Here is a 42,294-nt window from a genome sequence, read left to right as displayed (position 1 = left end):
ATAGGCTCCAGTTGGAAACCCTCGGGTTTGCGGGGCGGAATTGCGAAAGCGATTCCGCCTTTTTCCGAAATTACGAAGCAGTATCAGAGGGCTATAAAGCCGCATTGGAGGCAGCTATTTCGCGATTGGGCTCGAAGAGCTACAGGCAATGAGACGACTCCAATCGGCCAGATTCAACGAGGAAACCACCAAGCAGTTTCAAGTACTGGCAAAAAAAGATGATGGAACAAGCGGAGGAATAGATATATAAATACTTAAATATTGAAACAACTTACAACATAATAAACCACAAATAAAGAGGTAATGATGAGAGATTTATATGATATTGCCACAGATACAATCAATCCCATTAAATTAAAGAAAAATGGGAAGGCGGGCCATGTGGCTTGTGCTTTGGAAACGGTAAGCGGTGCTGTTTATACAGGCATATGTATTGATGTGCCCTGTTCTATTGGTATGTGTGCAGAACAGGCAGCTATTGCTGAGATGTTGAAGAACGGGGAAACGAAGATCAAAAAAATTGTAGCTGTCTATGAAGATGGCAGCATCCTGCCGCCTTGTGGGAGATGCAGAGAATTGATTTCACAGTTAGACATAGAAAACGAAAATGCGATTGTTGCCATTGATAACGGCAGAGAAGTTACATTAAAAGACTTATTGCCCGAAAGGTGGGACAAAAAATGGGATTGAATCAATTAACCAACCGAATCTATTTTTTAGAACATGATCCCGAAGTGGACAGACCAATATTAGCCTATCTCAAAGGAGATAAATTCTCTCTGGCAGTCGACGCCGGATATTCGGCTTCTCATGTTCAGGATTTTTACAGGGCAATTGAAGTGGAACATTTTAACAAGCCGGATTTTACGGTTATCACACACTGGCATTATGACCACACCTTTGGGATGCACGCCATCAATGGAATCAGTATTGCCCACGACAGGACAAACGGGTTTCTCAAAGACCAGCAGAAACAGGCAGTGGACCCCAGCTATATCGAAATCCTGAAAAAAGAAGATGTTCATTTTAGGAAAGAATATTACGGACAGGATAAACTGACCATTGTGCTGTCTGATGTATCTTTTTCCGATAAGTTAACCTTGGACTTAGGTGGCATCACTGCTCAGATTTTTCATACGGTTTCGCCGCATTCAGAAGATACTGTTTGTGTTTATGTACCGGAAGAAAAAGTTCTTTTTTTAGGGGATTCTACCAGTGAGGATTTCTTTAATGATGGATATATGGACAAGGACAAGTTAAAATCTTTGATGTGTATGATTCAATCAACAGATTGCAAGTATTGTATTCTTAGTCACTGTGAACCGCTTGTGAAAGAAGATTTGCTCTGCTATTTGGAAAGCATACTCTAGATGCGCTCGCGCGTATCATAAAACGTCATCAAGCGGTTGTTAATAGAATCAACCTTGATGCCCGCATCGCCAACAAAGTCGAAGAGGCTGTTACTAAGCGCGAAACCGCCCAAAGCCAAATTGTCGGTGACGCACAAAAGGCCCAAGGTGAGTACCGGCGTTCAATAGACCGTATCGGCAATTCAATAGCAAGGGCCGTTATGTGCGAGCAGCGTCTACGAGACTTCGCTTTTGATTTTGAGTCCACGCCAATTGATCCAAGGACGAATCCTGTTGGGGAGCTGCAATTTGTTTGCAGCTTGGGGTCAGTGAAATCACGCCGAAATTACTCGCTTCACTTATCGACGGCCTGATCGGAAAGAGCAAGTCCATCGATACCCTCACTTCTAGCTACGAGACCGTCATCGATGCCATCAACAATTACCCAGATGACGAGGAAGCTCCCCTGTCGGTGCTCACCTCTAAGTTTGAAAATGCGCTCGACGCAAAGCTAAAACCCGCTAAATCAATCATTCGCGAGGGCGATGACGCCTACGATGAGCTCTCGCAGGGATATAACGCGCAGATGTATTTCGCCCTCATGGCCGACAACAGCATGGGAGACGGCATTTATATCGTCGACCAGCCAGAGGATCAAATTTCGCAGAAGGCAATCAGGGAGTCCGTGCTAAGAGAGTTCCGAGCTATAGCCGGTTCGCGGCTAAGGCACGCGGCTCATGGCCGTTTCGTGGAGGCCCGACCAGCTCGACCCACCTCGACCCATCTCCACTCGCGCCGTGCTCACTAATCGCCATCAGCCGGTTCAATCGTCGTGCAGACGAAAAGGGACACGGTGCCGTGCGGGGTGCTCGCGCGGTGCCGTGCGGGAAGATTGGAGGAACCATGGCACGCACAGCCGAATGCGTCGCGCCCGAGGGCAACCAAGACCGCGACGAATGGATGACGGTAATCGAGATGCAGGAGTACATGAGGGCAAGCCGAAACAAGGCGTACGACCTCATCTGGTCGGGGGAGATCGACTCGTACAGGCTCGGCAGGAAGCTCCTGGTTTCGAGGGCGTCCGTGGACGCCTACATCGAGTCGAGGAGCGGCCGGAAATGACGGCGGCGACCGCCCCGGGAGCCGCCCGCGGCCGGGCACGTGAGGGAGCCTCGAGACGAAAGGAGCTCAGGCACGCCTTCGTGGATGGTGTCACTGCGCCTCTGAATCAGGTTCGGACAGACAAAGGCAAGCTTCGGGTTGTTATCGCAAGCCAGCTCCGACGATCAATTCTCGTGTTCCGTAATCTTGAAGAAGCTGCAAATCTATTTCAGGGGCACTATCAACAGCAGCTTCGTCCCGCTCCCCTCTTGTATTCACTGTCAGCGCATGCTATAAGGTTGTTGGTGGCTCATTGAGCTACCTCCAAGTGCCGGGGGAGTCCCCCGGCTATTTTTTTATCCATTCCATTAGGAGTCCCCATTGGCCAAGGAGCTCAGCATCTTTGTCGACGAGAGCGGCGACCGCGGCGGCAAAGCTCGCTACTACCTGCTCACACTCGTCTTTCACGATCAGGCAGACAGTATCGCCGAAGCGGTCACGGGCTATGAGTCAAAACTCGCCAGGGCCGACCTCCCCAATATCCCGTTCCACTCCGAGCCCCCCATGAACGGGCACAAGGATTATGAGTTTCTTAACATCGAGCAGCGCAAGGTGATGCTCGCCTACTTCTCCTCGTTCGTCCGCAAACTTCCCATTTCCTATATCACGTTCGTCTACCGCCGCAGCCAGTTCGAAGACCCGGCAAGGCTAATGGAGCGCATGGGGCGCGACATCTCCTCCGCCATGATTGAACACCTGGGCTTCTTCCAGTCCTTCGACGATGTGAAGGTCTATTACGACAACGGTCAGGACATTGTCAAGCAGGCGCTCGACCGCTCGGTGGGCAAAATCCTCTCAAAAGGGGTCGTCCGACGCCGCAAGACCTCGATGACCGACTACCGCCTCGAGCAAGTGGCGGATTACCTCTGCGCTATCGAACTTGCCTTGGTCAAGTACGAAGCCAAGGAGAACGGTGAGACGTACAACAAGTTCTTCGGAGGTATAGGCCCTTTCAAGAGGAACTGGCTCAAGCAAGCCCGCAGCAAGCGGATATAGCTGGTCTCGCGGTTTCGCAAGGAACGGTCAGCTCTCCTCTGGCGGGGAACTCCGGGCGACGTGCTTCGAGCAGCGGAAGCTGAAGCGCAAGCAGAAGCAGCGCGGGCAATGATCGATGCCGACATCGGCTCAGACGTGAACAGTGCTACGCTCCCTGTTCACGGGGCGCGAAACCGCAAAGGTTGCACAGAGGTTGCAAAATAAGAAGCCTCCGACCTGTTGTCGCAGTTCGGAGGCTTGAAATCAACGAATATCGCTTATTCCCACTCGGTGGTTATAGTTTTGCCGTCTCGTCACTCCAGTTGCACCCAGTTTTCGGCGGCATCTCGAAGTGAGTGCCGCTGAATGACGCGACGTCGCGTTTCATCGGCTTCGGGGACAAAAGCTGGGACAACTTCAAAAACCATTTTCAAACTCAGAGTATTGAGTTTTTATTTTTGTCCCAAGGGGCACGGAGAGCCGCCTTTGGAGGCTCGATATCGCCGAAAAACGCCCGTTTTGAAACTCAACCGCCTTTGAGCCTGCAAACCACCAGCTTCAACAGTAAGTGAGTCGACGCGGGTGGCTTACGAGCCGTTCACAAAACCGCAGGCCACAGGTCTTTGTCAACGATAAGCAAAGTGAATAGTCTCAGGTGGCTTGCCCATGAGTTGGCGTAAGCCTGTTTAGCAAAAGGCTAATCGGACACGACAGGCCGCCCGCATGGCGACGGCGTTTCCCGTGCGGGCACAAACAGCCCTGCGTGCCCTGTCGCGCGATATCCCAATGCGACGTTCAGAACCCTACCCGCCAAGCAGCCACCTCGCGAAATTCAGCACGAGCACGCCCTCCCGGGTATGGGGCTCATGCCTCGTGCGAGTGATGAGAATCTTCGGGAATGCATCCCCGATGGATAGAATCGGCGCAATCTCCCTCTCGAGCGTCGAATCGGCGCCGATATCGTCGCTCACATACACTTTCCTTCCCGGTTTCGAAACTTGGAAGGCAGTATGCGCAAGGATGCGTCGAGGTGCGATCCCAGTCGTACCATGCCAGCAGAGATGTCGAGGCACATTCGTTCATGCTGCAATGCGGGCATCGGAGATGAAAAACAGCCCGTCGGGTAGTCATGGGCGTGCGGGAGCCCGCATCAGTAACCTGCCTCCTCGGTTGTCCCTTCTTTGCATGGTCGTCTACATAAAGGAGGAACCAGCCATGCAGATCAGCATGCTTGCCCTTCTTGGGTCACGGACCGGGGAGGCGAGGGCCTCCGTCGGGACCGCCCCGAGCAACCGGCATATCCAAGGAATGACAAGGCTCGATCGCTGTGCTGGTCAGGATGCCGAAGCGGGCCGTCCGCCAATCGGAATGCGGGTCAGGATGCTGCAACGTGATTCCAGCTGCAGGATACGGCTCCTTTGCGGTTGCCGCAAAACCTGCTGGCAACATTCTTACTATCCGAATGATGTACGCATCCCTTGGGATCGTTTCGCCTGACCAGGGCCATCTTCAGCGCCTCATCGGCCAGCTCGGCAGGCGCCTCTTCCACGCGTAATAGCCCTGGCGGGTCACCTATGCAACCATAGATACAAAAGGAATCGAATGGCCAGAGAGGACTGCGCTTACCGATGGTCGATTCTTGACAGGCAAACTCAAGCCTCGTTAATATTACATGGTTTGCCAGACCGAATTAACAAAGGAGGGGTGTCGTGGTTGGTCTTTTCCGCACGTGGATGAGCGCCTAGAAAGCGGCGCTGTTGTGGCGTCGCGCTGTTTTTCTGCACGCCATTTCACGATTGGACATAACCATGATATTTGAAACCTCTCGGGGCAGGTCTGCTCTGCTGTGCCATTCATGGCAATTCAAGCTTTGTTTCGTATGGGGCGGCGAGCTCGTTTCGACATTGACGAGTTCGATTCTCCAAATGGGTCTTATTTGGCATATCGCCCTCACGACAGAATCATCTTCCCTCCTCTCCCTGGCATCGTTAGCAGGCTTTCTGCCGATTGCTTTGTTCGGAGTCCTTGCGGGCGCCGTTGTCGACAGACTGCCTTTGAAACGTGTCCTCATCGGCGCCGACCTCTTCGTTGCCGCGGTGGGCGCCGCCTTGGCGATTGCCTCGTTGGCCGGCAGCTTACCTGCGTGGTCAATACTCATCGCCCTGTTTCTCCGCGCAGCTGGCACTTCGTTCTACACGCCGGCCTCCCAATCCCTCACGCCCCATCTCGCCCCGCCAGAGCATCTCGTTCGCCTATCGGGAGTGATGCAGGCGATTCAGTCCGCCGGATACATTCTTGGCGCCGCGCTCGCGGCAGTGATTTATCCTGTGGCGGGCATTACCGCCATGATTGCCCTCGACGTGCTGGGGGCGCTTTTCGCTTCTCTAGCTGTCCTCGCCGCTCAGATAGACGCAGGAGGACTCGACGAAGCCGACCGCAGCTCGTCCTTTTCCAATAAAGTTCGAGAACTTTTCTCTGAGATTTCGGACGGCTACAAGCTGATCAGGGGATACAGGGGGCTGTTCGCCCTTCTTTGGTGCGGGTTCGTCTTCGCTTTCGCGTTCTCCCCACTCGCGGCATTGTTCCCAATAATGACCTTGGGACATTTTGGCGGTAGCACGGGGGATGCTGCTTTGGTGGAGGTCCTTTTCTCCGCAGGCATGCTGGCTGGGTCCGGCATTTTGGCGGCCACGGGAGGGTTCCGCAATAAGTCGCTCACCATGGTCGCCGCGATCGCCGGCTTCGGCGTCGTCGCAATCGCATCCGGATTGCTCGGCCCGTCGCTGTTCGCCGTTTTCCTACCGGCGAGCTTTCTTATGGGCGCATGCTCCCCGTTGTACACGGGAACCCAGACTGCCCTTATGCAGGAGCAGATACCTCCTGAGTACCTAGGCCGCGTTTTCGGCCTCTACGGAACCATCATGGCGTGGGCCATGCCCATGGGCCTCGCGGCCCCCTCCGTTTTTGCGGATCTGCTTGGAGCTCCGTTATGGTTCGTCGGCTCTGGAGCGACCATGGTACTGCTTGCGATGGCTATGCTGCTTGCTCCGAGCGTCCGAAACGTGGGGAAAAGAGATACCGGGCGGATTCAATAGCCCAAGTATTCGAAAAAAAGAGGCGGCAGCCATCGGTTCACGCGTCAGCCTTCAAGCCCTTGCGACGACGAGGTATTGCGCCGACATCCCACATCGCGCTCCTTATTCGTCGCCAACTATCATTTTCGGATTTGCCGGCTTGCGCAAGGTCAAAACGCTCGCGCCGGCAATTGGGCAAAGGCGAAAAATCGACGTGAGCAATCTTTTTTGGCATAGCTGCGCTTCCAGTAAAAGGCTAATACACAAAAGGCGGTTCAACCTATGGAACTCATAGTCAAAGCTAAAGACATCTTTTTGGAATATGCCGGCCGCGATATCCTGGATATCGAAGAGTTGGAAATCTACTCCTACGATCGCATCGGCTTGGTGGGAGACAATGGCGCAGGCAAAACCAGCCTGCTTAAAATTCTGAGCGGCAATCTTACCATTGCGGACGCCGACGTCAGGCGCTTCGGCAGCATTGCCCTCATCGGCCAACTCGATGAACTCGACCTTGATGCGGCTCAGGACAGTGGTGAGATGCTCTCCCGTCTCAACGTCGCCGGAGTGGCGCAGGAGACGATGAGCGGCGGGGAGGAAACACGCGCCAAGATTGCCTCTGCACTCTCCCAGCATGCAAGCGCGATCTTCGCCGACGAGCCTACGAGCCACCTCGACCAAGACGGCATCCGCCTTCTCGTCGGACAACTCAAGGCATTTGATGGGGCTCTGCTCATCGTGAGCCATGACCGTCATTTTCTCGACCAGGTGGTAGACAAGATCTGGGAGCTCAAAGACGGCGGTATTTCCGAATTCTGGGGTGACTACTCCGACTATCTGCGACAGAAAGAAGAAGAGCGCAAAGCTCAGGCGACTCGATACGAAGAGGCGATGCGCGAGCGCGATCGCCTCGAAGCCGCCATCGAAAAACAACGGAAAAAAGCACGGCAGGTCGACGCCAAGCGGAAGGCTGCGAAAAAAAGCAACGAGTATGCAGGTCGATTGGGGCATCAGAAAGCAACCGGCACCAAACAGAAGAGGATGTACCAGGCGGCTAAGGACATGGAGAAGCGCCTCGAAGCGCTCGAAGGGATTGAGGCCCCAGATAGCATTCGCGCCGTGCGGTTCCGCCAGAGCAAGGCCCTGGAACTGCATAGTAAATTTCCCATCTCGGCAGACGATTTCAGCTTGAGCTTCGGCAACTGCATGCTCTATGACCACGCGAAATTCGAGATACCGCTCGGTGCCAAAGTGGCCATCACCGGTGGCAACGGTACAGGAAAGACCAGCCTGCTGAAGGCAATCGCTCGACGCGCCGACGGTATCAACATCTCTCCCAAGGCAGAGATCGGTTACTTCGAGCAAACAGGCTACAAGTTCGACGCCCGTCAGTCTGCGATCTCGTTCATGCAGGATGGTTGCGAGTACAGCATGACCGAAATTCGAGGCATCCTCGCCTCTATGGGAATCGGACCGCGCGACCTGACAAAGGACGTTGGCGTTCTCTCGGGAGGCGAAGTCATCAAGCTGCTACTCGCGAAGATGCTGCTGGGCAGATACAACATCTTGCTCATGGACGAGCCTGGAAATTACCTGGACATCAAGAGCGCCGAAGCCCTCGAGCAGATGATGAGCGCCTATGCCGGAACGATAGTGTTCGTCTCCCACGATAAGAGGCTGGTCGAGAACGTCGCAGACATTGTCTACGAAATAAAGGACACCAAGCTAGTCAAAATCTTTCAGCGCGAATAGCCCTAAATGAGCAAGAAATAATCCCCGAACGGAGACAAGGGAGTAAAACGGCAAAGAAAGAGCCTCCGTCCCAACGCAGGGAACGGAGGCTCTTTAATCGCTTTTACTCATCTCCGTCGCTGGTGGCTTTGTCATGACTCTCGTACGAAACGAAACTCAGCGGCATAGTGCGGCACTCAAAATCGCAGGTCAGAACCCTGTCGTCCTACTCCCACTCGACAAATTCAAGTATATGAGGAAGTATTTCTCTTGAATTTACAGGTAAAATATTCGCAAATTTGCTAATATTTTACCTGCTATTTTCGGCTGTCAATTTTCTTAGTATCAAAATAGTATCACAAGAGGCTGGAAAATGCAACAGAATTATGTGGAGCTCTACATAATTCTGTAACCTTCTTTGCTGTGGTGTATCAAGTAATCTTACTGAACATATGGCGCACCTTGTCCAGGCGGCTGTTTGGACGGCGGGGCTGGATGACCGGCTCGCCGACAGCGGCCTGATACCCTTTCAGTTCTGTAAGACATACGCTCCGCCCGTTGGTGTAAAAGGCCAGATCAGTACGGTATGCCTGTATATAGCGGGCGGGAATTTCGCCAGTAAAGACAACTTCATCCTTTTTTACCTGGGCCGTTTCGATGGTGGCACAGTATTTCGGTGCATCATGATAAGCCCTGGAAAGGTATTCCTGGGGCGCATAGAGGGTGAAGGAGAGATAAGGTTCCAGCAGCTGCGTCCCCGATTCCTTCAATGCCTGTTCCAATACAATCGGGGCCAATGAGCGGAAGTCCGCCGGCGTGCTGACTGGACTGTAATAAAGCCCGTATTCAAAGCAAATCTTACAGTCCGTTACGTTCCAGCCGAACAAGCCCTGCTCCAGCCCGTAACGGATACCATCCCTGACAGCGTTTTGAAAACTCTGGTTCAAGTATCCCAGCGAAACCCGGCTCTCGTATTGTACGCCGGAGCCAAGCGGGAGTGGTGTAACAGACAGTCCGATAGATGCCCAAAACGGGTTGGGCGGCACCTCGATATGGATGGTGTGGCTGGCTGCTTTGAGCGGCCGCTCCATATAAATGAGGGTGGGTTCCTTTACCACTGTTTCAATCTTGTATTTTTCCGACAGCAAAGCGGAAACGACCTCCAACTGCACCCGGCCCAAAAAAGAAAGAATGATCTCATGGGTGATGGAATCTACTTCGCAGCGCAAAAGCGGGTCAGTATCCGCAAGTTGCGTAAGAGCGTCCAGCAGCCGTTCTCTTTGCGCTGCCGTTTTCGGCGCAATCGTCGTCCGCAGCATGGGGAGGGGGGGCCTCGCGCCACCTTTTACGAGGGAGCCGGGTTTGATCCCCTAATACATCGTTTAACCTCACGCTGTCGCTGGGAAGGATAACAATTTCGCCCGGATAAGCGGTGTCTGTCCGAACAATTTCCCCTTTGGATGGAATACGCATCTCTGTGATTTTCAGCTTTTCTCTCCCGGCCAGGGCCACCGTATCCCGCAGGCGCAGCGTTCCGCTGTATAGCCGCAGATAGACACGCCGCTGGCCGCAATCGGTGTACTCAACCTTGAAAACGCTGCCGCATAGGGTGGCGCTCCCCTGTTCCCCAATCGGTTGGAACAGTCCTGTCACCGCATCCATCAACGGTTGAATGCCAAGGCCCTTTTTGGCGCTGCCATGATAGACCGGAAACAGGGAGGCTTCTTGAACCCGCCGCTGTTCCTCCCGCGCAAGTTTTTCCTGGCTGATTGGTTCTCCTGCGATATACTTTTCCAATAATGCATCGTTATTTTCGATGACCGCATCCCATGCTTCTATGTCGGTATTTTCCTCCAGGACTATTTCCGGGGACAGCGACACCGTCTGCTTGATGATAATATCGGCGGAGAGCTTATCCCGAACAGACTGAACCACGCTCTGCAAATCAACGCCAGCCTGGTCGATCTTGTTGATAAAGATAACGGTGGGAATGTTCATTTTCCGCAGGGCATGGAACAGAATACGGGTCTGGGCCTGCACGCCATCTTTCGCGGAGATCACCAAGATGGCCCCATCTAAAACAGCCAAAGAGCGGTACACCTCCGCCAAAAAATCCATGTGGCCGGGCGTATCCACAATGTTAACTTTACATCTGTGCCACTGGAAGGAAGTGACTGCCGCTTGAATGGTAATCCCACGCTGCCGCTCCAACAGCATGGTGTCCGTCCTCGTTGTCCCTTTTTCGACGCTCCCTGGTTCTGAAATGGCTCCACTGGCATATAGCAGACTCTCCGTCAAGGTCGTCTTTCCAGCGTCTACATGGGCAAGAATCCCGATATTGATAATGTTCATGTCTATCCTCCATACAAGGCCCGAATGGGCGCAAAAATCCCCAGCGGCTAATACTTTTACCGCTGGGGATCATGACTTCGGACACACAGAAACATACACGACTTACATAAGCCGCGGTCCGTCACGATATTTACTAAAAAGGCAAAAGTATTCTTAAAATTGGGTACAAAAACCAAGCCCCTGCAAGGGGCAATCATTTTTGCGCCCATTATCAAATTTTATTTAAGAATACCTTGCCGCATATTTGATAGACTCCTCAAATCAGGATAATAGCAGTATATCATAGTACGCTCTAAAAAACAAGAAATTATTTTACCCGATTCCCCAAATAAAACTGGAGGGCATTCACTGGAACACCCTCCATTTTTGGTGATTATCGCACACCTACCCTTGTTTTTTGCCTTGCGGCCCGTTTCCGTTCCTTTTCAGCCTGCTCCTGCTGGTAAGCGGCCTCTAATATCCTGTCCGCCTGTTCCGGGCCAATGGCTCGCCTGACCCGCTCGTAGTCCCTGACCTTTCCCTTTAGACTGTCTCTCTCGGCGCAGACCTCGTAAATCCTTTCTGACAAAGAACTGTTTTTGCTGACCTCCCGGCCATAGTCCGCTTGTAGCCGCTCAAATTTGGATTTGAGGTCGAGATAGGCCCGGTAGACCGAGCGCAGCACCTTGACGATCTTTGCCCATAAAGGCTTGGCCTTTTTCTCCCGGTAGGCCCTGGCCGATTCCAGCGGCCCCGGCTCTGGTAAGACTTCCTCCGGGTCTGCCGAAAACTCCGCCGCCAACCGCTCCATGTTCTTTACTGCCGGGGCCAATTCCTTCAACCGCTGTTCCTGTCCCGCCACCTCTTTTTGCTTCTTGGCCTTTACCTTATCCAGTTGGGCAATCTCCTTGGCCCTCTGCTCCTTTTTGTAGTCCAGCACAGACAAGTGCTGGTCGTGGGTGCCCTTGTCCTCCCACTCTATCCCGTGACGCTCCATCACGGCGGCAAGCTGCTCCTTTTCAGAGCGTACCCACTGGCTCCACTCTGTGTCCCCTCTGGTGCCTCCCTTGAAACCCTGGGCCGCTAGCGCCTGTTTGAGTGATACCCTGGTATCCAGGCCCCGCTTGCTGCCGGTGGTGAACGGTACAAAGTCGATGTGCAGATGGGGCGTGGCCTCGTCCATGTGGAGATGAGCCGAGAACACCCGAAGCTGGGGGTTGCGCTCTTGAAAGCCCCTCATATACTCGTCCAGCACCGTCGCCGCAAGCTGGCCGTCCTCGCTGTCGGCGCACATGTCGTCCTTATTGCCCACTTGCAGAATGATTTCATGGAACGGCTTCTCCTGCTTGCTGGAACGTATCTTCTCATAGTAGTTCTCAATCCTGCGGTCTGCCCTGGTCTGCTTGTCGTTGTACCGCTTGAGGGCCTCGTCAAACATCTCACGAAAAACTGCCTTGATATTTTCCTGGCAGTAGGTTATATTCAAATGGGAGCGTTCCGGGTCGGTGTTCTTGGCGTTGAACTTCCTGCTGTTGTGGCTTACCGAACCTTGCCCCACCATTGCGCTGATCGTTCTTTTCAAATCAACACTCCTTTCCCTGGAAAAAAGAAAAATAGGACAAGCGAAGCCGCCCTGCTGAATTTGTCGTTCAGCAGGGCGGCTTGCTTGCCCTTTGCAATCATTCTCTTGTGTGGCCGGGTTGAAACGAATAGTATCAATCCAGTATCACAAGGCAAAGTGACAGGTCAAAAACCCTGTATTCATGCGGGTTTGAGCCGTTTTAACGGTCACTCCCACTCAATGGTCGCGGGCGGCTTGGACGTGATGTCGTAGCACACGCGGTTGGCGCCGGGAACCTCGGCCACGATGCGGCCGGAGATGCGGGCCAGGACGTCGTAGGGCAGCTTGGCCCAGTCGGCGGTCATGGCATCGCTGGACTCGACGGCGCGCAGGATGATTGGGCGCTGATAAGTGCGCTCGTCACCCATAACGCCGACGGACTTGATGTCGGGCAGGACCGCGAAATACTGCCAGCAGCTGTGCTCGGAGTTGCGCTCACCGGTCTGCTCAAACAGACGCTGGTTGTAAGCATCGAGCTCCTCGCGCACGATGGCGTCGGCATTCTTGAGAATCTCGAGCTTCTCCTTGTCGACCGCACCGATGATGCGGATGGCCAGACCCGGGCCCGGGAAAGGCTGACGGAACACAATGTGGCCCGGCAGACCGAGCGCCAGACCAAGCGCACGGACCTCGTCCTTAAAGAAGTGATCGAGCGGCTCGATAAGGTCAAAGTGCACGCCCTCGGGGAACGGGATCAGGTTGTGATGGCTCTTGATGGTGGCCGTCTTGCCGCCCGTCTTACGAGCGCCGGACTCGATGATGTCGGGGTAGATGGTGCCCTGAGCCAGATACTTGACCGGCTTGCCATCGCACTCGAGCTGCTGAGCAACCGCGAAGAACTCTTTCCAGAACTGCGTGCCGATGATGCGGCGCTTCTCCTCGGGCTCGGTCACGCCGGCCAGAAGCTCGGCATAACGGTCCTCGGCGTGGACGTGGATAAAGTCGACGTCGAACTGTTTGGTGAAGACCTCCTCCACCTGCTCGGGCTCGCCCTTGCGCAGCAGACCGTGGTTGATGAACACGCAGGTCATCTGCTTGCCCACGGCGCGAGCGCCCAGCGCAGCCACGACGGAGGAGTCGACGCCACCGGACAGGGCCAGAATCACGCGGTCGTCGCCGACCTTCTCGCGGAACTCGGCCGTCATGGTCTCGACCAGGTTGTCCATGCTCCAGTTGGGCTCCAGGCCGCAGATCTCAAACAAGAAGTTGCTCAGCAGCTGCTGACCGTACTCGGAGTGCTTGACCTCGGGGTGGAACTGCGTGGTGAAAATCTTGCGCTCGACGCACTCCATGGCGGCAACCGGGCACACGTCGGTGCTGGCGGTAACGGTAAAGCCCTCGGGCACCTCGGAAACGGCGTCGCGATGGCTCATCCACACGGTCTGCTCCATAGGCGTGGAGTTAAAGAGCTTGGCGCCAGCCGTGCGCGTAATGGTAGCGCGCCCGTACTCGCCCACCTCGGAGTGACCGACCTTGCCTCCGAGCGTCACAGCCGTTATCTGATGGCCGTAGCAAAAGCCCAGAACGGGAAGGCCCAGGTCAAAGATGGCAGGATCGATGGACGGAGCGTCCTCGGCATACACAGAAGCCGGGCCGCCGGAAAGGATGAGCGCAGAGGCGTTCATCTCGCGAATCTCGTCGGCCGAGATGTCGCAGGGGACAATCTCGGAATACACGTTGAGGTCGCGGACGCGACGGGCAATGAGCTGACCGTACTGCGCACCAAAGTCGAGTACGAGGACCTTTGCGGAAGCTTTTTGATCCATGGTTTCCCCCTCTTGTTGGCGGGGAGCCGATGCCCGCCCGCGCGAATAAACGAAATAACTTTCATAGTGTACACGTTATATGGGGTTTCTCGTCCCTCGCAGCCATCAGCGCACGGCAAACGCACGACCTGGGCCCCTATTTGACGGCAATTGAAGTGTTACCAAACGTTACAGATGATGTAATACGTTTGAACATTGGACGCCCTGTGCCACAATACTGCCGAACGACTCCGCCTCTGCGGCGGCAAATACGATAGGAATACCAGCATGAAGCGCATCCTTCTCATCGCCACGGGCGGCACCATCGCATCGACCGAGGACGGCAACGGCCTCTCCCCCGCCCTGACCGGTGAGGAGCTCGCTCAGAGCGTTCCCGAGATCTCAGGTCTTTGCGAGCTCGATGTCGTGCAGCCCATGAACATCGACAGCACCAACATGCGCCCCAGCGACTGGATGCGCATCCGCGACGTCATCGTCGAGGGTTATGCCGACCACGACGGTTTCGTGATTCTGCACGGCACCGACACTATGAGCTACACGGCCGCGGCGCTCTCCTACTTGATCCAGGACAGCCCTAAGCCCATCGTGCTCACCGGCTCGCAAAAGCCCATGGGCAATCCCTTTACCGATGCCAAGCTGAATCTGTACCAGAGCCTGCTCTATGCGCTCGACGAGCATTCGCATGACGTCTCGATCGTGTTTGGCGGCGTCGCCATTGCCGGCACACGCGCCCGTAAGCAGCGCACCATGAGCTTTAACGCGTTCATTAGCGTCAACTATCCGCCCATCGCCTATATCCGCAACGACCGTATCGTGCGCAGCGGGCTTCACGGCACGCATCGAGGCGAAAACCCGGTGCGCTTCTACGACCACATCGACCCACGCGTGTTTGTACTCAAGCTCACGCCCGGCGTGAACCCTGGCGTTCTGGACGCTCTGGCCGATAGCTACGACGCCGTGATTCTGGAGACCTTTGGCATTGGCGGCATCCCCGAGTTCGGCGAGTCCGGCGAGTCGTTCCAAGAGGCAATTTTCCGCTGGGTCGATTCGGGCCGCACCGTCGTTATGACCACGCAAGTCCCCGAAGAGGGCCTTGACCTGGGTGTTTACGAGGTCGGCCGTGCTTACGCCGATCATCCGGGCATTCTGCGCGGCGACGACATGACCACCGAGACGCTCGTGGCCAAGACCATGTGGGCACTCGGTCAGTCACGCGATGCCGCCGAGATCCAGCGCCTGTTTTACAGCCAAGTCAACCACGATCGCATCCCGATGGCGTAATTCAGTTGTCGGCGGGTATCCCCTATTCGATACCCTCGAGAAGCTCTGACACCGTCATGCCGAGTGCGGGCGCGACCTTAAATAGAACCTTGAGCGTGAAATTTGCCGTTCCGTCTTCGATTCGGTCGAGATAGGGTCGGCTGATTCCTGCTGCCACACAAAAATCAACCTTGGAGATACCAAGGTCCCTGCGCGTCTGCTCGACTCGCTTGCCAAGAATCTGTTTCGCACGTTCGTCCATGCAGCCGAGTTTGAAATGGAGCTGAACAAAAACGTAAACTATAGTTTACGTTTAAACGAATACACAGGAGTTTTCTATGTCGGGTTCTTCGATTTACGTACAGCGTGCAGATTGCCGTCGGCACGATACACCGATTGCTCTTGTCGTTATCGAAGCCGACCAGCTTACGCCCGACGAGCGCACGGCGCTTGCGCTGCTAACGAGCCGTGTCCCCACGGCACCGCTTTCCAGTCCAAAGCAAGGCGACCTCGCACGTCTATGCCAAGAGCACGGCTGTGCGCTCGACCGGACCGCCGTTATCGCCACCACCCCGCAAGGACTCCCCCTGCTCCTAGAAGCCTCCGTCTCCCTAACCTTGCGCGGCGCCGGATACGAAAACGAGGCCGCCGCCGATATGGTCTTTAAACCACGATCGAGCGGCGGCCTCGCAGCAGCCATTGAATATGCGTGCAGGCTCGTTGCCTAGAAGAACAAGTTAGAAACCAAAGCCAAAGCCCGTTCCGGTAATCGCCGAGTACATAAAGTAGACGTTGATTACGTTGAGAAACACACCCGTGATGCAGCCGTTTCGCAGGTAGCGCTCGCACACGATGCGCGCCATGGCGGCGGAGTCATCATTGTTTTTAGCCTGGCGTCCTGCCGTAAAGTACGTCGCCACGCTCAGCAGTAGGTTGAGCACCGGCAGTGCCAGCAACTCGTAGCTCTTGCCCCAGCGCGTCACCTCGCCGGCTGCGTTAAACTTCGTTGCCACCTCGGGACCAATGTTGGGGATAACACACGCTGCGACCACCAGCGGAATCACCGCAAGTACGAGCAGAGCAATACCCATGTAGCCAGCTTTTTTGCCATACTTAAACATATGCGTCGTCCTTACACGTTAAAGCGGAAGTGCACGACGTCGCCATCGGCCATGACATAGTCCTTGCCCTCAATACGCAGCTTGCCGGCAGCCTTGGCGCCCTGCTCGCCACCGAGCTCGATGTAGTCGTCATAGCCAATGACCTCGGCCTTAATAAAGCCGCGCTCAAAGTCGGTGTGGATGACACCGGCGGCCTGCGGGGCGGTCGCGCCCTGACGCACCGTCCAGGCCTTGACCTCCATCTCGCCAGCCGTAAAGAACGACTGCAGGCCAAGCAGCTTGTAGGCGGCCTGCGCGAGCACGTCCAGACCGGGCTGCTCCAGGCCCAAGCTCTCCAGGTAGTCGGCCGCATCCTCGGGATCGAGCTCGGAAAGCTCAGCCTCGATCTTGGCGCAGATGGGCAGTGGCTTGACACCATCGATGGGCGCCAGGTCGTCGTTGAGCATATCCTCGTCCACGTTGGCCACATACAGGATGGGCTTCATGGTGAGCAGGAACAGGCCCTTGGCAGCGGCGCGCTCCTCGTCGGTCATCTCCATAGACGCAGCGCGCTTACCCTCGTTGAGCCAGGCGAGCAGGCGCTTGGCGACCTCAAACTTGGGCATGAGCTCCTTGTCGCGCTTGGCCTCCTTCTCGAGCTTGGGCAGCTGCTTCTCGAGCGTGCCCATGTCGGCCAGGATGAGCTCGGTCATGATGGTGTCGGCATCGCCGGCGGGATCGACGAACTCGCCGGTGCGGCCCACCTCACGCATGACGTTGGGGTCCTTAAAGTAGCGCACGACCTCGCAGATGGCGTCGGTCTCGCGGATGTTTGCCAAGAACTGGTTGCCCAGACCCTCGCCCTCGTTAGCGCCCTTCACCAGACCTGCGATGTCGACGAACTCGACCGTAGCCGGCACAATGCGACCCGGGTTGACAATGTCGGCGAGCTTTTGCAGGCGGCTATCGGGCACATCGACGATACCCACGTTGGGGTCGATCGTGGCAAACGGGTAGTTGGCGGCAAGGCCGGTCTTTTTGGTAAGCGCGGTGAACAGCGTCGACTTGCCCACGTTGGGCAGGCCCACGATACCGATGGAAAGGGACACGACAGCTCCTTTTGATACAGGTACTTCAAACTGCATAAGTATAGCGCCGCCGCAGCATCCAGGCGAATCCGGACGCCACGGCGGCGCAAATGAAGCAGAGATAGGGGTCGCTGACTAGTCTGCGAGCTTTTCCACCTGATCGAGCATCTTATCGAGCTTGGCCTTTGCCTCGGCCTTGACCTTCTCGGCCTCCTCGTGGGCCTTGGCCTTCTGAGCGGCCTTTTCCTCGGCTTCGGGGTCGACGACAACCAAGTTGGACGCATCGTGCTCGACCAGCTTGAGCGCATGTTCGGGACAAACCTTGACACAGGCGCCACAACCCAAACAATACGTGGACTCCAGTGCAAAGCGACCGCTTCCCACCAAATCGCAGGCGGACGTGGGGCACGCGTTAACGCACTCGCCGCACGACGTGCACTTGTCAAAATCGCACTCCGGCGTGCTCACCTGCATGTTCTGGGCAAGCTCGGGGTGGTTTTGCAGCGTCGAGAGCACCAGCTGTCGTCCGTGTGTGAGCGAGCGGCGACGCTTGGTCGTCGTGGTACCGCACATGGTGTTGAGTGTGCGCTCCAGCTGGGTGATCTGATGGCGATGGGCTTTGAGCTTCTGCGTCACCGAAGCCAGTGCCGCCGTCGCCGGATTGAGTTTGGTCACGGTCAGGCCCGTGGTACGGGCAATCTTTTCCATGTATTCCTTGCGCTCGTACTCGCGACGCTTATGGCACTTGAGGCTCTTGGGATCGACCTCTAGGCCCATACCCGTACCGGCCCATTCCTCGGCCTTCGCAATCGCCTCGCCCAGCATGTCCTCGCCACCGGTGTTGCGGCATTTATCGCACACGCCCAGCGGCAGATACACGCTCACGTTGGGATAGTCGGCCAGTACCGAGAACCAAGTCTCGGCCGTAATATCGCCCACGCAGGCAACGACGACCTCATTCTCGCGCGGCATGCGCTTAAGGGCACGCGTGCAGGTAACGTAGGCGGTCTCGTGGCTCGTGGCCGCCGAGACAATGTCGTCATACAGGTTTTTGGGCGCCAGGCGCGGCGAGATAATCGCCTCGGTCGGGCAGGCGGCGGTGCACAGGCCGCACTTGCGGCAGGAGTCGAGAATCTCGATGGCGTCTTCCTCGACCTCGATGGCGTCCACCGGGCACACATCCATGCACGCAGTGCAGCCGCTCTTTTCGTTTTTGCAGGTCAAGCACGGAATGGTGTTGCCGCGCGGACGTTCCTTGTAGTCGGCAGGATTCCACTGCGGCGCCGACGGATCGAGTGCATCGGCCACACCGCCAAGCGGGTTTTTAAGAAAGTCGAAACCCTTGCTGATCTCGATAATGTCATCAAACAGATCGTGTTCCTGCGCCATGCGCGGCCCCTCCCTGAGCAGTGCAAACAAGCAAGAGATAATAATACGCTATCGGTCCACGCCTCGGGCAAATTTCACGCGGCGCATCTTTGCGGCAAATAGCCCATGGCCTATCGCCGCCTCGATTGCACAAGGTCAATCAAGCGCCAAACTATGCCTCGCGCATGAGCTGCACGAGCTTTTGTTTGGTCACCTTGGCCTGCTCGTTGGCCATGTTGCGCTCGTTTCTAAAGACCGCATTTGCAACACTTTGCAGATCGGCATCGGAAATCTCGCCAAGACCCAGCTCCTCGAGCGTCGTCGGCAGACCGACGCGCTGGCAAAACTCGAGCACCTGATCAAGCTCGGGCGCACGCTCCAGGCGCAGCTGCACCACCAGGCCAAATGCCACGGCTTCGCCATGCATGGCCTTGCACTTGGGCAGGATCGTCAGACCGTTGGCGATGGCATGCGCCAACGCCAAGCCACCGCTCTCAAAACCGACGCCCGAGAGCAGAATATTGCACTCGATCAGGCGTTCAACCGCTGGCGACGTACGCCCCTTTTTGAGATCACGCTTGGCAGCGACACCGCACTCCATAAGTGTGTCGTAGCAGGCACGAGCCGCAGCCAGAGCCAAGTGCCCCGGCGCGCCACCGTGCTCGTTGGCGCCGTGCGCCGCGGCGCACGAACGCGCCTCGAAGTACGTTGCCAGCGCATCGCCCATACCAGCGACCGTCATACGCAGTGGGGCCGCTGCGACCACGTTGGTATCAACCACGACCAGATCTGGATTCTTCTCGAGCATCAGGTAGCGGTCGAACGACCCATCCTCGTGATACAGCACCGAAATCGCACTGCACGGACCGTCCATCGAAGCCGCCGTGGGGCATACGCACAACGGCAACTCGGCATAAAACGCTACTGCCTTGGCGATATCGAGCATCTTGCCGCCGCCAATACCCACCACCATGTCGCAATACTCAGCCTGGGCTTCCTTAGCCATTTTTACAACGGCCTCTTCCGTACACGGACCGTCATAAATCTTAAAGAACGGCTCACTCAGATCGTCGTCCAGAAATCCATCGACAATCTGCCTGCACAGCCGATCCTCGGTGCCCTGGTCAAACAAGACATAGGCAGCGCAACCCAACCATGACAAATACCTGCCCTGACGCGAAAGTTCGCCCGGCCCTTGAACATACCGGCCGGGACCGCCATAAACCATGGGAAGCGCCATACGAGAATCCGCCCTTCATCAAACAACGATTGGTGCAAAGTAACCTGCCCCTTTGCACCATAGCAAAAAGGGGCAAAGCCATCTGCTGGCTTTGCCCCTTCCTTAGCTTGATTTACTCATCCATAAGGTAGTAGTGGCCCAGCGCGTCGGCACCCAGGATGGCGTTTGCGACCATCTCGGGCGTCACCTCAAACGGCATGTTGCACATGGTGTCATCGGGCGCGCAGGCGGCCTCGGCAACAATCATGGCCTGCTCGCGCGTAAGCTCGGCAACGCCAAGTTCCTTCATCGTGACCGGCAGGCCCAGCTCAATGCAGAAGCCCAAGACTTCCTCGAGCTTCTCGGTCGGGGCATCCTCGAGTACCAGCTGAACGATGGTGCCGAAGGCGACCTTCTCGCCGTGATACATGCCGTGGCACTCGGGCAGCATCGTCAGACCATTGTGGATGGCATGGGCAGCAGCAAGGCCCGAGCTCTCAAAGCCAATGCCCGAAAGCAGCGTGTTTGCCTCGATGATGTGCTCGACGGCAGGCGTGAGCGCACCCTTCTCCAGCGCAACCTTGGCCTTGACGCCATCGGCCATAAGCGTCTCGTAGCAGAGCTTGGCGAGCGCCAGGCCGGCCATTCCGCCCTTGCCGCCGGCGCAGGTGCCGCCGTCGGCATCGTGCGTTGCCTGGGCCTCGAAATAGGTTGCGAGCGCATCGCCCATACCGGAAACCGTCAGGCGCACCGGGCTCGCCGCGATAACCGTCGTATCCATAAGGACAATGTTGGGGTTTGCCTTAAGGAAGAGATATTTATCGAACTGGCCGTCGTCGGTGTAGAGCACCGAAAGTGCCGAGCACGGTGCATCGGTCGAGGCGATGGTGGGGCAAATGATAACCGGGGACTCCAGGTAATAGGCGACGGCCTTCGCGGTGTCGAGGATCTTGCCGCCACCGACGCCGACGATGATGTCACAGCCGTTGTCGCGAGCGAGCGCAACCAGGCGATCGACCTCGCCCTTGGAGCACTCGCCGTTAAAGTCCTCAAACAGCAGCTCGGCCTTAGCCTCGGTAAAACCGCCCTCAATCTTGGCGCCGACACGTTTCTTGCCCGAAGGCGTCACGATGACGAGGGCCTTCCCGCCGAGCGGCTCAACGTAGGAGCCGAGCTTTGCAAGCTCATCGGGACCCTGGATATACTTGCTGGGGCTATTGAAAATTGCAGCCATGTTAATCCCAATCTCTAAAGAAAAAGGGCTCCGTACAGCTGTGTGCGGAGCCCCTCATCAGAACAAGGCGAACTGATTAGAACGTGACCGGGGTGTCGGTGTAGACGCACTCGAGCAGCTGCTCCATCTCCTCCTGAGACGGCTGGCGCGGGTTGGAGCCCGTGCAGGCGTCGAGGATGGCGTTGGCGGCAACGTCGTGCTTCTTAGCCTCGAACTCATCGTAATCGATGATGGACTCGTCGGCCTTCACGCCCTTGGCACCGTAGTTCTTGATGCCCTGCGGGATGTCGAGCTTGTCGTTGAGGTCGCGAATCTCCTGGACCAGAGCCTCGACCAGCTCGTCCTCGGTCTCGCCGGCGAGGTGCAGGATCTCCTTGGCGATGAAGGCGTAGCGGCTCTTGGCGCGAGCGTCCTTGGCGTTGAACTGGATGACCTTGCCCAGGTACATGGCGTTGGCGCAACCGTGGATGATGTGGTCGCCCTCAAAGGCGGCACCGGTCTTGTGAGCCATGGAGTGGACAATGCCCAGCAGACCCGAGGAGAAGGCGATGCCGGCGATGCACTGGGCGTCGTGCATGTGCTGGCGGGCCTCATGATCGCCCTGATAGGACTTGGGCAGCCACTCGACGATCTCGCGGATAGCATGCAGGGCGTTGGCGTCGGTGTACATGGAGCCAGCGGTGGAGACGTAGGCCTCGATGGCGTGAGTCAGAGCGTCCATACCGGTGTGAGCGCACAGCTTGGCGGGCATGGTGTAGGTGAGCTCGGGGTCGACGATGGCGACATCAGGGGTGATGTTGAAGTCGGCCAGCGGGTACTTGATGCCCTTGGCGTAGTCGGTGATGACGGAGAACGCGGTGACCTCGGTAGCGGTGCCGGAGGTAGAGGAGATGGCGCAGAAGTGAGCCTTCTGACGGAGCTCCGGGAAGGAGAACGGGACGACTGCCTCCTCGAAGGTCTCCTCGGGATACTCGTAGAACAGCCACATAGCCTTAGCGGCATCGATGGGCGAGCCACCGCCAATGGCGATAATCCAGTCGGGCTGGAACTCGGTCATGGCCTCGGCGCCCTTCATGACCGTCTCGACGGACGGATCGGACTCGACGCCCTCGAACAGCTTGACCTCGAAACCGGCCTCCTTGAGGTCGGCCTCGACGTCCTGCAAAAAACCGCCGCGGCGCATGGAGCCGCCGCCGGTCACGATGATGGCCTTGCTGCCCTTGAGGTTCTTCACCTCGTGGCGAGCGCCCTCACCAAAGTACAGATCGCGAGGATTGGTAAAACGTCCCATACTGTGCCTCCTAAACAAGCCCCTCTTAGACTTGCGTATATAACGGAGCACCCGATTGGCTCCGTTAGGACCGTTTTGCGCGTTGCCGGCGATGACAATGCGCGATGTCTTAACGCCTCAACGCTCAGACAAACACTATTTTACCGTTCTGGTTGGTCAGTTATTCATCTAAAGCCGCCAATGATGAAACGTTTTTTCTATCCCTGAAGACCCTTGTGCGGCATCCATACTCCCAAGCTGGGCAAACGTTTTATCAAGGCTGACTACATATCCCGGGCAGGACTGTGCCCCTCCAAAATATGCACCGTTCGCCGCCAAAAATCGACCGTTTGCGGCACCGTGATACCACTCGGTCGTCCAAGGTGCCGACATTTGTGTGACATCCGTCTTCGTGGTGCAAAGGTGCAAGTCCAAGTGCGGCACCCCCGGTGTGCCACATGCGGGTAAACTAGAACCTTATATAGAGATATTTGAACCCTAACCGCAGCAAAGGAGGCCCCATGGCATTCGATCCCATTCAAGAAGATTGCCATCGCCTCGTTCTTGAGGCCTTGCGCCGCGACAATATCCCGCTCACCGACGGCCCCGCCGTCGAGCGTCTGATGGAGCAATTCACCCGCAACCCCGCGCCGCTCATCGTGCACGACCGCGACCGCGCCGGGCATCTGATTGCCAAGGTGGTCGAGGCCGTCGACTACCGCATTCCCTTTATCCCTGACGATGCCCAGGCAGAGCAGGAAGAGGCAGCTGCCGAGAACATGCTTCGCGAGGCGGCCGCACTCGATCCGGCCAACTGGGATGCCCAGCGCATGCTGACGGCACTCACCGCCGACTCCAACGAGTACTACGTGCAGTATCTGGTGTCCAAGTGCGACGAGGTGGAGCACGATCTGGCACTCAAGATCGCCTCGGCGCAAGACCCCTACGAGCGTGAGGCTGCAGGCGACCTGACCCGCCGTCCCTACCTGCGCTGGCTTGCCGCCTTAGCATCGCGCGCGCTCATTAGCGGCCGTTACCGCATGTCACTGGAGGCAGCGAATCGCAGCTTGGACTTTGCGCCCAACGACCCCGCAGGTGTCCGCCACACCGCGATGCTCGCCATGGCAAAGCTCGAATACCCCGTCGAGGAGCTCAAGCGCTTTCGCTCCGCCCACTCCGTCCCCTATCTCGCCAACACGCCGCTGCGCCGTCGTCCCAAGGACGCGGAGCGCGACTTAGACCCGTGGACGCTCATCGCGCTGATGAGCGCTGCCTGGCGCGAGCTAGACTACGAGGGTGCCGAGCACTACCTGCGCATTCTTGCACGCTCGTGCCCCCACGCCGCCGAGGCGCTCTACTTCCAAACCGAGTTTCCCGATGGCGTCTATGCCCGCGTCAACGTGGGCGTGGGCTCCACCGATGAGCTCGTCCTTGCACTGTCCGAGGCGACGCCGGTGCTGCAGGAGGGCCTGGGCGCTCCCGACAACGCCAGCTTTGCCGCCTGGGTCGCCACCAGCGACATCGTGCGTTCCCAGATCGACGAGCGCATCCTGCGCGCAGCCGAGCAGGGGCTTCCATTTAAGGGAGGGAACCTCTAATGGATCCAAGCGTCTACATCCCCGCCTACTTGGAGCGCACCTATCTGGCGTCGCACCCCGAGCTCACCGATGCAGCACGCGAGCTTGTCCATAACGACATTAGCGCGAATCCCCAAAAGTATGCGCAGTCCGAGCATGCCCAGGCACTGCTGTCCTATGCCGGTGTTCACTGCCACCTGCTCGACGAGCTCCATCGCATCGAGGACATGGGCAGCGACGAGGAGTTTGAGCAGACGCGCAACCGCCTGTTCGACGATATGCGCGATGAGCTGCTCAAGGTCGTCCGTATCGATGCGCTTGCCGTCGATGCCCAGTTGCTCGCCATCATCTTGGCCGACACGCCCGTTGACGCCTGCCTGGGCGACCTGATGAAGCTCGAGGCGACCACGGCCGATTACCTCCAACAAAGCGTGCCCGGGTTCGATATGGAGGCCCCACACTACTGGGCCAACAAGGTTTTGACGGACGGTGTGACGGCGTCAGATCTCACCGTGAGCGAGCCGGCACTTATCGGGTGGCTCCACACGCTCGAGGCCATCTCGCAGCTGTGCATGGCGAGCGCCCGCTACCGCGCTGCCGCCAACTACGCCCGCCGCGTCCTTAAGGCAGAAGGCTATCCCACCCGAGCTGCCGGCACCGTGTTGCTCGCCCTCGCTCGCCTGGAAGACCAGGACGGCTTTTTTGCCCTGGCTCACCAGCTCGAGGAACAGGTGGGGGCCGATGCACTCGAGAACTCCCCCTGGTACCTGCTCGCCCGCACGATCCTCTTGTTCAAAACGAACAAGATGCGTCCGGCGGCGCGTGCGCTGCGTGAGTTCGCTAACCGCTGCGAGGGCGGCGCGTTCTTCTTGCTGAATCCCATGTACCAGACACCGTACCTTCCCTGCCGACCCGAGCCACGCGATCCCTGGGATCTTTCGCACCAGGCCGTTTGGGAAGCGGACGGCATTATCTCGGACACCCCCGACTTTGCCCCCTGGGCCAATGCCTGCGAAGACGTGTCGCAGCTTGCCCAGGAATTTGCGCGCCGCTACGGATTTTAGTGACGCACTCGACCCGACCATGTCGTTTACGTTAGGAACGGTTTCATGAACCTCCGCTCATCTCTTGCCTGCACCTCGAGCGATATCGCTCGCTGGGGACTGCGCTCCGTCCTTAAGCGCCAGGGCGGCGTACTCCCCGGCCGCATCGCCATGAAGATCGACCCCGAGTTGCTGAGCGACCTCGCGGGCCTTGTCGACCGCAGCGTAGTGATCACCGGCACCAACGGCAAGACCACCACCTCCAACCTCATCGCCGACGCCGTTGCTGCCAGCGGTGCTACCGTGGTATGCAACCGCGCCGGCAACAACATGGAGCCGGGCGTGGTGGGCGCGCTGCTCGAGGCCCGCGGCGGCCTTAAGCACACTGCCAGCGGCAAGCGCGTGGGCGTTTTTGAGTGCGATGAGCTTTACACCGTACGCGTTCTGCCCAAGCTCAAGCCGACGTACTTTGTGCTGCTCAACCTGTTCCGCGACCAGCTAGACCGCTACGGCGAGATCGACCATACCCAAGACGTCATCGCCCATGCGTTGGAGCTCTCTCCGGCAACAACGCTCATCTACAACGCCGACGACCCGCTGTGTGCCGCGATCGCCGCGCGCGTTCCCAATGCAAGCATCGCCTTTGGCATCGACGGCGCCACCAACACCGAGTCCGACCGCATTAGCGACTCACGTTTTTGCTCACAGTGCAACGCACCGTTGGAGTACGACTATGTGCAGTACGGGCAACTTGGCGCCTATCATTGCCCCTCGTGCGGCTGGGCCCGCCCTGGGCTTGTCCGTCGCGTGACGGGCGTGGAGCTCGGCTGCGACGGCTACGGCTTTGACCTGGTCTTTGGATCTGCGCCCGACGCGGCTGCCGTACACATCGCCACGCGCTACAACGGCCTGTACATGGTCTATAACGTTGCCGCCGCCTTCTTTACCGCGCACGAATTGGGCGTGGACGCGGCGCTTCTGCAGCCTACGCTCGATGCCTATGTGCCCGCCGGTGGTCGTATGGGGCGCTGGGATATCGCCGGCCGCACCGTCGAGGCCAACCTGGCCAAGAATCCCGTAGGCTTCGATCGACAAATCCAGTCCATCAAGACGGCCGGCGGCAGACTCTGCGCTTTCTTCCTCAATGACAACGATGCCGACGGCCACGATGTATCGTGGATCTACGACGTCGACTTTGAGCGCATCGCCGACACAACGGGGCTTGTCGCCTTTGCCGGCGGCACACGCGCGCACGACATGCAGGTGCGCCTCAAGTACGCCGGCATCGATGCCGCGATTATCTCGGACGTCGCGCAGGCAATTGGCGCCGTGGCAGACGAGGCCGCCGATGACACCTTCTACGCCGTCGCCAACTACACGGCCTTTCCACCGCTGGTCAAGGAGCTCGACGGACTTAAAGACACCGATGCGGCTACGGTTGCCGCCCACGCTGCAAAGTGCACCAATGGCAGTGCCGTCCCCGTTGGCGTCGCGCCAGTCGAGCTCTCGCGCCCGCTGCGCATCGTCTACCTGTATCCCGATGCCCTCAACCTCTATGGCGACGGCGGCAACGTCATCGCCCTCGAGCGCCGCTGCGCCTGGCGCGGCATCCCCGTCCGCGTGGATGAGGTCCGCATGGGCGAGGTGCTCGATCTGCATCATGCCGATATCGTCATGATGGGCGGCGGATCCGATCGCGACCAGCTAGCCGTGGCACACGAGCTGCTCGCCCAAAAAGACAAGGTCGCAGCCTATGTTGAGGACGGCGGTTCGCTGCTCGCCATCTGCGGCAGCTATCAGCTGCTCGGCCGTTCGTACTATATGGGCGAAAATCGCATCGAGGGCCTGGGCGTCATTGCCGCCGAGACTGTGCGTGGCTCCGACCGCCTGATCGGCAACGTCGCCGTCAAGACCGACCTGGCGCCCGAGCCCTTTGTTGGCTTCGAGAACCACGGCGGCCGCACGCTTTTGGACGCCGATGCCACGCCGCTTGGAACGTCCGTCGTCACGGGCACCGGCAACAACGGCGACGATGGCTTTGAGGGTCTCATCTACAAGGGTGTCATCGGCACGTACCTACACGGACCGGCACTGCCCAAGAACCCCGAGCTCGCCGACTGGCTCATCGCCCACGCCCTCGAGCGCCGTGGCGACGCACAGGCCGCCGCCCTGCTGCCGCTCAAACCCCTCGACGACACCTACGAGCACGCCGCCCACGACGCCGCGATGAAGCTCCTCCCCTAGCACCCCACCACCACAAAGGGGACAGGCACCTTTGTGGTGGTTTTGACCCGTCCCAGCGGTTTGTCTCAATCTGTAACATCTAGACCGTTAAAAGTCGTCTTACTGTTACAGAATGAGATGTTCGTCCCGACGCCTGCCTTTTGTCTCGATCTGTAACACATAGAGCCGATTTATCAGCCCAGATGTTACAGATTGAGATGTTTGAAAATCGGGATAGAGAGCCAGCTCCTATGTGGTGGTTTTCCAGTTTGCCAACGATATACGCGCCGGCAAAAAAGTCTGCTATACTCTTTCCCGCTGTCCCCATCGTCTAGCGGCCAAGGACGCCACCCTTTCAAGGTGGATATCGCGGGTTCGAATCCCGCTGGGGGCACCATTTGCATTTTGTTCGAACCCGCGCGATGTTAAGTCGTGCGGGTTCGTTTTTCATCTTGGCCTGTTTTCGTTTCGGCACATGTGCGCCAAATGTGCGCCAAAACAGGTTACATCTTTTGAGATGCCTCACACGAAACGCTTGCCCGGCAGCACGTCCATAATAGATCTGAGCAGCAAAAAAGGGGCCTCGCACAGGCGAGACCCCCTTCGCGCGCAAAATCAAACGTGTCTGTTACACGTAGAACAGAATGTCATCGTAGGTCGGAACCGGCCAGTAGTCGGCAGCCACGATCTCTTCCATGGCGTCCACGGCGGCACGCAGCGTATCCATAGCGGGAACAACCTCGTGAGCGTACACGTTGGCCTGCTCCTGGCCATCGAGGGCCTCGGCCTTCTGATGCACGGCGTCGAGCGCCTTGATGGAGTCGTTGATGGTAGTGATGCCGTTGCAGAGCTTGTTGAGCGTGTTCTGCTCACACTGCATGGCGGCCTCGGCGCCGGCGGCACGGATAGCCTCAAGGCCCTTAGCGACCTTGGTGGCATAGGCGGTAATGACCGGGCGATAGGTACGGCGTGCCTCGCGAACCATCGTGGTGGCCTCGATGTTCATGAGCTTGTTGTACTTCTCGAGCTTGCAGTCGTAGCGGCACTGAGCCTCGGCCTTGGTCAGGACACCCGTCTCCTCAAAGAGCGCAATGGCCTTATCGGAAACAAAGGCGGGCAGGGCATCGGCCGTGGTCTTGTTGTTGGCAAGGCCGCGCTTCTCGGCCTCAACGGGCCACTCATCGGAGTAGCCGTCGCCAGAGAACAGGATGCGCTGGTGATCGGTCAGGACCTTCTTGCAGTACTCGAGCGCGGCGTCCTGGAACTTATCCTCGGGCGTGCCCTCAAGCGCGTCGGCGAAGGACTTGAGCGACTTGGCCACGGCGGCATCGAGCACCAGGTTGGAGTCGGAGACGTTCTGCTCGGAGCCGCAGGCACGGAACTCGAACTTGTTGCCGGTGAAGGCAAACGGGGAGGTGCGGTTGCGATCGGTGTTGTCCTGCATCAGCTTGGGCAGGGTATCGGCGCCCAGGTCGAGCACGCCGCGCGTGGCATGGACGGAAGCCTTGCCATCGATGATCTTCTCGACAACCTCGGTAAGCTGGTCACCCAGGAAGATGGACATAATCGCCGGAGGAGCCTCGTTGGCGCCCAGACGATGGTCATTGCCGGCCGAGGCAACAGAGGCACGCAGGAGCTCCTGATAGTTATCGACGGCCTCGATCACCGCGGTGAGGAAGACGATGAACTGCAGGTTGTCGAGCGGGGTGTCACCCGGATCGAGCAGATTCTCGGACTCGGTGCCGAGCGACCAGTTGTTGTGCTTGCCCGAACCGTTGATGCCCTCGAACGGCTTCTCGTGCAGCAGGCAGACCAGGTCGTGGCGGGAGGCGATGAGCTTCATCTTCTCCATCATGACCAAGTTCTGGTCGATGGCCTCGTTGACCTCACCGTAGACGGGGGCGAGCTCATGCTGGCAGGGAGCGACCTCGTTGTGCTTGGTCTTGGCGGGAATGCCGAGCGCCCACAGCTCGTCGTCCAGATCCTTCATATAGGCCGAGACGGTGGGGCGGATAGCGCCAAAATAGTGCTCCTCGAGTTCCTGGCCCTTGCAGGGGGCAGCACCAAAGAGGGTGCGGCCGGTGATGACCAGGTCCTTGCGCTTGCGGTAGGCGTCCTTCTTGATCAGGAAGTACTCTTGCTCGTCACCCACGGAAGGAACGACTTTCTTTGGCGTCTTGCCGAACAGCGCCAAAACGCGCTTGGACTCACGCGAGAGCGCGGTCATGGAGCGCAGCAGCGGGGTCTTCTTGTCCAGGGCCTCGCCCGTGTAGGAGCAGAAAGCCGTGGGGATGCACAGGACATCGTCCTTGATAAAGGCGGGGCTGGTGGGATCCCAAGCGGTGTAGCCACGGGCCTCGAAGGTGGCGCGCAGGCCGCCGTTGGGGAAGCTGGAGGCATCGGGCTCGCCCTGGATGAGGTTCTTGCCCGTAAACTTGGTAATGGCGGTGCCGTCGTGGTTAGGCTCGAGGAAGCTGTCGTGCTTCTCGGAAGTGATGCCCGAAAGCGGCTGGAACCAGTGCGCGTAGTGCGTAGCACCCTTGGAGATGGCCCAGACCTTCATGGCATGGGCAACGGCGTTGGCCACATCCAGGTCGAGCGGCTCACCGCCCTCGAGGGTTGCAGCAAGGCGCTTCCAAATGTCCTTGGGGAGGCAGTCCTTCATGACTTCCTCAGAGAACACCATGGTCCCGAAGCGGTCAGTAAGTTCGGCCATACGGAACTCCCTTCGTATCGGCACCGCGTGAGAAGCGGTGTTGATTACTAACGAACGAGCCTTAGCTTAGACTCGCCGTGTTTCCGCGACATTACCGTTATGTTGCTGTCACGAAACCAATCAATGAGGTTACAGCAACACAGGATTATTACCACCCTCAACAGCCAACGAACTGCATAAATTGCAGACCTCCCCGCATGGTTTAAGGGTAGTCTTTTTGGGACGGGGCTTTTTTAGCTACCCATCCGGTATCTTCGAAGCTCAAGGCAATATTTGACATAGGGTAGCTAAAAAAGCCCCGTCCCAAAAAGACTACCCTGGGCAGCTGGTTGATGGGCATAGAGGCACGTCCCAAATGAGCTACGTTGTTATAGGGAATGACGATAGCGAAGCATCTTCGATTGGTATTCCCAAATGGCAAGTAAAACTCCAGCGTGGCGCAGCGGTGCTGTAGAATCCTTACAACACATCGCACTAAAGTATCTAAAGGAGCACGATATGCGCGTCGACGAGGTTTTTAAGCAGGCGGCATCCCTGGGCACCGTGCCCGTTTCGTTTGAGATGTTCCCGCCCAAGGGCGAGCTCACCCTCGATACGGCTCGCAAGGTGGCAGGCAGTCTGTGCAAGCTTTCGCCGAGCTTTGTCTCGGTCACCTGCTCTGCCGGCGGCTCGGGCAACGGCGCCACCACCGCCCCCATCGCGCATATGATTACGAGCGAATTCGATACGCCCTCGGTGGCACACCTCACCTGCATCGGCCGCACGCATGCCGATATCGCCGCCAAGATCGATGAGTACCGCACCGCCGGCGTGAATAACATCCTGGCACTGCGTGGCGATCTCCCTGCCGGCGCGACCGAGGACGACAAGCCCGCCTCCGAATACGCCTACGCCCGCGACCTCATCCCCGAGCTCGTCGACGCCGGCTTTTGCGTGGGCGCCGCGGCCTACCCCGAGGGCCACATTGCCTGCGAGGACCTCAGCCTCTCGGTCGAATACCTCAAGCAAAAGCAGGACTCCGGCGCAAGCTTCTTTGTGACGCAACTTTTCTTTGATAATGAGTGCTTCTACCGCTTCCGCGAGCTTGCCGATAAAGCGGGCATCACGGTGCCCATCACCGCGGGCATCATGCCGTTTATGAGCAAGTCCCAGATCAGCCGCATGGTCTTTATGTGCGGAGCGTCGCTGCCCTCCCCCGTCATCAAGATTCTCGCCAAGTACGAGAACGACCCCGAGAGCCTGCAGGCAGCCGGTGTAGAGTATGCCACCCGCCAGCTTTGCGACCTCAAAGAGCACGGTGCCGACGGTCTGCACCTGTACACTATGAATCGTCCTGCGATCGCCGCGACCATTATGGAGCGCCTAGGGTAATGGAAAAACCGCACATCGATACAACCACTGTCGAAGTGCCGGCTGACCTTGCGTCGCCGGCGCTTTACCGTATCGACACTGCCCATCATCCCCGAGTCGACCGTGCCGAGATGCTGCGCTATCTGGGCTACGGCGGTCAGCAGATTGAGCCTGAACTGTCACGACGAATTGAGCTTGTGGTCGAGCGCCTAGAACTGGACATTGAGCCCCGTGGCGTGCGATGCGTGTTTGCCGTCGATGCCACGGGCGTCGACGAGCAGGGTGAGCCCTGCATCCGCTTGGTTGGCACGAACGTTGAGCTGCGGGGTCGCGATGTCTATCGACATCTCAAAGACGCCCGCTTTGCCGCGCTCATGGCATGCACCCTCGGCATGGACGCCGAGCGTCGTCTGCGCACCACGGGAGCCCAGCAACCCCTGGAGGGGGCAGTGCTCGACGCCGCGTGCTCTGCCTATGTGGAAGCCGCCGTCGAGCAGATGGACCAGCAAGTCAAGACCGCGGCCGCCGCACACGGACTCGCCGGTAACTGGCGCTTCAGTCCCGGCTACGGCGACTGCCCGCTTACGGCACAGCGCTCGATCGTAAATGTGCTCAACGCCACACGGCTCATCGGGCTTACCGTCACACCTACCAGCCTGCTCATGCCCACCAAGAGCGTGACCGCGGTGATCGGTCTGTTTGACGGCGAGGTCCACGACGCTCAGAGCCGCCCCACCTGCAATATCTGCCGCATGCGTGAGTACTGCCGCTTCCGCGCCGCCCACACCACCTGCTATTCCAGCCATTAGGAGCCATCGATGTTTACTCCGCTTATCACTCATGATTCTGACGGTACTGCGCTGGCGGCACCTGTCAATACTGCGCGCTGCAACGGCGCCGCGTACAAGACGCGCACGATCGACGACCTGCACATTAAGGATGAGCGCCTGCGTGCGGCCATCGAGGGCACGGGGCACCTGCTGTTTGACGGCGGCATGGGCACCATGTTGCAGGCCGCCGGCATGAAGGCGGGCGCTCTGCCCGAGCTGCTCAACTTTGAGGAGCCCCAGGTTATCACCGATATCCAACGTCAATATGTCGGGGCTGGCTGTGACGTGATCACCGCCAACACCTTTGGCGCCAACGCCCACAAGCTCGACGGTGCTGCCACCGTGGCAGACGTCTTTGCCGCGGCCGTCACCTGCGCCCGCGAGGCCGGCGCCCGCTACGTCGCCGGCGACATCGGCCCCATCGGCGCCCTGCTGCGCCCCCTGGGCACCCTCAGCTTTGACGAGGCCTACGACCTCTTTGCCGAGGAAGTGCACGCCGGCGTCGCTGCGGGCGTCGACCTCTTTATTATCGAGACTATGACCGACCTGGCCGAGATCAAGGCGGCAGTCCTCGCCTGCCGCGAGAACTCCGACCTGCCCGTCTTTGCCACCATGACCTTTGAGGAAGACGGACGCACCTTCCTGGGCACGAGCCCCGAGGTGGCCGCCATCACGCTCGACGCCATCGGCGCCGACGTTTTGGGCATCAACTGCAGTCAGGGACCGGCCGAGCTCCGCGGGCTCGCCGAACGCATGCTCACCGTTACCGACAAGCCCGTTATGGTGCAGGCCAATGCGGGACTCCCCCGCGTGGACGACAACGGCAACACCGTCTTTGATGTCCAGACACCCGAGTACGCTGAGGCCGTCGCCGGCATGATCGAGGACGGCGTTGGCGTCGTCGGCGGATGCTGCGGCACCACGCCCACGCACATGGCGGCACTTCGCACCCTCATCGACAACCACACGCCCAGCCCGCGTCACCGCAAGCCCAGCATGTCGGTCACGAGCGCCCAGACCGTGGTGGACCTTCCCTGCGACGACCACAAGATCGCCGTCATCGGCGAGCGCATCAACCCCACCGGCAAAAAGCGCCTGCAGCAGGCCCTGCGCGACGGCGACCTGGACTACGTCGTGAGCCAGGGCATCAGTCAGCAGGAGCAGGGCGCCGACATCCTGGACGTCAACGTGGGCATGCCCGAGATCGACGAGGTCAAGATCATTCAACAGGCCACCGAGCAGCTCCAAGGCTCCACGCTGCTGCCGCTGCAGATCGACTCCACCGATCCCGCCGCCGTCGAGGCCGCCGTACGCCGCTATGCCGGCAAGCCCATCATCAACTCGGTCAACGGCAAGCAGCAGATCATGAATGAGATCTTTCCGCTGGTCGCCCACTACGGCACCAACGTTGTCGGCCTCACGCTCGACGAAGGCGGCATCCCCGATACCGCCGAGGCCCGCTTCGCCATCGCCGAGCGCATCGTGGCCGAGGCTGCCCGCTACGGCATCGGACCGGACCGTATTCTCATTGACTGCCTGGTCATGACCGCCTCGACCAATCAACGCCAGGCCGAGCAGATCCTGCGCGCCATGTCCCTGTGCAAGGAGCGCCTGGGCGTCAAATGCGCGCTCGGCGTGTCGAACATCAGCTTTGGCCTGCCCGCGCGGCCGCTCCTGGGTTCGGTCTTTTTGGCCGCCGCCTTTGGCGCTGGCCTGGACGCCCCCATCATGAACCCGGGTTCCAAGCGCTTTATGGATACCGTCTACAGCTATCGCGTCTTGAGCGTTGAGGACGAGGGCTCGACCGGATACATCGAGCGCTACGCCGGCTGGACCGATCCGTACAAGATCGCCGCGAACCCGACGGCGGCCCAGGCGGTATCGACCGACGCTGCGCCCGCTGCTGGCACCGCCGGCACCGACGGCAACGACGACCCGATTCGTCGCATGGTCGTCTCGGGCCGCAAAGGCGAGATCGCCGCCGAGACCGAGCGCCTGCTGGCAGACCACGACGCCATGGACCTCATCAACAATCACTTTATCCCCGCCCTCGACGAGGTTGGCGTCCTCTTTGACCAGGGCAAGTTCTTCTTGCCGCAGCTTATGGCCTCGGCCGAGGCCGCACGCGTGGGCTTCGACACCATCAAGCGCCTGATGCCCGCCGGCGAGATTGCCGACAAGGGCAAGATCTGCGTGGCCACCGTCAAGGGCGACATCCACGATATTGGCAAAAACATCGTTAAGATGCTGCTCGACAACTACGGATACACCGTCTTTGACCTGGGCCGCGACGTCGATCCGCAGGAGGTACTCAAGACCGTCAAGAAGCGCGATATCAAACTCGTCGGCCTCTCGGCGCTTATGACCACCACCGTCGTGGCCATGGAAGAGACCATCAAGCTGCTTCATGCCGAGGTGCCGGACGTCAAGATCATCGTAGGCGGCGCCGTACTCACCCCCGAATACGCCAAGCAGATCGGCGCGGACTACTACGCCAAGGACGCCGCCGAAAGCGCCCGTATCGCCGAAGAGGTCTTTGGGCGGTAACACAACGGAAACAACCCCGCACCAAAACGTGCCGCACGCGCCACTTGGCACGTGCGGCACGTTAGAATAGAAAAGACTATGCTCGTTTTGGCAGATAGGAGCGCAAGGATGGCGATCACGCCCGCAGAAATCGCGGAAACCCGCGGCATGGTTGAGGAGCAGAACCTCGACATCAGGACCATCACCATGGGTGTTTCGCTCATGGGTTGCGGTGACGAGAACCTCGACCGCATGTGCACGAAGATCTACGACCACGTGACGCACACGGCTGAACATCTGGTCGAGACCGCCGAGAACCTCGAGCGCGAGTACGGTATCCCCATCGTCAACAAGCGCGTTTCCGTCACCCCGGTGGCGCAGATCGCCGCGTGCTGCAAGGATGAGGACCTCACCCCCATCGCGCATGCCCTCGACCGCGCGGCAGAGACGCTCGGCATCGATTACCTGGGCGGCTTCTCCGCACTCGTCCAGAAGGGCATCGGCGACGCCGACCGCCGCGTCATCCAGTCAATCCCCCAGGCGCTCGCTACCACCAGCCGCGTCTGCTCCAGCGTCAACGTCGCTAGCCTGCGCGCCGGTATCAACATGGATGCCGTGCTCATGGCCGCCCAGACCATCATCGACGCCGCCAAGCTCACGGCCGACCAGGATTCCGTTGGCGCCTCCAAGTTTGTCTGCTTTGCCAACATGGTCGAGGACTCCCCGTTTATGGCGGGCGCCGTCCACGGCGGTGGCGAGGCCGACGCCGTCATCAACGTAGGCGTCTCGGGCCCCGGCGTTATGGCCGCAGCCTTGGAGACGCTGCCCGATTCCGCATCGATGATGGAGGTCGCCGAGAAGATTAAGCAGACCGCCTTTAAGATCACCCGCGCCGGCGAGCTCATGAGCCGCGAGGCCGCCCATCGTCTGGGTGTCGAGAAAGGCATTGTCGACCTGTCGCTGGCTCCCACGCCTGCCATCGGCGACTCCGTTGCGCGCATCCTCGAGATCATCGGCGTGGGCACCTGCGGTGGCCCGGGCACGACCTGCGCCCTCGCCATGCTCAATGATGCCGTCAAGAAGGGCGGCGTCATGGCCAGCTCCAGCGTGGGTGGTCTCTCCGGCGCTTTCATCCCCGTGTCCGAGGATGCCGGCATGATCGCCGCCGTCGAGGCCGGTGCGCTTTCGCTCGAGAAGCTCGAGGCCATGACCTGCGTGTGCTCCGTCGGCCTGGACATGATCGCTATCCCCGGCGACACCCCGGTCGAGACCATCGCCGGCATCATCGCCGACGAGATGGCCATCGGCGTCATCAACAACAAGACCACGGCCGTCCGCGTGATTCCCGCCATTGGCAAGGGCGTGGGCGACTGCGTCGAGTACGGCGGCCTGTTCGGCCGTGCACCCATCATGCCGGTGAACCCCAACGCCGGCACCGTGCTTGCCCATCGCGGTGGACGCTTCCCGGCACCGCTGAACTCGCTCAAGAACTAGCTGAGGGGTTCGGGCGAGGAGCCCCGGGGAGGGCAAATATATAAGGTCGCCTGCTCGAACAGTCCTGACTCGCACGGAGAGCACATTAAGTGCTCTCCGGCTCGTGCGGAACTCGCGATCGACCTTATATATTTGCCCTCCCCGGGGCTCCCGCACAACGGGACCTCAGTTGGGTTCTATCCCGGTTGCAGTTGCTTCGCTCCTGCACCACTAGGCTGGTACGGCGGCTTGGCAGTGGAACGGTTCTTTTTCTGATATATGCTGGTTGCGGCTCTTCTTTTGGGAGGAGTCGCTTTTTTGTTGCTAGGAGGTTGGCCCGTGGTTGATGGGGAGAATCGTTCTGAGCTGCTTTCTGCGGATTGGAATGGCGAATGGATGCGCCTGCAAGTTGATTGGCGGCGGGCTGATGATTCTTTTGAGTGGGATAAGCGGGCTCGGCATTTTCGTCCGCTGGAGACTGCCCCGTATGCTCGGAATTTTATGAAGCTGTTGGCGTTAAAGCCTAGTGAATCCGCACTGGATATGGGATGTGGGGCTGGGTCGATTGCTATTCCGCTTGCTCAGGCTGGGCATCCTGTGATTGCGGCTGATTTCTCCCCTGCTATGTTGGGCACGCTTGATGCTGGCATTGAGTACTATGGGCTCGAGAATCGCATTACGCCGCTTGAGCTTGCTTGGGATGATGATTGGGATTTGGTTGGACCGGTCGCAAAGGCGGTGGATGTTGCCTTTGCCAGTCGGTCGGTTACGACGACTAATCTAAAAGGTGCGCTTGCCAAGCTTGATCGTACGGCTCGTCGGCGTTGTGCCGTCACGATGGTCGCCAACTCCAGCCCGCGCTATGATCTGCACCTGATGAACGCCATCGGCGCCTCCGTTACCTGCAGCAATGGCTTTGTGTATGCCTTTAATATCCTTATTCAGATGGGTGCGCTGCCGCAGGTCACGTACTTTGAATCGCATCGTCGCGATACCTTCGACAGCCTTGAAGCAGGTGTGGCGGATTTTTCCCGTATGCTCGATCATGTCCGCAAGGTTCGTTGGGCGTTTATTGCATGGGAGCCGGTCTCTGCGCCCAGCTCATAGCCTGTTCGCAGCCCGCACCGCCCACTCACTCGGCATCCGCATTCTTTGCGAACTGGGCAAACGCACTCCACACCGCGCCGTTCCTGCGCTATCGTGGGACAGATCACGTAGATTTAGGCCCCGTCGCGGGGCGCCCCATACATAGAAAGCGAGAACCCATGGCACTGACAGGAGCCCAGGTCAAGCAGCTTCGCAGCATGGCCCATCACCTTAACCCCGCCATCATCATCGGCAAGTCCGATGTCAACGAGGGCACCGTCGAGCAGACGGTCGCCTACTTGGAGAAGCACGAGCTCGTTAAGTGCTCCGTGCTGGACGGCTCCAGTCTTTCCGCCCGCGAGGCCGCCGAAGAGCTTGCTGAGCGCTGCCACGCCGAGGTCGTCCAGGTCATCGGCCGCAAGTTCTCGCTGTATCGCGAGTCCTCGCGCAAGGATATCGAGAAGATCGAGCTCGTCTAAGAGCCAATGATCCGGCGAGCCAACACATAGCAAGCTTACGGGCGCCCAAGTACTTCGGGCGCCCGTTTTTTTATCGCTCGACCAGCACGCGGTTGAGCCGACCCTCCACCAAGCGCTCATATAGACGCCGCGTCTCGGGCTCGGGTACGCCATTGACCTGCTCCCTCAGATGGTGCATATGCCCGCTGTACAGCTCGACGATATCGCGCCTCCGCCCCGCCGCGCTGTAGACACGCATGGCACAGCGCACCATATCCTCACGCGCCGTTTCCTGCCGAAGCCCCGACTCCGCCAGCCAAATCGCCGACTGCAGATCGTTTTCTTCTAGAGATGCATTTGCTCCCTTAATCATGCAATCGATGTACTTTGACTGCATAATGCGTCGCATACGCAAAAAGTAGGTGGGATTACAGCCATTGGGAACATACAGCGGTCCGGCATAAAGCTGCTCAATCTTAAGGCACAGCTCAACTAAATGGGGCCCGCGCGCACCCGTGCGATTTCCCAAAACCTCACGGCTTATCTGGTCAAACAGCCGCACATCGGTCTTGACGTAGTCGCCGTTGAGTCCGATGCATTCATTTTGGATGAGTACACACGACTTGCCATCCGGCGTCGGTCCCAAAGCCGACCGCAAGCGCGATATCGTCGAGTACAGGTTGTTACGGGCGCTATTAAACTCGGCATGGGGCCACAGCTCCATTGCCAGCGTCTCGCGGTCGACGAGCGCATCCATGCCCAGTGCAAGCCGCTCGGCAAGCGTCGCCGCCTTCTTGCGGCGCCACATTTTGTCCGTGATGGGAAACCCGTCGCGCTCGGCGCGAAACGCACCAAACATGCGAATCTCGATATGGTCGATGGTATCAACGGCTTCAACCTCGCTGGCCTGGAACAGGCGCTCGCCCTCCCCTTCCAAATCGTCGCGCAGCGAGTACCGCGACAGCTCGCGCACGGGAAGCTTCTTGCGTATCCTGGCCGCCGGCTCGCCCAGACAATGCATGGCAAGGCGCGCAAAGAGCCGATACGATGGCTCTAGAATCCCCGCACGATTCATGGACATCCAGGCCGCAAGGTCGCTGTCTCGGCCCGCACAGGCCAAATGCAACGCCACCATCCAGGCCTCCGCTCCACCAACCTGCGTCTGGCTTATATCGAGTAACTCCGCTTCCTCGCGCACCGAAACCATCGAGGTGTTACGCAGATACGCCGCGCGCTCCAGCAGCAATGCGTTATCGCGCATGTACGCAATCGACTCCTCGGCAAGTTTGAGCACTTGGACCGCACGGAACTTTGCATTAACCGGCCGTCCCTCTGCCAGCGACTGCCAGCCTTCTAGCAACAGGCCAAACAGCTGAATCTGGTTGTCGCGCATGCGCACGGCAAAACGATCGAGCTCGTTGAACGCCGCGTCGTCGGTTACCGGCAAGCCGGAAAGGAGCCGCCGTGCCGCCAACACCATACGCACCCAGATAGCCATCGCCTTAAGCCCACGCACGTCGAGCGCCTCCCGCACCACCGTCATCTCGTCGTCGCGCTCGTCGGTTCCCGCGAACGACCCATCAAAGAGCTCCACCAGCATGCTATCGGCCCGTGTAACAATCCCCGCAATGTCGAGCTCACAGTCGTAGGCCTTGCTCGTTTTGAGTCGCTGTAGAACGCCGCCGTCATCTCCCCGCTCGGTCAGACAGCGCTTGACCTCGATATGCGCGGACAACATATCGAGTGCAGTATGGGATGTCTCGATTTCTGGCACGGCCAGGTTCGCAGGAAGCCCAAGCCCGTTGTCCCCATAGCAAACAGCCGTCAGTGTCTGGGCCACCCTCCATGAAACAGGGTCTATTTCGCAGGCCGCCCGTTCGCCCCCGCGCTCGATAACCGATGCCATATAGCGAGCGAGCTTTGTATTGGACACGCTGACCGCTGCCAGATATACGCCAAGCGCCTCGGCAGGCGTTGGCTCTGGAGCCGGATCGTCGACATCGATCGTGCCCAGCGCCGCTCGGCAGATATCGGCCCCGTGCCCCGTCAGAGCAAGATCGACCCCATACTGACCAGCAAGTTCAAGGACCGCATCACGGTCCAAAAAGGCGTCCGCCAGGCCCATCGCCGCATCGCATCGGCCCGCCTTAAGCAAAATCCGGGCCGCCCTCGGAACAAGTTCGGGGCGAACCTCGGCCACCAACTTACGCAAACGCAAGCGTCCGTTATCCTCCGTACCCAGACACGTAAAACTCCGCTCGGCGGGGTCCAAGCCAAAGATCGGGTAGTCGCGTACAAAGTAGGACTGGTCGACCATCGACAGCCTCACCCCACAAGCCTCGAGTTCTGCGATATTGCCCTCGCCCATCAAAATCATGAGACATGCCACGCAAAACAGCGCATTATTGTCGAGCGAAGCCAGATCGGCAAGTGCCGCACCATATACGTTGACAATCTCGTTTTCGAGCAGACCGGCTACGTCGCCTTGGCCATAAAGACCCGTCTGCAATGCCGAAACGAGCTCGGGCACGCCCTGCGTGAGCTGATAAAAGTCGAGCGACGTGCTGATCGAAAACGCCGATGCCCACGCCGAATACTCATAGGCATGCACCTTGAGCATCTGCGCATTGATCTTAACCGAATCGCCCAGCCCGTGAATCAGCTGACGATTTGAAGGACGGCAGGAGATAAAGACTCCTACCCCCATAGCGCGCAGGCCGCGAATCCTGTCGATGAGGTCTTCGGTATCGTGCTGATCGAGGTTTGGCACATTATCAATCGCGATAAGGGAGTGCGGTTTGTCTTTGAGTTCTTCGGTAACCACCTCGAGCTGCATAAACACCTCGCGCCCAATGGCGCGATCGGCCTCGATAATCCGCACGGGGCCTCGCGTCGGGTCGCATTTAACCTCATGGGTGTACTGCAGCAGCACCGAGGTCTTCCCAAACCCGTCGGGCGCATAAAGAACCACGATTCCGGCCTTTCGGCCCTTGGCTATAAGCTCATTCATCAAGCGTTCGCGGCGCACCATATAGCCTCCGCCCAGCGGCATCAGCTCGAGGTCGTCTATACTGCTCAAATCGTTTACCATGCCCACTCCTCAACTCGACCGTATGGACACTGTAACCGCAAGACCATACAGGCCGCGCTATGAATAGAGCGACCTTGTGCTTTAGGTTGTCTTTTGGTACGCAAGCGGCAAGTTTTTGTACAGCAAGGGCCGATTGTTATTAATCCCCCGACTAATCGGTCTTTAAGCAGGTAAATGAGCTTGTCAGCATGTCCCATCTAAGCGGCAGTGCAACGCAAATGAACAAGGTTCAGCCATGTCATTCAACTCGCCTAGCACCCGCTACCGTCTACGACCTTTTAGTGGCATTTTTGCATAGAATATGGTATGGGATGAATCAAGCTGTTGGGCATCCAGCATTCGTCAAGCTTGCGGCAAGATCTTGGTCAAGTGGGCGGAAAGGGATAGCAAAAAGGCCCCCGCAATGCGGAGGCCTTAGGCAAGGCTATGTCGAGGTGCAGGATTCGCGCTACTCGCAGAGCGAAAGGGCGGCCTCGTCGGCAACGACAACGCAGTTGGTGTGCAGCTGTAGGATCGAAGCCGGGCACTCGGGCGTAACCGGGCCATAGCACATGTCATGCACGGCCTGAGCCTTGGCCTCGCCGTTGGCGACGACCAGGATCATGCGGGCATACATGATGGTCTGGGTACCCATGGTGTAGGCCTGACGAGGGACATCGTCGATGCTGTCGAACAGACGGCTGTTGGCCTGAATGGTGCTCTCGGTGAGATCGACGCAGTGCGTGCCCTTGGAGAAGTGGTCATCGGGCTCGTTGAAGCCGATATGACCGTTGTTACCAATGCCGAGCAGCTGCAGATCGGGATAACCGGCGGCAGCGACGACCTTGTCGTACTCAGAGCAGGCAGCGGTGGCATCGGGGTTGGAACCATCGGGCACATGCGTGTTGTTCAGGTCGATGTTGATGTGATCGAAGAAGTTCTTACGCATAAAGTAGTGATAGCTCTGGGGATCGTCGTGCGAAAGGCCGCGATACTCGTCCAGGTTGTAGGTGCTGACCTCGGCAAAGTCGACGTCGCCCTTCTTGTACCAAGCAGCGAGCTGCTTGTAGGCACCGATCGGGGTAGAGCCGGTGGCAAGGCCCAGCACACAGTCGGGCTTGAGGATAACCTGCGCCGAGATAATATTGGCGGCCTTGCGGCTCATATCCTCGTAGTCTTTAGCTTTAATGATCTTCATTACGCATCCTTTCTCGTACAAGAGAGGCAAGGCTCCCCTTACAAGCACTTGCCCGCGGCCCGCGTCGGCCGCAACCAACGTGTGCGGCCACCAGGGCGAGGTCGCGTAATGCATGTGTCTCGTGTCTAGCCGCGTCGAGGCCCCTGCCCGTCCACGGTGACCCGAAGCCTTTTAGCTTCGGACAAATCCCATCTTGC

General features: G+C 58.5%; 31 protein-coding genes, 1 tRNA gene and 1 pseudogene. 19 read left to right on the top strand and 14 right to left on the bottom strand.

Annotated features, from left to right (window positions below):
- The first annotated feature begins 303 nt into the window (after positions 1 to 303).
- The 5 genes from DXD49_RS09195 to DXD49_RS09175 all read left to right on the top strand — a co-directional run bounded on the left by DXD49_RS09195 (position 304) and on the right by DXD49_RS09175 (position 3,506).
- The gene (locus DXD49_RS09195) at positions 304 to 690 is read left to right on the top strand and encodes a cytidine deaminase (protein WP_233541789.1); all 387 of its coding nucleotides are present in this window, start codon (positions 304 to 306) and stop codon (positions 688 to 690) included.
- Positions 681 to 1,370 carry an MBL fold metallo-hydrolase gene (locus DXD49_RS09190; protein ID WP_117794796.1) on the top strand — a complete coding sequence of 230 codons (690 nt, stop codon included), beginning with the start codon at positions 681 to 683 and terminating at the stop codon, positions 1,368 to 1,370. Before DXD49_RS09195 ends, DXD49_RS09190 begins: the two co-directional genes overlap by 10 nt.
- Before the next feature lie 292 nt (positions 1,371 to 1,662).
- Positions 1,663 to 2,157, top strand: coding sequence for a hypothetical protein (locus tag DXD49_RS09185; protein ID WP_117794795.1), 495 nt, complete (start codon positions 1,663 to 1,665; stop codon positions 2,155 to 2,157).
- A gap of 95 nt (positions 2,158 to 2,252) precedes the next feature.
- A complete protein-coding gene (locus DXD49_RS09180; protein WP_117734617.1) occupies positions 2,253 to 2,471 on the top strand; it encodes a helix-turn-helix domain-containing protein in 219 nt (72 codons plus the stop codon).
- Between the two features lie 360 nt (positions 2,472 to 2,831).
- Positions 2,832 to 3,506, top strand: a complete 675-nt coding sequence (locus DXD49_RS09175; RefSeq protein WP_117794794.1) for a DUF3800 domain-containing protein — start codon at positions 2,832 to 2,834, stop codon at positions 3,504 to 3,506.
- A gap of 782 nt (positions 3,507 to 4,288) precedes the next feature.
- Here the strand turns inward: DXD49_RS09175 and DXD49_RS09170 are convergent.
- The gene (locus tag DXD49_RS09170; protein ID WP_157966984.1) at positions 4,289 to 4,456 is read right to left on the bottom strand and encodes a hypothetical protein; all 168 of its coding nucleotides are present in this window, start codon (positions 4,454 to 4,456) and stop codon (positions 4,289 to 4,291) included.
- An 837-nt stretch (positions 4,457 to 5,293) separates the two neighbouring features.
- Here DXD49_RS09170 and DXD49_RS09165 point away from each other — a divergent pair.
- Complete coding sequence (locus DXD49_RS09165) at positions 5,294 to 6,580, top strand: MFS transporter (RefSeq protein ID WP_117794793.1); 1,287 nt, start codon at positions 5,294 to 5,296, stop codon at positions 6,578 to 6,580.
- Positions 6,581 to 6,841: 261 nt separating this feature from the next.
- Positions 6,842 to 8,311, top strand: coding sequence for a ribosomal protection-like ABC-F family protein (gene abc-f, locus DXD49_RS09160; protein WP_005987409.1), 1,470 nt, complete (start codon positions 6,842 to 6,844; stop codon positions 8,309 to 8,311).
- A gap of 410 nt (positions 8,312 to 8,721) precedes the next feature.
- On the opposite strand, the pseudogene tet(W) reads toward abc-f, so the two are convergent.
- The 3 genes and pseudogenes from tet(W) to guaA all read right to left on the bottom strand — a co-directional run bounded on the left by tet(W) (position 8,722) and on the right by guaA (position 14,008).
- Positions 8,722 to 10,642 (bottom strand): annotated as a pseudogene (gene tet(W) / locus DXD49_RS09155) (tetracycline resistance ribosomal protection protein Tet(W)).
- Between the two features lie 373 nt (positions 10,643 to 11,015).
- Positions 11,016 to 12,203, bottom strand: a complete 1,188-nt coding sequence (locus tag DXD49_RS09150) for a plasmid recombination protein (protein WP_233541788.1) — start codon at positions 12,201 to 12,203, stop codon at positions 11,016 to 11,018.
- A 206-nt stretch (positions 12,204 to 12,409) separates the two neighbouring features.
- Positions 12,410 to 14,008: a glutamine-hydrolyzing GMP synthase gene (guaA, locus tag DXD49_RS09145; protein ID WP_117583320.1), complete on the bottom strand. Its 1,599-nt coding sequence runs from the start codon at positions 14,006 to 14,008 to the stop codon at positions 12,410 to 12,412.
- A 267-nt stretch (positions 14,009 to 14,275) separates the two neighbouring features.
- Between guaA and DXD49_RS09140 the strand changes: the two genes are divergently transcribed.
- The gene (locus DXD49_RS09140) at positions 14,276 to 15,289 is read left to right on the top strand and encodes an asparaginase (RefSeq protein WP_117743800.1); all 1,014 of its coding nucleotides are present in this window, start codon (positions 14,276 to 14,278) and stop codon (positions 15,287 to 15,289) included.
- Between the two features lie 22 nt (positions 15,290 to 15,311).
- Here DXD49_RS09140 and DXD49_RS09135 read toward each other — a convergent pair whose 3' ends face one another.
- Positions 15,312 to 15,530 (bottom strand): helix-turn-helix domain-containing protein, encoded by a 219-nt coding sequence (locus DXD49_RS09135; protein WP_117794792.1) that lies wholly within the window; start codon positions 15,528 to 15,530, stop codon positions 15,312 to 15,314.
- 76 nt (positions 15,531 to 15,606) lie between these two features.
- On the opposite strand from DXD49_RS09135, the gene DXD49_RS09130 reads away from it, so the two are divergent.
- Positions 15,607 to 15,996 carry a hypothetical protein gene (locus DXD49_RS09130; RefSeq protein ID WP_117794791.1) on the top strand — a complete coding sequence of 130 codons (390 nt, stop codon included), beginning with the start codon at positions 15,607 to 15,609 and terminating at the stop codon, positions 15,994 to 15,996.
- Positions 15,997 to 16,005: 9 nt separating this feature from the next.
- On the opposite strand, the gene DXD49_RS09125 is transcribed toward DXD49_RS09130, so the two are convergent.
- From DXD49_RS09125 to DXD49_RS09100, 6 genes are all read right to left on the bottom strand, one after another.
- Complete coding sequence (locus DXD49_RS09125) at positions 16,006 to 16,389, bottom strand: DUF1648 domain-containing protein (RefSeq protein WP_089572786.1); 384 nt, start codon at positions 16,387 to 16,389, stop codon at positions 16,006 to 16,008.
- Between the two features lie 11 nt (positions 16,390 to 16,400).
- Positions 16,401 to 17,477, bottom strand: coding sequence for a redox-regulated ATPase YchF (ychF, locus tag DXD49_RS09120; RefSeq protein WP_035136922.1), 1,077 nt, complete (start codon positions 17,475 to 17,477; stop codon positions 16,401 to 16,403).
- Between the two features lie 114 nt (positions 17,478 to 17,591).
- Entirely contained in the window at positions 17,592 to 18,845 is a 1,254-nt protein-coding gene (locus DXD49_RS09115; RefSeq protein ID WP_117794790.1) for a 4Fe-4S binding protein, read from the bottom strand.
- A 151-nt stretch (positions 18,846 to 18,996) separates the two neighbouring features.
- Complete coding sequence (locus tag DXD49_RS09110; protein ID WP_117794789.1) at positions 18,997 to 20,064, bottom strand: glycerol dehydrogenase; 1,068 nt, start codon at positions 20,062 to 20,064, stop codon at positions 18,997 to 18,999.
- 112 nt (positions 20,065 to 20,176) lie between these two features.
- Positions 20,177 to 21,277, bottom strand: a complete 1,101-nt coding sequence (locus DXD49_RS09105; RefSeq protein ID WP_117763638.1) for a glycerol dehydrogenase — start codon at positions 21,275 to 21,277, stop codon at positions 20,177 to 20,179.
- A gap of 76 nt (positions 21,278 to 21,353) precedes the next feature.
- Positions 21,354 to 22,568: an iron-containing alcohol dehydrogenase gene (locus DXD49_RS09100; RefSeq protein WP_117794788.1), complete on the bottom strand. Its 1,215-nt coding sequence runs from the start codon at positions 22,566 to 22,568 to the stop codon at positions 21,354 to 21,356.
- A 500-nt stretch (positions 22,569 to 23,068) separates the two neighbouring features.
- On the opposite strand from DXD49_RS09100, the gene DXD49_RS09095 reads away from it, so the two are divergent.
- From DXD49_RS09095 to DXD49_RS09075, 4 genes are all read left to right on the top strand, one after another.
- Positions 23,069 to 24,145 carry a hypothetical protein gene (locus DXD49_RS09095; RefSeq protein ID WP_117794787.1) on the top strand — a complete coding sequence of 359 codons (1,077 nt, stop codon included), beginning with the start codon at positions 23,069 to 23,071 and terminating at the stop codon, positions 24,143 to 24,145.
- Positions 24,145 to 25,188, top strand: a complete 1,044-nt coding sequence (locus tag DXD49_RS09090) for a hypothetical protein (protein WP_117794786.1) — start codon at positions 24,145 to 24,147, stop codon at positions 25,186 to 25,188. The genes DXD49_RS09095 and DXD49_RS09090 overlap by 1 nt, the downstream gene beginning before the upstream one ends.
- Positions 25,189 to 25,233: 45 nt before the next feature.
- Positions 25,234 to 27,411, top strand: coding sequence for a MurT ligase domain-containing protein (locus DXD49_RS09955; RefSeq protein WP_233541787.1), 2,178 nt, complete (start codon positions 25,234 to 25,236; stop codon positions 27,409 to 27,411).
- A 299-nt stretch (positions 27,412 to 27,710) separates the two neighbouring features.
- Positions 27,711 to 27,787, top strand: a tRNA-Glu gene (locus DXD49_RS09075).
- 231 nt (positions 27,788 to 28,018) lie between these two features.
- Here the strand turns inward: DXD49_RS09075 and DXD49_RS09070 are convergent.
- Complete coding sequence (locus tag DXD49_RS09070; protein WP_117734633.1) at positions 28,019 to 30,106, bottom strand: glutamine synthetase III; 2,088 nt, start codon at positions 30,104 to 30,106, stop codon at positions 28,019 to 28,021.
- Positions 30,107 to 30,604: 498 nt separating this feature from the next.
- Here DXD49_RS09070 and DXD49_RS09065 point away from each other — a divergent pair, with 498 nt between their 5' ends.
- From DXD49_RS09065 to DXD49_RS09040, 6 genes are all read left to right on the top strand, one after another.
- Positions 30,605 to 31,477: a methylenetetrahydrofolate reductase gene (locus DXD49_RS09065; protein WP_117794785.1), complete on the top strand. Its 873-nt coding sequence runs from the start codon at positions 30,605 to 30,607 to the stop codon at positions 31,475 to 31,477.
- Positions 31,477 to 32,265, top strand: coding sequence for a vitamin B12 dependent-methionine synthase activation domain-containing protein (locus DXD49_RS09060; RefSeq protein ID WP_117794784.1), 789 nt, complete (start codon positions 31,477 to 31,479; stop codon positions 32,263 to 32,265). The genes DXD49_RS09065 and DXD49_RS09060 overlap by 1 nt, the downstream gene beginning before the upstream one ends.
- 9 nt (positions 32,266 to 32,274) lie before the next feature.
- Positions 32,275 to 34,833 carry a homocysteine S-methyltransferase family protein gene (locus DXD49_RS09055; RefSeq protein WP_199407115.1) on the top strand — a complete coding sequence of 853 codons (2,559 nt, stop codon included), beginning with the start codon at positions 32,275 to 32,277 and terminating at the stop codon, positions 34,831 to 34,833.
- Between the two features lie 108 nt (positions 34,834 to 34,941).
- On the top strand, positions 34,942 to 36,306 hold the full coding sequence (locus DXD49_RS09050) for a PFL family protein (protein WP_035136908.1): 1,365 nt from the start codon (positions 34,942 to 34,944) through the stop codon (positions 36,304 to 36,306).
- Positions 36,307 to 36,624: 318 nt separating this feature from the next.
- Entirely contained in the window at positions 36,625 to 37,392 is a 768-nt protein-coding gene (locus DXD49_RS09045) for a methyltransferase domain-containing protein (protein ID WP_233541786.1), read from the top strand.
- Between the two features lie 158 nt (positions 37,393 to 37,550).
- The gene (locus DXD49_RS09040; protein WP_117763624.1) at positions 37,551 to 37,850 is read left to right on the top strand and encodes a YhbY family RNA-binding protein; all 300 of its coding nucleotides are present in this window, start codon (positions 37,551 to 37,553) and stop codon (positions 37,848 to 37,850) included.
- Between the two features lie 70 nt (positions 37,851 to 37,920).
- On the opposite strand, the gene DXD49_RS09035 is transcribed toward DXD49_RS09040, so the two are convergent.
- The gene (locus DXD49_RS09035) at positions 37,921 to 40,920 is read right to left on the bottom strand and encodes a BTAD domain-containing putative transcriptional regulator (RefSeq protein WP_117794783.1); all 3,000 of its coding nucleotides are present in this window, start codon (positions 40,918 to 40,920) and stop codon (positions 37,921 to 37,923) included.
- A gap of 448 nt (positions 40,921 to 41,368) precedes the next feature.
- A complete protein-coding gene (nagB, locus tag DXD49_RS09030; RefSeq protein WP_117794782.1) occupies positions 41,369 to 42,097 on the bottom strand; it encodes a glucosamine-6-phosphate deaminase in 729 nt (242 codons plus the stop codon).
- Positions 42,098 to 42,294: the final 197 nt, after the last annotated feature.

This window comes from Collinsella sp. TM05-38, assembly GCF_003466445.1.
GTDB lineage: Bacteria > Actinomycetota > Coriobacteriia > Coriobacteriales > Coriobacteriaceae > Collinsella.
The sequence above is the reverse complement of the archived record's forward strand: the minus strand, read 5'-3'. Positions and strand labels throughout refer to the sequence as shown.

Coding starts and splice junctions, on each gene's coding strand:
- DXD49_RS09195 (WP_233541789.1), top strand. CDS start 304: ATGATGAGAGATTTATATGATATTGCCACAGATACAATCAATCCCATT.
- DXD49_RS09190 (WP_117794796.1), top strand. CDS start 681: ATGGGATTGAATCAATTAACCAACCGAATCTATTTTTTAGAACATGAT.
- DXD49_RS09180 (WP_117734617.1), top strand. CDS start 2,253: ATGGCACGCACAGCCGAATGCGTCGCGCCCGAGGGCAACCAAGACCGC.
- DXD49_RS09165 (WP_117794793.1), top strand. CDS start 5,294: ATGATATTTGAAACCTCTCGGGGCAGGTCTGCTCTGCTGTGCCATTCA.
- abc-f (WP_005987409.1), top strand. CDS start 6,842: ATGGAACTCATAGTCAAAGCTAAAGACATCTTTTTGGAATATGCCGGC.
- guaA (WP_117583320.1), bottom strand. CDS start 14,008: ATGGATCAAAAAGCTTCCGCAAAGGTCCTCGTACTCGACTTTGGTGCG.
- DXD49_RS09140 (WP_117743800.1), top strand. CDS start 14,276: ATGAAGCGCATCCTTCTCATCGCCACGGGCGGCACCATCGCATCGACC.
- DXD49_RS09135 (WP_117794792.1), bottom strand. CDS start 15,530: ATGGACGAACGTGCGAAACAGATTCTTGGCAAGCGAGTCGAGCAGACG.
- DXD49_RS09130 (WP_117794791.1), top strand. CDS start 15,607: ATGTCGGGTTCTTCGATTTACGTACAGCGTGCAGATTGCCGTCGGCAC.
- DXD49_RS09125 (WP_089572786.1), bottom strand. CDS start 16,389: ATGTTTAAGTATGGCAAAAAAGCTGGCTACATGGGTATTGCTCTGCTC.
- DXD49_RS09115 (WP_117794790.1), bottom strand. CDS start 18,845: ATGGCGCAGGAACACGATCTGTTTGATGACATTATCGAGATCAGCAAG.
- DXD49_RS09110 (WP_117794789.1), bottom strand. CDS start 20,064: ATGGCGCTTCCCATGGTTTATGGCGGTCCCGGCCGGTATGTTCAAGGG.
- DXD49_RS09105 (WP_117763638.1), bottom strand. CDS start 21,277: ATGGCTGCAATTTTCAATAGCCCCAGCAAGTATATCCAGGGTCCCGAT.
- DXD49_RS09100 (WP_117794788.1), bottom strand. CDS start 22,568: ATGGGACGTTTTACCAATCCTCGCGATCTGTACTTTGGTGAGGGCGCT.
- DXD49_RS09095 (WP_117794787.1), top strand. CDS start 23,069: ATGGCATTCGATCCCATTCAAGAAGATTGCCATCGCCTCGTTCTTGAG.
- DXD49_RS09090 (WP_117794786.1), top strand. CDS start 24,145: ATGGATCCAAGCGTCTACATCCCCGCCTACTTGGAGCGCACCTATCTG.
- DXD49_RS09955 (WP_233541787.1), top strand. CDS start 25,234: ATGAACCTCCGCTCATCTCTTGCCTGCACCTCGAGCGATATCGCTCGC.
- DXD49_RS09070 (WP_117734633.1), bottom strand. CDS start 30,106: ATGGCCGAACTTACTGACCGCTTCGGGACCATGGTGTTCTCTGAGGAA.
- DXD49_RS09065 (WP_117794785.1), top strand. CDS start 30,605: ATGCGCGTCGACGAGGTTTTTAAGCAGGCGGCATCCCTGGGCACCGTG.
- DXD49_RS09060 (WP_117794784.1), top strand. CDS start 31,477: ATGGAAAAACCGCACATCGATACAACCACTGTCGAAGTGCCGGCTGAC.
- DXD49_RS09055 (WP_199407115.1), top strand. CDS start 32,275: ATGTTTACTCCGCTTATCACTCATGATTCTGACGGTACTGCGCTGGCG.
- DXD49_RS09050 (WP_035136908.1), top strand. CDS start 34,942: ATGGCGATCACGCCCGCAGAAATCGCGGAAACCCGCGGCATGGTTGAG.
- DXD49_RS09040 (WP_117763624.1), top strand. CDS start 37,551: ATGGCACTGACAGGAGCCCAGGTCAAGCAGCTTCGCAGCATGGCCCAT.
- DXD49_RS09035 (WP_117794783.1), bottom strand. CDS start 40,920: ATGGTAAACGATTTGAGCAGTATAGACGACCTCGAGCTGATGCCGCTG.
- nagB (WP_117794782.1), bottom strand. CDS start 42,097: ATGAAGATCATTAAAGCTAAAGACTACGAGGATATGAGCCGCAAGGCC.